This is a genomic window from Pelosinus baikalensis (assembly GCF_020819555.1).
GTDB classification, from domain to species: domain Bacteria; phylum Bacillota; class Negativicutes; order DSM-13327; family DSM-13327; genus Pelosinus; species Pelosinus baikalensis.
Genome location: NZ_JAJHJB010000035.1, coordinates 1 through 48,127 on the forward strand (window position 1 = coordinate 1; position 48,127 = coordinate 48,127).

The following is a 48,127-nucleotide window of genomic DNA, read 5'->3' on the forward strand; positions in this document are numbered from 1 at the left end:
AAATATTTGCTCTTTTTATACCAATTGGAGTTTACACAAAATCAGGGATACACCCCCTATGTATGTTTTGGCTGCCGTTTTTTGTATTTTTTATTTGCCAAAAACAGCTGTCTCAAAATAGACTTAAAAACCTATTCTGAGACAGCCATTTTCGTATTTTAAGTATATTTTTTAGGTTGGTCTCATTTTTTTACAGACGGACTCTTTTTATCTTTAATACCATTTAGTTAGAGATGTATTACATTCTGCTGTGGAATAACCGTATATTTTTGCACAAAAAAGAGCAACGGCAGGCTCCGTTACTCCAATTCATGCAAAAATATTCAAGCTCTTTTCTCTTTTACTCTTTCTAATCGGATGATCTTTGCTTCTTGCTTAAAAATTCTTCGATTTAAGGCTTCGATGTCATCGCTTAACTCGGCTATGGACTCCTTAGTTGCTGTTCGTTCCAGTATAGCGATTATATCCTTTTGTTGTTCTGTAATAACTTTATCTAAATCAGCTTTGGTTGGCATATCGTCTAATCGTTGATTAATTTTTCCGATTTCACTATTAATTTTTCCTACTTCGTTCTTAACATTTCCGATTTCGCTACTAAGTTTCCCTACTTCATTTTTAACATTTTCTATTTCACTAAATAAACTCGTTTGTCCCTCGAGTATTTGCTGTAATATTTTTTCCATAGATATCCCTCCAACTATTTAATCCTCGTTACATTTTTAACTTATTTTATCACAAGTCCTTGCTTATGGACAGAGCAAATCCTTATCATTGCTTGACCTACCTGACATACTAAGGTTTCATCGCCTCGCTGGCTCCCAGGTTAATACCTGCATAAAAAATCGTACTGAATCGGAAAATCCTTGCTTATAGCTAAGAGCTATACTTGCAGCTTCCATTTCATTATGTTTATCAACTAGCCGACATAATGTCCAATGTAAATTTTGGGGTAGTGCTGCACGTAGTTCACCCTCATATTCCCTAGCCGCTATATTAGAATAATAATATTCGCTTGATACTTCCTGCAGCGGTATGTTTAGACTAACCATCTCCATAGATTCCATAGCACTTTCAAAAAGGTTTTTCTTTTTCACAATATCCTCTCCTTACTATTAATTCCTCATCATTCGCTTACAGTTTTTACACTTCATAGTTAAATATTAAACCAGGAAGTATAAACTGTCAAGTTTTATTTTAAACTCTTTTACTTATCTTTAAACCCTATGGTATAATCATTGCGAAGGAGTGATATCGTGGGAGTAAAAGAAGATATTAAAGCAATTATCGTACAGTCGGGCTGGACTATGAGCAATCTCGTTCAAGCTCTAAATGAAAAATTTGATCGCAATGACACTGTTCAAAATTTAAGCAACAAACTTTCGCGAGGCACATTAAAATATAAAGAAGCCTTGGAAATTGCCGAAGTTTTAGGACTTAAAATTGAATGGAGAAAAAATACCGACTAAGCTAGCATATAGACAACTCCTGAAATTCAGTATTTCACTGATTTTCAGGAGTTATTATTTTTATTATAGGGTTTTTACTTGCAATTATTCTCGTCCGTTTTGTTACCTAATGATAGGCCATTTTATAATTCAAAGTTTCTAGATGAGATCTTTAAAGAGAAAATCAATGAACCAAACTACTCGTTGTAATCCAAAAAAACAATATCGGATACACCAGCACTAAAAAGACTGCTGTAGTTAATACAAAGGCTGCACCAGAGACATGTAAATTTAGACCGTACAGCCTGGCGGTCACAATGGCATTTATTCCTGTAGGTACACTGGCTAAAATCAAAATCGTACCAAGCAAAGCTTGATCATTAAAGACCTCCCGGGCTAATAGGTATCCGATTATCGGCGTAATTACAAACTTTATTGGTACCAGATCAAAAGTAGAGCTATAATACTCTTTCATTCCTGAAAAGTTAATACTATATCCTGCTGGAATCAAAGCGGTCCAGGCTGCAATGTGTACCAAAGGGTCGAATACTGCACCCAAAAAGGCAGGACGCGGCACGCCACTTACGCAGAGGATTATGCCAATAATGAGTCCTACAACTGGTAACTGATTCCGATTCAAAAACATAGAAGCAAAGGTAATTTTTTGTTTTTCTATTCCAGAGCAGCTTTGCTGCCGATAATATTGTGCCATAGGAAAACAAAATAAAAACAATACTAAATTTTGAGCTAAGCCAACGATCTGCGTGTAGGCAAAAGCCGCTTCGCCAAATATAATATAGGCACAAAGCCCGCCCAAGGTTCCAGAATTAGATAAAATCGCCGACGCTAAGTAGCTTCCTTTCTCCAGACAATTCGTATACTTGTGTTTTGATGCAAAATAGGCAGCAGTACCAGGAATGATACTCAACAGGATTCCAAAAAAAGGCAGCCAAATTAACTCCCATTTCAAAGGTAAAGCCCAGAAACTAAGAATGGATAAAACCGTAGAGATTACTAGAATATTAACTACGATCAATTTATCGCAATTTTTCTCGCTCAAGTATTGCCTGCGTCGAAAAAAGTACCCCAACATGAGGGGAAGTAAAAGATCCATAAAAACATATACCAATTTTAACTTTATATCCATGATCGATCCTCTTTTTTATCACTTATACACCATTTTTATTCATTTATGTTCTATTCTGTTATAAATTGTATTTTCCTTCCACTCATTTTTCTGAATTTTTTCATCGTATAAAAAAATCTTAACGCATTCTTCAAAACTTATAATTTTTGATATTATAAAAACTTGAATGCGCCTTGTTCACATTCAAGTTGATTATGACAACCCATTTCTGACATTTTCCATAATGGGTTGATATATATCTAGTTCACAATAATTATCTTTTGATATGGCGGTATCGATGTATTCAAAGCGAAAGGTATCGGCGAATTTAAAACCGGACTTAAAAATCCATTTGGAATACATATGGACTAGTAATCGACCGACTTGCCTGCCATTAATATCATTGGGATGAAAAAAACCAACAAAACGAAAGGCTACATATTTATGAGCCGGTATTGTAATTCCCTTCATACCTTCCGGTATATGGGATAAATCATGTACTTGAAGGGAGGGAATATAATAAATATATCCCTCATCATTCCTGCTCCAATCTGTATAGCCAAAATATACTTGCGGATTAACTGGATTTACAATTTTGTGTTTATGATTGTAATAAAAATCATTCCCATAGGCATTGGCAGTCTTATCTCCAGATTTACTTACGATTTTATGTTGATTGCCAACCAAATAAATTTTTGGTTTATAAATGAAAAAGGGTTTGTAGATAATCGAATTATTAACGGACAAAATATCATGTATATTTAATTTTTCCTTAATGATGAGTGATAGATTATCCAAACGTACTTTTAAGGGGGTATGCCCAAACTTTTTACGAAAAGCTCTGATATAGGACTGTTCATAATCAAAACCATACTCTAAAGCAATATCAATCATTCTCATATTGGTATGAAGCAGTTCATTAACACTTGCTGAAAGTTTTCGCGACTGAACATATTCCATTAAGGATTCACCAGTTAAGGATTTAAACATCCTATGCAAATGATATTTTGAGATCCCTGCATGCTGGACAATATCATCTAAGGTAATCTTCTCATTCAGATTGTTTTCAATATAATTTACACATGCAGCTACTGTCTCTTTCATATCAATCATCTGTTTGACCAGCCCCCAAACTTTAAAAAGCTTTTAACACTAGTGTTGCATTGTGCCCGCCAAAGCCAAAAGAATTTGTCAAAGCATAGGATAGAGCTGCTTTTCTTCCTTCGTTTGGAACATAGTCAAGATCACATCCCTGATCGGGCGTTTTGTAATTGATCGTTGGCGGTAAAAATCCCTCTTTTAGAGCAGATGCCGTAATAATGGCTTCAATAGCTCCCGCCGCTCCTAATAAGTGACCTGTCATGGATTTCGTTGAACTTACTGCAAGCTCATATGCATGCTTTCCAAAAACAGTTTTTATAGCACTTGTTTCATTTTTGTCCCCTAATGGCGTCGATGTGCCATGGGCATTGATATAACCAATATCCTGAAGCTGCACATTTGCATCTTCAATTGCCAGCTTCATACATTCAGCAGCCCCTTCTCCACCTTCAGCAGGTGCAGTAATATGATATGCATCATTGGTGCAGCCATAACCTACAATTTCTGCAATAATTGTTGCGCCTCGCTCTAAAGCATGATTTAGTTCTTCGACAATTAGGATGCCTGCACCTTCTCCCAGTACAAATCCGTCACGTTCTAAATCAAAAGGTCTAGAAGCAGAGGCAGCATCCTGATTCGTAGTCATTGCTTTCATGGCACAAAAACCAGCCATTGCTAATCTTGTAATAGATGCTTCCGTACCACCTGCAATCATCACATCAGCAGCATTTCTTTGAATGATTTTATAAGCGTCACCAATTGCATTGGTAGAAGAGGCACAGGCTGAAACAGTACATTCTGCAAATCCCTTAAGACCGTATCGAATCGCAACCAGTCCCGCAGCCATATTGGGCAGCATCATCGGTATCAAAAAAGGACTGATTCTGCTGGTCCCTTTTTCTAAAAGCAAACTGTGCTGACTTTCAATGGTTTCGATACCACCAATACCCGTTCCAATCATAACACCAATACGTTTTTTGTTTTCTTTAGCAAAATCAATCTTTGCTTCTTCAACTGCCATTTGCGTGGCAGCTATAGCATATTGTGTAAATCGGTCCATCCGTTTTACTTCTTTCCTGTCTAGAAACGGATTGGGGTCAAAGTCCCTTATCTCAGCTCCTACCTGGGTAGGTAAATCAGAGACGTCAATTCTCTCAATTCTGCTAATGCCGGATTTTCCTTGTTTAATGGACTGCCAAAGAGCATCTGCACCACATCCTAACGAAGATACGGATCCCATCCCTGTAATCACTACACGTCTATTCATTGTATATCCTCCTATGCTCACTTTATACGTTTTTTCGTGTCACAAGACAACATTTCATCAGATATTTTTGTATTATACCTTGACCTAACTGTAACATATTTATTTTTAAATAATGAACAATTCTTGCTACTATCTATAGTCATAATCAAGCAGGATTCTAAGTATAAATTCAAGAAGATAGTGTAATAGATACATCTAAAATCGAAACTGAAATTAGGAGAATACATAAATGGCTACAATTAATGATTTTATGGAACTAGATATTCGAAAGCCGCATCAGCAGCATTGAGCCTTTGTGGTTCATAGAATCTTATATTCTTCCACCATGAAACTTATACATTCTGCTATCTAAAAGACTTACTGCCAAAGTGAGTCCTTTTTCATTTTTCATATCTTTTTAATCTTTCGATAAGAGTTCCTGTATGCAATTCAAACAGGTGATTATCAAAATCGTAAAAGTATAAGGAGCGTCCCTCGCCTTCCACCCTTGCTCTGGGAGGTCTGCAATCTACACCTAGTGTTTTTACACGTTCTTCATATAGGGTAAACTCTTCTTCTTTAATTTTGAATGCTACATGGTTATAAGTCCGCTCTTTTAAAGGTTCCCCTTCTATGACAGCAAACCACTGACCAGCAATTAGGAAAAACTTTTCTTTTGCGATTGAGAACCTCTTATCATCACTGGAGTAGACTTCTTGAGCCTCAAAGATATGTCTTAAAAAAGCTGCTGTTTTCTCCAAGTCTTTTACAATAAAAGTAATATGGCTTATGCCTTCCATTACGAACATCTCCTTTGTCAGATATAAACTGAAATAACTGGACTATATAGTCCAAATATTTCTCTTTGTCATACTTTTGTCATACTTCCATGTTATTCTACATACATCAACTGATCGGCACAGCATCGGTTCATTTAGAAATCATAGTACATCCTTTGCCCAATAATCCGATGCAAAGCCGATCATTTACATATATCAAATCAACTTTAGTCTTTTATTTCATAAAAAAGACACTACTTACGAATTTTTAGGGGGATTACTCATGAAAAAGAAAATATTCACTCTTATGGCAGGTACTATGTTGGCTACCAGCATTGGATATGCTGCACCGCTTACGGATCTTGCTCCAGGAGAAACCACAATTGGGTATAATCATTATAATTTGGATCAAAATGGATACGGCATAGACGATGATAGTTTTTATATAGAAAATGCTCTTTCAGATAAATTTACTGCTGGCATTGAGAGAAATGGTTATTCATCATACTATGGCTCCCATACTACCGATATCTATGTCCACTATAAATTAGACAATAATGTACGCCTGATTGCTGGCGATAGAAATTATAGTGGAGAATCGGATAAATTCTTCTATGGTGTCGGCGTGAGTGCAAATTTAGCTCCTAGATTAGATGGCTATGCATCTGTAATAACAAACAGTGTAGAGACTGGATGGCAAACAGGATTAAACTATGCGATGGATGGTAAAACCTCTCTTAATCTTGGATATAAATCCGATAAACACGATCATTCCTCAACGCGGGATGGTGTAGGCTTTGGTATTAACCACAAATTTTAAGACAGTATCCGATCAGACTGACAACACTCCTGTTGCCAGTCTAATCTTTTTATTTCCTTATTTCTTTTACACTATAGTTTCTGGTAGTTCATGATAATTCCTGCTTACTGGCTATGATTTTAACAGATACACTTCTTCTAGTTTGCATAGCCCTGCCCAATCTTGACGATAATAAGAAAAAGCATTATACTTAATTTATCAAAGGGGAGTAATTAATATAGGTGCTGTCAACATAATGGTGTAACAACCTGGTAGTACCCGCTATTTGCGTAATGAGACTTTTGGTGCTTTTTAAGAGCACCAAAAGTCTTTTTTTATTTGCCCTTACATATCAAAATGGGAGGTAGTTATATGCTGAATCTTTATGTAACATTATTAGTAGCTATTATCGTGATCTATTACAGCTGTGAATTGTTTGTCAATGCCATTGAATGGTTTGGCAGAAAATTTAACGTTGCACAATGTGCCGTAGGAACTATTTTGGCAGCCTTTGGAACCGCTTTGCCGGAAAGTGTTGTAACTCTGATGGCAGTCGCCTTTAATTCCAGTGCTGAGCAAAAAGATATTGGTATTGGAGCCGCTTTGGGTGGCCCTCTTGTACTGGGAACCATTTCTTATGCGGTAGTGGGACTCTGTATTATCTTTTTCCGCAAGAAGCGAGATTTAGGAGTCGAGATTGATATTGACAGCAAAAAATTGAGCCGAGACCAGCTATGGTTTGTATCCATCTTTATCTTTAAAGTATTAATGGGTCTTTTCATCTTTAGTCTCAAACCCTTGGCAGGCATCTTATTTTTATCGGCCTATGCATTTTATTTTTATAAAGAGATGGGAGCAGAATGTGTTATCTCAGAAGAGGTTATGGAGCCATTGACCTTTCAACCGAAAAAGAAAGATCCAACTGTATTTTGGGTATTATCCCAAACCTTTATTTCATTAATGCTTATTTTTATCAGTTCTCATCTTTTTGTTAAAAATTTAGAAGCTCTTAGTGTTTCTTGGAATATGTCTCCATTGATTCTTTCTCTATTGATCAGTCCGATTGCTACGGAATTGCCTGAAATATTAAATGCGGTGATATGGGTAAGGCAAGGAAAAGAAACTCTTGCCTTAGGTAATATTAGTGGCGCAATGATGATACAGGCCACCATTCCAACTGCCTTAGGGTTATTTTTTACTCCTTGGTTATTCGATTTTCATCTTATCTGGGCGGGCTGTATGACGCTGCTCTCTATTTTTTACTTATTACTAACTTTAAAACAGGACAAACTATCACCCCAGCGTTTAGTCTACGCAGGCGGTTTCTATCTCCTATTTTCCTGTATTTTCTTTATAAAATAAGGTATGATATTCATAATCATCGACTCTTATCAAAAATTACATAGCAATTATAAGTAAATGGCCCTATACCAGAAAGACTTTAGCTGGAATATTACATAGTCATCCGATTAAACTAAAGTTTTAAACCTAGAACATAGCTAAGAGGATAGCCGATTTTAATTAAAATCGGCTATCCTCTTTAATATCTAACTCCCTGGTAAGCCTTTACTATACATGTCCGTAACAACTTTTAGAATTGAGTACCAAAGCTAAAATGGCACCTTCCGCCTTCTTTCCCATATCCATAATCAACACGTATTGGTCCTACAGGTGTGTTTACGCGTATCCCTGCTCCAATACTATACTTCAAATCATTTAAATTATAACTACCACTCCAGGCGTTACCAGCATCTGCAAAAACAACACCTTGTACCTTATTTGCTATTGGATAGCGATATTCGGCTGTAGCGGTAAACATTTTATCGCCTTTAAATTCATTATCTTCATAACCACGCAGCGTATCGATACCACCTACAGAAAATTTGCTAGCATCAGGCAGGTCTCCCGAACTAGTACCGGCTGTTACTTGGAATGCCAAAACTTGCTGACCACCAACTTTAAAATATTTGCGTCCGTCAAGGATGTATTTGTTGAAATCAAATTCACCGCCAAGAGCTTTTCCCGCAAATTCACTTGTTAAATACGCTGCCCTTCTGTAGGACTAAAAACATTATCACGAGTATCATATACTCTTGCTAAGGTTACGCTATGTACTTCACCAAAATTCTTTTGGATATAGTCTGCGTAATTAGCATCGTAGCCATCTTCCCCATACGCTGCTGAATAGTCTACAGTTCCCGACTCATGCTCGATATAAAGATCTTTCCGTTTCGTAAGGGTAATATAATTCTTTACATGCTCCCCTTCAGGGCGCCCTAATGTAATATTAAAGCCTCGAGACCTGCGATAATAGGTAGAGCGAAGTTTTGTATTGTCGCCATCCAGCCCATAATCACTCACTTCATTAACTGAATTAAATAGATCCACACTTAATGATGTTTCTTTCTTATCGATATAAGGATTCGTAAAATTGAGACTCCAGCCTGTACCAGCGATACTGGAGTAACCGTGCTGAAAGTTTAGGTTGACCTTATTGCCAGATCCGTTAAAATTACTATCTCCCACTCCGATAACCGCTGTCACGCCGTCACTTTCACTATAGCCTCCGCCAATCGTAAAGGTTCCGGTTTTCTGTTCCTTAACATCTACCTGGACGATAACGGCATTCGGCTCTCTGCCAGGATTCAATTTCATATTTACATCTTCGAAGAATCCAAGATTATTCAATCTTTGTAAACTCCGCTTTGCATCCTTAGCATTAAAAACATCTTGTTCTTTTAATTTTATTTCACGAGTAATAACATGCTTTTTTGTTTTCTCATTGCCTTTTACAATAATGCCTTCAACCATACCTTCATTGATGAAAACCTTAAGTACTCCTTCTTGATCCACTGTAATATTACTCACCTTGGCTAATATATATCCTTGATCGTGATAATACTGCTCAATGGCTTGTACTTTTTCATCAATTATTTTATTATCGCTAAGATTGCCAATCATTCCTTTAGATAGGTTCTGCAGGGTTTCACTTGAAACTACTTTATTTCCTACAAAATCAATACTTTTTATCATCATCTTCTCAGTAACAACATATATCACTTTAATGCCTTCTGGTACTTCAATAAACTGGGCTTGTACATCATAAAAACTGCCAAGATCATAAATGGTTTTTAGATCCTGCTGAATAATCTCGGCATTGAATGTATCCCCTGGTTTTAGTTTCACCACAGAAAGATCGTGTAATGTTTTATTGTCACTAATACTTACATCAACAATTTGCTTGCCAGTAAAATCCGCAGCATAAACCAAAGTACCGGGCAGACCTGCGATAATGGATATTGCTGCTATTAATACATACCGACTATACCATCTTTTTTTCATTTATTTCTCCTCAATTACGTTTAGCCAAACCATTCGTCACTTTACCACCGTCTATCCCTTGACCCCGGTCCATGCCGCCAAGAACCATAAGGAGGATCCCATCCCAAAATCATCATTATCAATTATAATCCGATTTATTCCCTCCTATTCTTTTCCACAAATCAGGCTTACCAAGTAAAGTAACTTTCCTTATTTTTCATATTATAAAAGAAATTTGTTACTGTTTTGTTACAATCTATCGACAATTATATATTCATTCTATTTGAATATTCTTTTTTATTTTCGATTGTTACGAAAAAAACAAGGATGTACCAACTCGTACATCCTTTTCATCAGTATTTATTCTTTTAATGGGTTTCTTATCACAAAGCAGCATGGTCTTTAAGCCAATATAAAATAAGCTCACTCAGTTCTTTTTTCCATATCGCTGAGCCTCTTAGCCTTTGGTGTTCCAATCAGCAATTCATTGTATCTATATTTGGTATTCAATTTCTAAAGACTTGGCCGCAGTCAAATATCGGATTTGTCTAAATTTCATAAAATCAAACCATTGATTGGCAAAAGCTGCCGTCCTGCTGATTTCCGACTGTTGCAATTTTTCAAGATCTGCTGCAAAGTTATTAAAATCCTCTTCAGAATGAATTTTAATAAAAGCACCTTGTGAATCAATGAAAGGACTCTGTTCATAGGTCAAATGCTTCAGTGAGATGATATCCTGTAATTTGGATTTTCTGATGATTGCTGTAAGACCGGTTCTTATATCTACTACATTGAAATCTGCTGGATATTCATAGGTTACACCCGTGGAAGGTATAACATCCCCTATGTTAAAAGAATGAGGCACACCTTCAATTTTCTTAATCCCGCCCTCAGTAAATACATAGTAATATTCATCAAAGCACTTGGCTGCTATTTCATCATCTTGTTTTAAGAATTTGCTGACAGATTGTCTTTCTTGTGCTAAACCAGTAACGATCCCGCCGCCACAGACATCATAACCATCCACGATGACAAATCTGCCTGTATTTTGATTGTTTCTAAATTCATCAAAACAGATTTCCCTTTTGGTCTTGATCGTTACTTCCGCTACATCATTGGTCTTTGCCTGGCTGGCATTTTCCAGGTTTTCTAATGTAGTCGCATCAATCACTTTATTAATCACATAAATTTCACATTCTACTTCTTGTGTGGCTAATTTGAGCTTGTATTCCTTATTTTTTACTAAATCATTTTTTCCCATCCAGAAGAGAGAAACTTTAAAGGTATCAGAAGTAATTGGGGCATCATAGGTATGAGAGATAAATTCACCCCGTTGGTTAAAAAACTCATCCTCTACGGTAATCCCCACAGACATTCCAGCAGAGATCTGATCTACTTTATCTTTTTCCACCCAATACTCTATACTTTTCACTTTCGTTACCTTATTACTAGGAGAGATTAAAATTTCATCTCCTGTTCGTAAGGTACCCGCTTCAATTCTGCCTGCAATAATTCTCCTGCTATCAAACTTATATACATCTTGTATGGGGAAACGCAAAGGTTTACCCTCTAGCCCTTTATCCTTCTCAAATAAATCAATGGCTTTTAAAACGGGCTCTCCCTTATACCATGGCATTTTATCCGATGAAGCAGTTATATTTTCTCCATGAAAAGCAGAAACGGGTATATATTTTAATGGATAAACATGTAGACTCGTTAAAAACTCATTCATTTCCTGCTTAATCGCATTAAACTTTTCTTCGGAATACTGTATTAGATCCATCTTATTCACTAATACGTAGGCTTTTTGAATTCCTAACAGCGATAAGATATAACCATGCCGTTTGGATTGTTCCTGAATGCCTTCGTTCGCATCAATAATTAAGAGCGCAGCTTCGGCACTGGCAGCTCCGGATATCATATTCTTCAAGAATTCCTTATGACCAGGCGCATCAATGATCACATAATCTCGTTTATCCGTACGAAATTGAAGCTGTGTAGTATCAATTGTAATACCCTGTTTTTGTTCCTCCTCAAAAGCGTCCAATAAATATGCATATTCAAAAGGTTTTCCCTTTTCCTTCGCAATTCTCTTAACCCGATCGATAGCACCTTCTGGAAGGGATTTTGTATCATATAGCAAACGACCGATTACTGTAGATTTCCCATGGTCTACATGTCCGACAACAACAATATTTAATACTTCTCTAGCAATATCCATTGACTTTCCTCCTACACGATTCTCTCATTACTCCACAGGCCGCATCTTACATGTATCCATCTTTACGGAGTTTTTGCATGGCATATGAATCTTCCTGATCTTGAGCCCTGCCTGCTCTTTCGCCCACTTTCGTATTTTTCAATTCTTCAATAATCTGAGCAACTGTAACCGCATTGGAATCAATTTGCCCTGTACATGGAGCACATCCCAGGCTTCTGTATCGTTTGCCATTTTTAGCGAAATATAAATCTACTAATTCGATTTTTTCCCTTTCAATGTAAGCCCAAATGTCCATTTCATTCCAGTGAAGAATAGGATGTACCCTAATATGATTCCCTTTAGGAAAATCGGTCTTAAATTGATCCCATAATTCGGGTGCCTGATTTGTATAGTCCCATTCCGAATCTTTATTTCGTTCACTGAAGACTCGCTCTTTGGAACGTGATCCTTCTTCATCCCGACGAATCCCTAAAATTAGACCTTCAAATTCATATTTGGTAACTACCTGCTGCAGACCATCTGTTTTCAGTGCTTTACAACAGACCAATCGACCTTGATGAGGTCCCATCCCTGCGTTTAGGGCTTCTTCATTTTTATGGACAATCAATTCGATATTATACTCTTTAGCCATTCGATCTCTAAATACAATCATTTCCGGAATTTTATGAGTCGTATCCACATGAATAAACGGAAATGGGCAATGACCAAAGAACGCCTTCTTAGCCAGCCACAACATCACCGTTGAGTCCTTACCGATTGACCATAACATTCCTAGCTTACCAAATTTTTTATAGGCTTCTCGCAATATAAAAATACTCTGAGCCTCGAGTCTATCTAAATGATCCATACTTTTCCTCCTAATAGGCATTAGCCTGTCTCTTATCGATGGTGAGTATTTGCTTACTGCCATCTGGTGCAACGATGATCCAATGTAAGAGTTGACCTTCTTGCTTTGTGTATAGAAAACTCCCCTTGCCCCCCATATCCGCTCCCAGATAATACTGGATTGCATTAAAGTTGCATTCCTTGACACAGGAAGTACAGCCCCAACATTCTTTAGGATATTTGATCTGGGTCTTTCCTGCAGGATCTTCTGCTAACAAACTACCAGGACAAACCTCTCGGCATTTTCCACAGCCGGTGCATTTATGACGATCAATCTTTATGCTCATAGATGTCATCCTTCTTTACTAAATCTCGCAGTATTATTTTGACTTCGCCCTTAGAAAAACGTGAATTTACATATTTCAGCCAATTGACATCATCTCGCTCAGGATAATCAGCATTTTCTTGAAACGTATGCCATCGCGTCTCTTTTCTTGCGCCTAAATGCTGAATTAATGTATCACAAACATACAATCGGTCAATCACTTCGTAAATCAGCATCAGTTCGTGTAAATCATGGGCTTTAAGCTTATAACTAAGCTGCAATAAGTCTTTAATCTGTCTTTTTGCCACTTGCAGTTTACTAAGGTTAAAAACATAGCCGGAAGAAATTCCGCCTGCATATTGATCCATAACTTTCTGCATAGCCTCTTCGATTTCTTCCACCGTATAAAGACCTTGTTCGTTTCTAAAAAAAGCATTAACAGCTTCTGCCTTTCTTTCAACCTCCTGCAAGTCAGGTGGGGTAATTACTATGCCTTGTATATAAGCTACAGCAGCAACGGCTGCAATTTCACCTTCTGCAAAGCATCCTGTCACATATTTTTGAGGACTGCCTCCAGCTACGTCACCAGCAGCATAAAGTCCCTGAATCGTTGTAGCTCTATTCGTATCTATCCAATACCCACTTGCTGTATGACCACCAACAATATAAGGTTCGGTTCCTTCAATTTCAACATTCTCATTGGCGGGTCCCTTTCCATTTTCCAGCCATGACAAGGTCTGCGCTGGAGACATATTTAAATAGGCTTTATATAGGTCCTGTTCTTGTTCTTGGCTAATACCCAGGGTCTGCAAATAACAAGGGCCTTTGCCTTTTTGGTTTTCCATTACTGTAGAGTACATTCGAATCGAGGTCTTTGGAATACCGTAGTTCTTCTCGTATTCTTCTCCCTTGCTATTCGTCTGCTGCGCTCCAATTCCTTGGGCAATGGTTCCAGTAGGGGCAATGGTATCTTTACAGCGAAGTGCAATAAATCGCATTTCAAACGTTGTCATTTCAGCGCCTGCTCGAATGCCCATGGCATATCCAGCCCCTGTATTAAAGGGAGAGTACCACATTTTGTGTTTAGAAAATCCAGGATTGTTGGGTTTATAAAGTCCTGCAGCCCCTCCCGTAGTACAGATAACAGCTTTTGCCGAGATTACGTATAAAACAGCGGTATCAAGAGAAAATCCATATGCGCCTATAATTTTTCCATCCTGCAGGATATAATCAATGATATTCATGCGATTGATCACAGTAACATTAGGAATCTTACTTACTGCATCCGCAAGAATGGGTTTTATATTTTCACCATTTATTTTGATATTGCGATTGCCGCGAGAAACATACTCCCCAGCTTCATCCTTCAAAATAACAAGGCCTAAATCCTCAACCTTTTTTGTCACCTGATTCAGTTTCTGGGCAATGGTATATACAAGATCTTCTCTTACCACGCCTTCTGCATCGTTTTTCGCATAGGTAAGATAGGTTTCAGGAGTCTGCCCCTTTACAATGTAGGCATTTAGTGCATTGACCCCTGCTGCTAAGCAGCCGCTGCGCTTTATATTTGCTTTTTCTGCAATGATTACTTTTGCATCTGAATTCTCAGCAATGGTGATTGCGGCAAAACAGCCTGCTGTTCCGCCCCCAACGATTAGAATATCAGTCTCAAGATTCTTAGTTTTCAAATTCATAGATATGCTACCTACTTTCTCTTGACAGTACTTGCCTTTCACACAGCTCTTCTTATTACTAGGCTTTATCTAAGCCCCATTTTTGTCTAATATTGATTTCCATTCTACCAAAGATCAGCTTATCTACCGCAACTCCCAGAATAACAATCACAATCATAATCGCCATAACCTGACTGATATCAGCTAAATCCCGTCCGACCATGAGAACCTGCCCCAGACCTTTCGTAGCAGAGATCATTTCTCCTGCCATGAGAGCTCTCCAGGCAAAAGACCAACCTTGCTTTAGTCCTGAAATAATACTAGGAAGGCTCGCTGGAATAATCACATTCCAATAGAGACTAAAGCCCTTGGCCCCCATGGTTTTTGCAGCCCTCACAAACAAAGGATTTATATTCTTCATACCCGATTCGATGGCAATGGATACCGCAAAGGTTGACCCAATGGTGATAACAAAGATAATAGCACTTTCATTTAATCCATACCAAAGGATAGAAAAAGGCAGCCAGCAAATACTCGGCAAGGTTTGTAGTCCTAAGATCAATGGACTCACATTTTCATCTAAATATTTAAACCGAACAATCGCCAGACCAACAAAAATCCCTATGGTAATGGATAACATATAGCCCAGAAAAATTCGTTTTGCACTTGCCAATACGGCAATGCTCATCGTTCCATCTATTATTAAGCTCCATAAGGTGGTAAAGACAGCGATGGGAGAAGGAAATATATACGGCTTCCATAACCTGAGCCAATCTACTCCTATCTTATATGCCAGTTCCCATATCGCTATCAGAATCAGGTAAAACAAGATCTTTTTTACTAGTCCAATTAGTGTCGAATTCAGCTTTGGCAACCTTCTCCACCTCCTCTTTTAATTCTTTCATAATATCTGCTGCAAGATAAGCTAAATCAATATTGTCTGGCTGCCTTGGACGAGCAAGCTGGATATGAAACTCTTTTTTTATCGCTCCTGGATTGGCTGACATGACAATAACCCGATCGGCTAAGAGAACCGCCTCTTCCACATTATGAGTAACAAAGATAATGTTTTTTTTGGTTTCCAGCCAAATCTGCTGCAGTTCTAACTGCAGGATATTCTTCGTCTGACTATCCAGTGCAGCAAAGGGTTCATCCATCAGCAGAATATCTGAATCAAGGGTCAGTGCTCTAGCCAAGGCCACCCTCTGCCTCATACCGCCTGATAATTCGTGTATATAACAGTTTTGAAAGCGGGTAAGATGCACCATTTTTAAGTATTTCATGGCTTTTTCTCTTCGTTCATCCTTGGGAATACCAGCTAGTTTCATGCCAAATTCAACATTATCAATTACTTTTAACCAGGGAAACAGGGCCGGTTCCTGAAACATAACGACTCGATCAGGACCGGCTCCTTTGACTTCTTTCCCGTTGCAAATCACTCTGCCTGAGGTTTCCTTCTCTAATCCAGCGATAATATTGAGCAAAGTCGACTTCCCGCACCCAGAGGGACCTAGAATACAAACAAACTCTCCTTTATGAAACTCAACATTAATGTTACTAAGAGTATTTATCGTATCATTTTTAGTAATAAAGCTCTTACTGATATTTTCTACTACTACACTCATCAATAACACCTCAGTCCCCTATTTCTTGTAGCCCTTTTTCTTTTAAAACTTTATTTAGAAGTTTAAGATTAAACAAATCTTTTAAATCCGGTGCAGTCTTGAGAAAGCCTGCATCTACCGACAATTTTACAAAACCAATCACAGACTCTTTTTCAGGATCATTTGTGACGGTTAATCTTGTAAAGGAAGCATCTAAAACTTCTTTCGCCAGCGGTTTGCCAGTTAATTCTTTGATTTGACTATTTACTGTGTCCTTAGCCTTATCGGGATTTTCATTAATGTAATCGGTCAATTCTACGTGAGTCCGCAGAAATTTTTCCACTAGATCTGGATGTTCCTTGATGAATTTTGAATTTGCTACTACAACGGCTGTAGTATAGTTTCCATCTCTCCAAACTTGTTTATGATCTAATAAGATATTGGCTTGCACTTCATTGACAAGACGAGCGCCCCATGGCTCTGGAACAAGAGCCGCGTCAATGTCGCCTTTATCTAATAACGTTTTAATATCAGGATTGTCAGCCTGTCTTACTTCTACAGTGCCGCCTTTTGTAGTATCTTTCAAACCATTTTCTTGTAAAATATGCCGTAAAGATAAATCCTGGGTATTGCCAAACTGAGGAATTGCAACCCTTTTGCCGCTAAGTTCTCCTACATTCTTTAACACTAAATCTTTTCTTGTTACTAAAATAGCTCCTGCATCAGTTGCCCCAGCAATAATTTGCAAATCACCTTTTGATTTTGTATAACCATTAATAGCAGGGCCTGGTCCAATATAGCCGATATCAACTTCTCCTGCAAATAAGGCCTCAATTTCCGCTGGGCCTGCATTGAAAGTTTTCCATTCAATCGGATTCGCATCCCCAAACGCTTTTTGAAACTGACCATCTGCCTTACCAACAAGAGCCTGAGAATGAGTAATATTTGGAAAATGAGCAATTCTAACTTTTGTACCTTTGTTTTCTGCAGTATTCGTAGTACTAGAGCATCCACTCAAGCCCCCTGCAACTGCAAGAACTAACGCCATAACTACACCAAACTTTACTAACTTCATAGTGACCCTCCTTAAATTCTTATGCTGTATTATAAAATAAAAAAGACTAAGAATGCCTCTGCTAGAGAGGGACATTCTTAGCCTTTGGTTTTCCAATCGGCTGTTCATTTAATTTTTCTCAGTATATCATCCGGATTTCTTTGTGTCAATAAGAATTTTCTATTTTTCCCGAATCCCATTTTTGTAATCATACGACTCTATAGCATCTTTAAAAGTTTTATATTTAGCGAATGTCGGCAAAAATATCCTATATTCTTTGTTTAAACCATAATTCTGAGGATTTCGGAAAATTAACTTGAATTTTCGAAGAATCAGCACGGCAAGAATGTAATGGAAAGAAGCAATTTTTACTGCAGGTTGTTTCAGAAAATTCGCAAATACAGATATATGTGAAAACAAAAAATATTGCAAAAAGGAGGTTACACGGATTTAGATAAGGTAGTAAATTTTTAAGGAGGATTTCAATTTATGACAACTCCATTTTTAGGAGAATTTGTAGGTACCACAGTTCTTATTATTTTTGGTAATGGGGTAGTTGCAAATTCACTACTAAAAGGTTCAAAGGCAGAAGGCGCTGGTTGGATTAATATCATTGTAGGCTGGGCAGTAGGTGTACTTATGGGAGTATTTGTATCTGTTGCTTTAGGTGGCCAAGGCGATCTCAATCCGGCAGTAACCTTTGCCAAAATGTTAAACGGAGGCTATGCAACCGGCGAGGCAATCACCCTCATGCTTGTTCAAATTGCTGGTGGCGTGCTTGGCGGTTGCATTACTTGGCTATTTTTCCGAGGTCACTGGGAAATTACAGAAGATAAGGGCGTAAAGTTAGCCGTTTTTTGTACTGGACCCGCAATTCGCAATTATTCCCAGAATCTGATTTGTGAGATTATTGCTACCTTTATGCTCGTATTTTCCGTATTCGCTATGTTCTCCAAGAATGTAGGTGCAATGAGCCCCGGCTTTGGCCCTTATATGGTTGCTGTTTTGATTTTGGGTTTAGGTGCCTGCCTCGGCGGTACAACAGGTTATGCAATGAATCCTGCCCGTGATTTAGGACCTCGTATTGCACATGCAATATGCCCAATTGCTGGCCAAGGAGATTCGGATTGGTCCTATTCCTGGGTCCCTATTGTTGGACCTATGATCGGCGGATTAGCAGCATTTGTTGTATCCAAAGGTCTTGGCATTATCTAAGATACTATGACAATTTTGGTCTTGCGTAAAAAAGGGGCAGCTATCAATTAGCTGCTCCTTTCTCATTATGTTTTCTCCCATACTAACGTTCCAAGGCTAATGACATTCCTTTACTCTTAATAAAGAGGAAATTCCTGGCAAAGTAAACGTACTTCAACTTTAGCTTGCTCATGCACTTCTTTGTTTTCAGGATTTTCAAGTACCGCTGCTATGGTTTTCCCAATTTTCTTCATAGCGATCTCTTCCATGCCCCGTGTGGTTACCGCTGCCGTACCAATCCGAATTCCGCTCGTTATAAAGGGACTTGTTGTCTCGAAAGGAATGGTGTTTTTATTCACCGTAATACCGACTTCATCCAGTAATCCTTCGGCTGCCTTTCCCGTAAGATTCTGCTTCCTAACATCGACAAGCATCAGATGATTGTCAGTTCCGCCAGATACCAGATCAAAACCTGTATTCTTTAGAGTTTGCGCCAATGCCTTTGAATTACTGACCACTTGCTTTTGGTAGTCGCAAAATTCCGGACGCATCGCCTCTTTTAATGCAACTGCTTTTGCGGCAATGACATGCATGAGCGGGCCACCTTGAATCCCAGGAAACACTGCTTTGTCTATCGCTTTTGCATACTCCTCCTTGCAGAGAATAATACCGCCCCGAGGTCCTCTTAAGGTTTTGTGAGTCGTGGTAGTCACAATATCAGCATGAGGAATCGGACTCGGATGAATTCCGGCTGCCACCAGCCCTGCAATATGTGCCATATCTACAAATAGCATTGCGCCAGCTTCTCTTGCAATTTCACCAAAACGTTTAAAATCAATCACTCTAGAATATGCACTTGCTCCAGCCACAAGCATTTTCGGCCTGTGAATCAGAGCCAACTCCCGTACTGCATCATAATCGATCAGATGACTGTCAGGATTAACTCCGTAGGAAACCACATTAAAATACTTACCGGAAATACTGACAGGACTGCCGTGAGTCAAATGTCCTCCATGGGATAAGTTCATTCCCATAATGGTATCGCCAGGTTTTAAAAAAGCAAAATATACTGCGGTATTTGCTGTCGCCCCAGAATGAGGCTGGACATTGGCATGCTGCGCCCCAAATATTTTCTTTGCCCTTTCAATCGCCAGCCTTTCAACAATGTCTACATATTCACACCCGCCGTAGTAGCGATGACCAGGATATCCTTCCGCATACTTATTGGTCAATACCGTTCCCATCGCTTCCATGACCATTGGGGTTACAAAATTTTCTGAAGCAATTAGTTCCAATTTATTCTGTTGCCTGTTTTTCTCAAGCTCAATCGCTTCAGCAAGTTCAGGGTCAAATTCTTTCAATTTGATCATGCTTTCCCTCCACCTTCTATATTTACTGGCTTTTCTTCAGTAGAACAATCCAGTTATGCTTTTCTTTTCACTTGATGCACAATAGCGCCGTTAATTCCATGGGCACATTCCATAATGGTTTCGGACAAACTGGGATGGGGATGGATGGTATGTGCAATTGCCTTCACTGGCAGTTTGTTTTGAATTGCCAGTACCCCTTCCATAATTAAGTCACTGGCATGGGCTCCTAGAATATGCATTCCCAAAACCTCATCCGTTATCCTATCGGCAATGATTTTTACCATACCGTCGGTTTCACCCATTGATACTGCTTTACTATTCGCAGCGAAATTAAACTTACTTACTTTGAACTCATTTCCCTGAGCCAGTGCTTCCTGCTCGGTTAGTCCCACCATAGCCACTTCAGGTGTCGTGTATATACACCCCGGAACTGCCTTGTAGTCTACCGTTACATTTTGTCCGCAGGCGTTTTCTGCAGCAATCATCCCCGCAGCTGAGGCAGCATGTGCCCACATGTATTCTCCTGTGACATCTCCAATTGCATAAACGCCCTCAACGTTTGTCTCCATTTTTGCATTGACCTTAATACCCTTGGAAGTATACTCAATTCCGACCTCATCTAAGCCTAACCCAGAAACCACCGGAATTCTTCCGATTGAGGCCAGCACCTTTTCCGTTTCAATTTGCTGCGTAGTGGTTCCATTAGAAATCTCTACAATGGCGCCCCTATTTCCAGGTTTAATTCCAGTCACACGGGTATTGGTCAACATGTTAATTCCCTGCTTGCGCAAGAGCAGCGCCATACGTTTTACGATTTCATTATCGATATTCGGCAATATGTTCGGCAGCATTTCAATCACAGTGATGTTGCAGCCAAATGACTGGAAAATTGCCGCAAACTCAATCCCAACTGCTCCCGCACCAATAACAACCATATTTTCAGGCACCTGGTTCATTGCCAATAATTGATCACTATTGATAACCGCTGGCAATTCGCCTCCCGGTACTGGCAAACCCATTGGCACAGAACCAGTTGCCAATATGATTTTCCGAGCAGAATACTGCTCAGTACCTGAATTCGTGTTCACGTTTATTTGATTAGGGGCTGTAAGACTTGCCCTTCCGACTTTATAATCAATACCATTACTTTTTATCAATTGCCCAATTCCTTTTTGCATCTGCTCTACTACCTGATTCATGCGCTTGGTCACCAATTTAAAATCAAAGCCAATATTGTCGGCCGTAAGACCAAATTCATTGTAATGTTGTAGATCACGCCATTTTTCGGCGCTTTTCAAGAGCGTCTTGGTAGGAATGCAGCCCCGGTTTAAGCAGACACCGCCCAATTGATCTTTCTCTATCAAAAGAACCTTAGCGCCTAACTGCGCCGCCCGAATGGCCGCTACATATCCGCCCGGACCGCCGCCAATAACGGCTACATCATAACTCATGCCTTTCCCCTCCTTCATTAACGCAGTAAATTCCATTGCGATTGACTATATTTGGATTCTATAAGCATTTTGCTGGTTTCTACTTCTTTTTGGGTCAGGCATCCTCTTTGGGTATCAACGCCGATCTTCGGACCAAATTCAGCCATTACAGCATCACGCGTCTCCTCCCATGTTGTATGGCACCCTCGAATTTGATCAATCGATGTCACGCCGCTAGACAGCATTCCGATCATTAGTTGTCGTCTCTGGGAGGAAGAAACCTTCAGTACAGCGGCAAGTTTTTCAGCAGAGAAATGTAACAAAATTGATCCATGCTGAAGTATGACGCCATGTTTACGAACTTGGGCACTGCCAATCAGCTTGCGTCCCTCATAAGTAATTTCATAATGGGATGGAGCATCAAAACATGCGGCAGATGAATGTTGATCCTTTTCTCTTACCTTACCATACGCCCCGCGTGGCATACTCATCTGCGCTCTAATACCCATCTTTTCCAAGCCGGCAAGAAGTCCATTACTAAAATACCGGTATGATGCCGTTATAGTTTGGGGTATGAGAGGATAATCCTCTTTGACGACAATACTGTAGGTCAATTCCGTTTCGTGCAATACTGCCCGACCTCCCGTCAATCTTCTTACTACATCGATGCCCAATGTATCACATTGTTCTAGATCAATCTCGGATTTTGCTTTTTGAAAATATCCCAAACTTACTGCGGCTGGTTTCCAGCCGTAAAATCGGAGGGTAGGAGGAACGTCTCCCGCGCTATGAGCCAACAGAATTGCTTCATCGATTGCCATATTCAAGGCAGCATCGTTTATGCCAGTATCAAGAACACGCCAAACCATAAGATTCACCGCCTATACCGCTCTCCATTATCGCTTGCTCGATTTCCTTTCTGGTGAGCGGCCGAGGATAATTATACATAATTCCGCCAGGCCGTTCATTATAATACGGTCGATTGCAGTCAGCGCAGCCGGTGGTTTCAAAAGCCTTTCCATCGGCCAGCATCTTAACTAAATCAGAAACGTTGTAACTGCTAATTTTTCCGTTTGTAAAGCGGATTGTACTGCGGCAATAGCCTTTACGCATAAGATAATGAGCAATTTGCACCCGCCGGTAGTGAGAGATGGAAGGGGGCCTCTTGTCAGCCATAGCCGTGCCTGGTATCGGTGTAAAAGCAAATAACCCCACAGTGATTCCGAGTTCAATACAATCAGCGATAAAATTCACCGCTTCTTCTTCCGTCTCACCAAGTCCGACGATCAGGTGAGTCGTTACGGCTCCCGGAAAAGTACTCGCGCACTCTTGCAACAAACGGATTCTTTCTTCCCAGTCTTGACCTTTAACAAGTCGGTAGATCTCCGAAGTGGCAGCATCGATTGCGATACAAATTCTTTCAGCTCCTGCTGCAATCATTTCGGCGGCCTGCCCAGCATCCTCGATATGATTTGACACGCAGATAGGCTTAGGACCATCTGCACTTAATTTTCGTACTGCTTCTAACGTAGCATCCCAACTATTTTCGCTGTTAACAACCTGGAGGCAGACTCTTTTTAAATCTCCTTTAGAATAGGCTGAGGAAATACCTGATGTAACTTCGTTCGCATCAAAGGCAGGCCATGTTATTCTAGATAAAAGATCTCCTCTTGCACTGCTGCTCTGAGACTGGGAACAAAAGCTGCAGTTGTTGCGACATTTATCACCCAGCATAATATAGGCGGTATTGGGAAGCGCTTCACTTTTGATTCGTTTTTTACCAATTACACTGGCTGTTCCCGCAGATAACTTCCATAACGTCATAATACACAGCACTCCTCTCGCCGCTCTATCATCAATCCGAGATTTTGAGCCAACCGTACCGCCCCTGAAACTGGATTTACAATGCCGTTGATCCCTAAGCGAACTGCCCATAAATCTAATTCCTGACGATAAGCACCTCCTGGCCGCATGCATCCAAGATGAATCGGCAGCGCGGGAAGCTCTCTTCTCGCGCTAGCCAGTATGTTTAATACATCTTCAATAGATGGGGGCTTACATTCGGCAAAACGTGTACCCTTCGTTGGAGTAAATACAATAAAAGTAATCCCGTCTACTCCAAGTGCTTTTAGGTGCCTGATCGCTTGGTACTCACCTCTAATCTCGCCGCCATGAAGTCCAATGCATATATGGGGAATCACAGAACAACTTTTCCTAAGTTTCTGGTAGCACGCAGCATAATCTGAAACGGTACGATCAATTCCTAAAACTTCTTTTATCGTTGCATCATCCCCAATAAAATCAAAAGAAACTTTGTCCGCTACCTTAGCTATTTTCTGAATGTCTTCCTCGTCAACCAGACCAACATGTACGTTATACTTCATCTTTTGTTTCATTGCCGCAATTTTGGCTATATGCTCAGCGATGGGAACCTTGCCTTCGGCTGTACACCCGCCGCTGATTAAAAGGCTGCGTGCTGTAATTCCATTCCCCTCAGGGATATCCTGAAGTGCCTTCATCCCCTTTAAATAGTGACCTCCGCAATGTGCGCAGTTTAAACTACATGTACCGCCTGTAACACTTACAGCTTTGGTTTCATTAGGATATGAAAATTTAATATTTGACTGAAAATTTTGCTGCCTAATCCGCCACCCCTCTTGGGCCAGCAAATCTAAGGTTTCCATCTTACTACCGGTTTCCGTGCCGCCGCAGTTTCATCAAGCCTTCCCACAACAGTGTCGTGGGGAGCATTAAGAATTTGCGTTACGTCAGTTCTCGCTTCTTTCGCTATTTCCCGCATAGCCTTAATAAAACCATCCAGCGTTTCTTTACTCTCCGTCTCGGTAGGTTCAATCATTATCGCTTCATCAACGATAAGCGGAAAGTAAATGGTTGGCGGATGATACCCATAATCCAATAGTCGTTTTGCGATATCCAGCGTCTTTACGCCAAACTGCTTTTGATTTTTAGAGGTGATTATGCATTCATGCATACTATACCGGTCAAAGGGAGCGTAGTAGTCTTCTCTTAATTGACTTAAACAATAGTTTGCATTTAGAACGGCATCTTCACTTGCTTGCCGAAGTCCATCTGGTCCCATCGTCCGGATATAGGCATAGGCCCGTACAATCACTCCGAAATTACCGTAAAAAGAATGCATTCTTCCAATGGAGAGAGGTCGATCATATTCCAGATCATATTTTCCCCCATCGAAGGTTATTATGGGAACAGGCAAAAATGGAGTTAACTCTTTTTTTACACCGACAGGCCCAGAGCCAGGTCCGCCGCCGCCGTGGGGCGTAGAAAAGGTTTTATGGAGGTTAATATGTACTACATCAAAACCCATATCGCCTGGACGCACAATCCCCATTACTGCGTTCGTATTAGCCCCATCGTAATATAACAGTCCGCCGGCAGCATGAACGATTTGGGCAATTTCTTTGATGTTTTTTTCGAACAAACCTAAAGTACTCGGGTTAGTAAGCATCAATGCCGCAGTATCTAAACCCACAGCAGCTTTTAGCGCATCTAGGTTAATTGAACCGTCATCATTGGACTTAATTTCAACGATTTCCAATCCACAAACAGCTGCGGTGGCCGGATTTGTACCATGAGCAGAGTCAGGCACAATCACTTTAGTTCTTACTTCACCCCGCGAGCGATGATACTGCCTGATGAGTTTTAATCCTGTCAACTCACCATGGGCACCCGCCACAGGCTGCATTGTAACCGCATCCATTCCGGCAATTTCTGCTAAATACTGTTCCATTTGATATAGAAGTTCTAACGCACCTTGCATTGACTCAACATCCTGCAAAGGATGAATATCTGCAAAGCCCGGATACCGGCAAACATCTTCATTCACTTTAGGATTATACTTCATCGTACATGAACCAAGGGGATAAAATCCCGAGTCAACACCAAAGTTTCGATTTGAGAGGGCGGTATAATGCCTCATTACATCTGGTTGGCTTACCTCCGGAAGTTCCGCGTATTTTGATCTTAGGAGGTTAGCTGGTACAAGTGTTTCAATCTCATAAGTGGGAACGTCACTTTTTGGCAGATCTAAGGCAAAACGCCCAGGCTTGCTGATTTCGAATATAGTCGACTGTTTTGTTTTCATAACACTTCCCCCATTTCACGAACCAACCCGTCTATCTCTTCTTTGCTACGTTTTTCAGTAACACAGACGAGCATGCAGTTTTCAAGTTCAGGATAGTATTTACTAAGATCCAGTCCTCCTAAGATTCCTTTAGCCAACAATTTTTTATTAATTTGGGAAACTGGTTTATTCAGCCTGACAGCGAATTCTTTAAAGAACGCTCCCGAGAATACAGGTTCACATCCTTTTAAACTTGTCAGTGAACGATATGCATAATGGGCTTTTTGAATGCATTGTGCTGCAATCTCCTGTAAACCAGCTTTGCCCAAAGTACTCATATAAACAGCAGATGTCAAAGCGCAAAGTGCTTCGTTGGAGCAAATATTGGAGGTAGCTTTTTCACGCCGAATATGTTGTTCACGAGCTTGAAGCGTCAGTACAAAACCACGATTGCCTCTGTTGTCTACTGTCTGACCGACAATTCGACCAGGCATTTTTCTCATGAGCTTTTCCGTTGTTGCAAAGAAACCGAGATATGGACCGCCAAAAGATATTGAAATTCCCAAACCTTGACCTTCTCCGACTACGATATCTGCACCTAGCGCACCGGGAGATTCTAGAAGCCCCATAGAAATAGGATCAACAACAGCAATCAGATATGCTCCCTTAGCGTGGGCCATTTCTGCGATTCTTTTCAAATCCTCAATGCAGCCAAAGAAATTAGGAAATTGCACGACAACAGCCGCTGTCGAATCATCTATCATCTGGGGCATCTTGTTTAAATCAGTCAAGCCATCGCTATATGGCGCCAGTTTAAGTTCAATCTTTTTATCCTTGGCATAGGTCAGAAATGTCTCCCGATAATGGGGATGGACGGCCTCGGCCATTACAATTGCCGTTTTCTTAGAACTGGCACACGCCATCATAGCGGCTTCAGCAACAGCGGTACCGCCATCATACATGGAGGCATTAGCCACTTCCATACCTGTAATCTCACAGATCATTGATTGGTATTCCCATAACGCCTGCAAATAGCCCTGGGAAATCTCTGGCTGATATTGCGTGTAGGCAGTGTAAAATTCAGAGCGTCCAATGATATGATGAACTACACTGGGAATATAATGGTCATAAGCTCCTGCACCTAGAAAGCAGGTTAATTCTTGAAGATTGGCATTCGCTTTTGCCAGTGCTTTGAGATGTTTAACTAAACCCTGTTCAGGCAGGGCTGGCGGCAACTTTAATGTCCTGGTCATTCGCAAATCGGCTGGTACGTCTTCAAATAATTTTTCCACTGAATCGACGCCAACAGCATCTAGCATCTCACGTCTATCAGCTTTTGTATGAGGAAGATAACTCCAAGCCATTTCTAGTGTCCTCCCTCCGCCACCAACTGAGCATATGCGTCGCTATCTAAAAGATCATCTAATTCACTGCTGTCAGACATTTCAATAACAACAATCCAACCTTCACCATAAGGTTCTTGATTGATCAGGTCGGGAGTATCAGTAAGAGCTTGGTTCACTTTTACAATTTTTCCGGAGACCGGCGCATAAATATCCGATACTGCCTTTACTGACTCAATGACAGAAAAACCATCCCCCACTTTCACTGTACCTGACTCATCTGGCAATTCTACAAAAACGACATCACCTAACTGCGATTGAGCAAAATCAGTTACCCCAATGATAGCAACTTTCCCTTCTACCTTGACCCATTCGTGATCCTTGGAGTACTTTAGTTCTTTTGGAATATTCATTTTACTTCCCCTCTCTTTTATAAAATGGTTTGGAAATGACTTGGGCAGACACATTTTTGCCGCGAATTTCAATATCTATTTTTTGTCCAACCTTTGCGTATTCAGCTTGAATTATACCCAAACCAAGGTTCTTATCAAGGGATGGAGCATAAGTTCCTGTCGTTACCACTCCAACATAGCTGCCCTCTACCAAAATCGGATATTCAGCCCGTGCTACTCCACGATCAACCATTTCAAAACCGACTATTCTGCGTTTTGGTCCATTGGTTTTCTGTTCTTGAAGCGTTCCTTGTCCGTTAAATTCCTCTTTATCAAGCTTTACAAACATTCCGATTCCTGCCTCAATGGGCGAAATGTCGACCGAGAGTTCGTGGCCATATAAAGGAAAACAAACTTCAAATCTCAATGTGTCACGACAACCTAAACCAGCGGGAAGCAATCCAAGGGGGCACCCAACTTCCATGATTGTATCCCATAAATATGTAGCATCATCTGGGCTGCAGTAAATTTCAAATCCATCTTCTCCCGTATATCCAGTTCTCGATAATAATACTTTTTTGCCAACAACATCGATTTCAGGCATAAACCAGTAATATTTCAGTTCTGAAAGTGGTACATCAGTCAATTTCGATAAAATCATTTCTGATAATGGTCCTTGCAGAGCGATCTGAGCCGTTTCATTTGAGATATTGGTAAGCTTAACGTCAAATTCTTCGGCATTCTCCCGCATCCAATTCCAATCTTTTTCAATGTTTGCTGCATTAATAACTAGGAGATAATGATCAGCATCTTTTTTGTAAACTAATAGATCGTCTACCGTTCCCCCATGCTTATAGCACATGGGTGTGTAGAGTATTTGATTTCTTTCCAGTTTGGATACATCGTTGGTTACTAACCTTTGCAGAAAGACAAGTGCATCTGGTCCATTAACTACTACTTCCCCCATATGGGATACGTCAAATAACCCTGCTTTTGTTCTGACGGCCTGATGTTCATTCTTGATTCCAGTGTACTGGACCGGGAGAGACCAACCGCCAAACTCAACTATTCTGCCACCATACCGCAAATGCGTCTCATAAAGCGGTGTCTGTTTTACTGCCATGAAAACCACTCCAATCTTTCTTTAATACATTAAAAAGGACAGAGAATAAGAGTGAAAACTCACTCTTGTTCTCTGTCCTTTTACCTGAGAGATTCGCCCGCAGCGGGGCTCCCCATCGGCGACACTTTCGCTTACGAAGTGTACTCTCCAGAGTTCGGTCCAGTTACGGTTTTTTTACCTGAGAGTTTGAACAAAGCTTTGCTCCTTCGGTGACGCTAGTTAAGCGTTCTCTCCCGCAACCATCATTCCGTATGTAGTTAATCCCAGACCGAAAAATAAGACAGAAACCAACGTAGTTGGCCTCTGTCTTATTTACCTCCAGAGAATCCCGAATATCTCGGTTACTCCTTGGGTGCCGCATAGCGATCTTTCCAGAGTTCCATTAGAATACGGTCCTTTTGCCTGAGAGTTTATTGCCTTTGCTCCTTCGGCGCCTGAAACCAGATCTCTCCCGCATCCCTCACATGGAAGATTATTAAATTTTTAATAATCGGAATTTTCAATGTTATATTTTTCAGTATAGATGAATGCTTTTAATCTGTCAATACTTGTGAGAATTAATCATTTCTACAATTTATTTTATTAAGCTTTTAATCAAATTATGCCACTCTTTTACAGCCATCTCTGGATATAGGGACTAGTTCCTTGTCCCACAATCATCTTTTTCTACGAAGTCTGTACCCCTTTGAAATTTCCAGTCAAGGCATGATCTTTAATTTACTGGAATTACTATTAAAACAAGACTTTATGTAAAGCACTGTGAGGTGCTGGCAATACGAGTTGATCGACTAAGAATCCGCTGTCATGTATGGCATTGCTGCCAGCCTTAATGGCAGCGGTTACCGCTCCTACGTCGCCAGTTAGTGTCACCATAGCTTTGCCGCCCATTCCTCTTGCCAGGCGAACTTCAATCAATTCCACATTGGAAGCTTTTACTGCCGTATCTGCTGCAATAATCGCGGACGCTACGGAATAGCTTTCAATTACCCCCAGGGATCTTACTTCTTTGACTTCGGTACAGCCTGACAATGCTGGGAAAATACTGTCATGCAAATTAGGAAGTATAAATTCATCCACAACATTTTCAGCGCCGCTTACTGCCGATCCACTTCTGACTGCGCTTTGGACGGCTCCTACATCACCTGCAACCATGACAACATACTTGCCAGGGCACATGGCTTGTGCCATGAGGATCTCTACGTTAGCTGCCTTTAGCATGGCATCTGCTGCTAAAAGACCTCTGGTAATATTTTTTAATTCTAATAGACCAATAGCACGCTTCATTTTTATGTCCCCCCTGTTATCCTAAACCGCCCGGATACCAATACTAGTGTCTACCCTACAGATCTCTCCTGATATACTGGCATGTAAATTAGCTCCTACCGCTGCGCCTTCAGGTATAGTTCCAATTAAATCACCTTTTTTAACCGTATCTCCTACTTTAACAATTGGTAAGGCTGGCGCTCCAATATGCTGAGAGAGAGGCAACGTAACTTCTTTTGCAACCACTTCGTTTGCACTCAGTGGTGCTTTTACATCATATTGAGCAATACCAAGACGTGCTGTCAAACGTTTGGTAGGAATTAAACGATTTATACGGGTTGACAGAGCCTGCTGTGGTTTATTGTTATGAGGATTTTTTATCCCGGCTTTTCCCAATTGCTTTTTCAACTCTGCATTCACTCTGCGGGGAGATAAACCCATGGAACAGCCAAAGGTATCACATGCACCACATTCTGAACACAACAAAGCACGAGAAAAAATAGCTGACTCACCTACCTGCCCTTTACCAATCGCCTGCATGATACGATGAGGTTCTAAACTATGACCTAACAGGTGGCGCGGACAAACATCGGTACAGGCTAAACAATTACAGCATACTGCCTTCGCCCGATTGGCAATCATCTGCCATGTTGTATTTTTTTGTGTAATTAAGGAATGATCTATAGGTAAGACCAAGATGCCTCCTGTAGTTTTGGTAACTGATGCATCTGCGGTAATTAATTTTCCCATCATCGGACCACCGTCAATGATCGCATAAGGGTTCACAAGTGCTCCCCCTGCCAAAGCAATCAGTTCCTGTACTTTCATACCAATGGGCACTTTTAATGTGATTGGTTTGGCCACGGCACCGCCAACTGTAACATATTTATCCGTTACGCCTTGGCCTTTTAAAGCGTCTGCAATATTGATTAGGGTCTCAACATTAGCCACTACCACTCCTACGTGGAGAGGTATACCGCCTTCAGGTACAATTCGGCCCGTGACTTCATGAACAAGTACTTGTTCATCTCCTGCTGGATAAATGTCAGGTAAAAAGAACAAATCAATTTCCTGCTCACCTATCTCTTTTATAGCAGCCTGGAGGTTTTTTGTGGCTTCTTCATACTTACGTTTTAAACCAATATAACCGCGTTTTGCACCAGTGGCTAGCATCACTGTTTTCAAGCCTAGAACCATCTTCGTACTTTCTGCTGCCATGATATGCTGATGAGCTCTTAATAAGGGTTCGCATTCCGCACCATTAACAATCACAAATTCAACAGCAGCGTTGATTTTAACATGGGTAGGAAAACCAGCTCCGCCAGCACCCACTACACCTGCTGCTTTTACCGCGGCGACAATCTCGTCACGCATTTTCTATCAGCTCCCAAACTTTCATCTATCCACTGACTAAATCGCTCTAAGACTCCCCTTTATACAATTGGAAGCACTAGAGCGACTAAGTCTGAAAGATAAGTACACCCCAGCTTCAGATGGAGTAAAGACTCCATCTGAAGCAAGAATTTTTCAATTAGACAATGGAAAAAGCATCAACGAGAACGCATCGTCTTTGCCGAGTAAAGCTGCGTGGTGAGGTTATTCCTTCACCTGTTGGACCAGCAAGAGTAAAGCTGGTAAAGCCTTCTCCACCTACTCCAATTCCTGCATAGGAAGGAGCATTCTTGACAAAGATGGTCGTTTCAACGGCTCTAGCAAATCGGGTTAAGTGATCAACGTTTTTAGAGTGCATCGCTGCCGTATGGCGATTGCCATGCTCTACTCTTACAGCCACTTCAATGGCTTCATCAATGTCTTTTACCTGCACTACTGGTAATACAGGCATCATTAGCTCTTCAATAACAAAAGGATGATCTGCTGGTGTTTCGCATAGAACAACTCGCACACTATCCGGTACATCAATACCAATTTTGCTTAGTAGATATTTTGCATCTTTACCAACATAATCTTTATTAATACCATAGCTTCTTTTCGGCTTATCGGTGCAGCCTTCTGCTATCTTTTCTTCCTGCACTGTCATGATAACGTCAAGCAGGCGATCAATATTGGATCCTGAAATCAGATATGCACCATATTTTTGCATGTAGGTAATCAATCGATCTGCAATCGATCCTATGGCAATTACTTCTTTTTCTGCGATGCAAGGCAAGTTATTATCAAAGGAGCATCCTGCAACAATATCCCGAGCTGCCTTTTCAATATCTGCAGTTTCATCTACGATGACAGGAGGATTGCCAGCCCCTGCACCAATGGCTTTCTTACCAGACGATAAGACTGCCTTAACGACTCCAGGACCACCTGTTGCTACTAACATATTGATTCCTGGATGTTTCATCATTTCATTAGCTGCCTTGATGGAAGGATTTGCCACTGAAGTTAATAGGTTATTTGGACCACCTGCTTTCACGATGGCTTGATTCAACAGTGTGATAATCTTTATGGATGTATTTTTTGCAGTAGGATGTGGGTTGAAGAATACAGTATTCCCCGCAGCAATCATGCCAATTCCATTGCAGATAACCGTTTCTGTTGGATTCGTGGTAGGGGTAATGGCGCCAATGACACCATAAGGTCCCATTTCAATTAATGTTAAACCGTTGTCACCGCTCCAAGCCTGGGTAGTTAGATCTTCTGTGCCAGGTGTTTTAAGCGCAGCTACTTGATTCTTGATAATTTTATCAGATACTCTTCCCATACCGGATTCGTCTACAGCCATTTGCGCCAGAATTGTGGCATTTTCATAGGCTACATCTCGCATTGCTTTGATGAGTACTTCTCTTTTTTCTAAAGATAGAGTCTTTAACTCTTGATATGCTTTGCGGGCTGCAGCCACGGCTTCATCAACCGTTTCAAAAATTCCGTCACCATAACCAGCTGGAGCTGCCTTTGCTCCGGTTTGCATTTTTGTTAAAATTTCTAATGTTATTTTCTCAATTAGAGCTTGATCAATACTCATATAATCTCCTCCTATTAGTATATTGAGTCATTTAAACATTGGATAAGTTTGCAAGGATTTTTTCGGCCAGCGAGGCGGAGGATCCGATCAGATCGAGAATCTGTAAGGTGACGCCAACGAAGCAGGGCGGAAAAAGACTGCAAAATTACCATTGCTTTAGGTGACACAATGTACTAAGTACATCTAGCAGCTAGAGCGGCCCTAGCAACTGTTATATCTTCCTCAACTGTACCACCGCTTACACCTAACCCGCCAATTACATTTCCTCCAGCAACAAGAGGAAATCCACCGCCAAAAGTGATAAATCTACCATTATTTGATGTATTTAAACCAAAGAGTGGCTGTCCTGGCGTTACTACAGAAGCAACTTCTTCTGTAGACATTTTTAAGGCAAGAGCAGTGTAGGCTTTATCAAGGGCTATCGAAATACTTCCTAGCAAGGCACCATCCATACGATGCTGTGCTACCAGATTTCCCCCTGCATCGACTACCGCAATTACCATGGGTACTCCTATTTCTGCTGCTTTTTGTTCCGCTGCTGCGATCAGTTGTTTTGCTTTTCCTAATACACTTACGTGTTCTTCTGCTTTATTCTGTGATTTTTCACCTTCTAATGCTGCTAATACCTTGCTCTTAACAGTCAGTATGACTTCCTCTTGCTCTACACATCGTGCTAAAACATATAAGAAATCGGAAAGGCGGTTTAAATATAAGGATACTGGTACAGTTACTTTTTCTTCTCTTTTCAGACGAATAACACAACGTTCTGCCCGCCGTACCATTGTTCGTGCCAGATCCAGTGCTGCACTGGCAGAACAAGTGCCAGGCGTTATAAAATAGTTTTGAGGAATGCGCTTTTGCTCTAACAGGTCAATCATCGACTCAAGTCCGGCAACATGTGCTTCTGTAATACGGTAGTCAGCAACTTCTAACGATTCCGTTGCCAAGTCTGCATTTAAGGCAATTAACTCTTTCTGAACAGAATCAAGCATGTTAACGGCCCAAGGTGAATGATGAATTAAAGACTTGCCTAAGCCCATAGCAGAAGTTGCTTCATCTACTGTTCCATAAGCCTCTACCCGTAAACTATCCTTATATACTCGCTGCTTACTCAGCAAACTGGTTTGTCCTTCATCTCCCGTTTTTGTATATACTTTCATCATACACTACTCCTCGAGTAAAGCTGTATTTAACTCGATATTATCATTTTGACTTTACCCCTGCACAAGCTCTACACCGTATTCTCGGGCGACATCCCTAGCCAGTGGTGTTAGAATAGTCCCTTTGGGAACCGTGATACTCTTCGTACCATTTTGTGCAGCAGTCTGTATTGCAGCTGCATCCAGCACTGCCTTTTTATGAGCTGGCTTACTTACTGCCGGATCCGCTGTATGATTCACTTTCATCTGCTCTTCTTGGCATAATCGTTCTTGACTGACTTTTGCGATGCTGTCCACAGGAACGAGTTCCATACCAAAGTCTGCTAATTTCTGCAGATTTCCCTGCAAGGCTTTTATAAGACCTGGGGATGAGTTGCCCATAGTATATTGCGCCCGCCAGCTGTCCAAAGGATCAGCAGCATTATATGCTGCAACTACCGGTTTTCCCATCATTAAGCCTTGCAGAATCAGCGTTGAAACCATGGTATCGGATAAGGTATGGGCTACCTTCGCTGCTGTATTTTGAGTGAGTACAGGAATGATCACAATATCCGCTTCCCGCAATGTCTTTCCTGGATACGGCGAATGGGCAGTAACAATGTCAATGTGACTGCCCAGTGCCTCTGTTACTCTTTCAATTCCCAAGATTTGTTCAGCAGATGCAGATAAAACTGCTGTTACCGCAAAACAAAGGCCCTGTAATTTTTTAATTTCGACTAAACCTTGTTCAAATCCAATGGTTCCACCAGTGAAAATAATTAAAGCCTTATGTTGAGATGGAAGGTATTGTTCCTGGGTAACAGGATTTTGTTGCAATTGACGCAAAATTTCCTTTGTAACAAGCTGCACCATTTCTTCATTATCCATGTTACACCTCCCGGCGTCGAGCTAGGGTTACCACGTCGCCACTTTTTAGACCAGTGGCATTTGCCTCATCCGTATCAATATGAAATTCCAAGCAAAAATCAGGCTTTACACGCACTAGCACATTCTTTAATATTGTCGATCTAGTTCCACTAGTCTCGACCCATACACGCTCTCCATCTGAAACACCAAAATGCCGAGCATCATCTGTATGCATGTGAATATGTCTGGTTGCACAGATCAAACCTTCTGATAAAGTAACTGAACCCTGAGTACCAACAATCGTTATACTCGCTGATTGTTCAATATCACCTGAATCACGTAAAGGCGGCACAACACCAAGACTAAATCCGTCGGTACGGGATATTTCAGCTTGTGTTGTCTTGCGCACAGGTCCTAAAACCCGCACACCTCGAATGACACCTTTTGGTCCTACCATAGTGACCGTTTCCGCTGCAGCAAATTCACCAACTTGTTTTAGATCTTTTTGCCGCGTTAAGGTATGACCAGCACCAAACAATATTTCAATATGCTCAGCAGAGAGGTGGATGTGACGGTTCGATACTCCCACAGGAATGTCCATACTTCTTGTCTCTAGTGAGGTAGTCTTTTCCAGAGCCTGCATGACTTGTTTTACGACTTCATCCAATATATTCTTTTCCACTATCACACCTCAATCCACCTATTTTTCTACTTTTATTCAAAAACCGTTAAATCACTCTAAGACTTCCATCTTTCGCAAGTGGAAGTCTTAGTACTGCATCAACCCTAATTCTGTATATACTTACAGTTTAAAGTTGACATTGTCCTAGTGAAGCTACGATTACCTGGAATTAAAACTCTCTGATGAATCGTAACTATTTATAAAGATTCGTCAATTTTAGGAAGAATTTTCTCAATATCGGTATGAGGACGTGGAATCACATGAACTGAAATCAGTTCACCAACTCTTTGAGCTGCTGCAGCTCCTGTATCAGTAGCTGCTTTTACTGCTCCTACATCACCACGTACTAAAACAGTCACCAAACCAGATCCAATTTTTTCATAACCCACTAATATTACATTAGCCGCCTTAACCATTGCATCTGCAGCTTCTATTGCACCTACTAAACCTTTTGTTTCTACCATTCCTAAAGCTTCTCCGCGCATATTATTCCGCCTCCTTATTATTTCTATCATAATGAATACAAGTTATTTTAGGGTCACCCTTAACTCTAGGGCAAGCAGGATCGCCGCAAATGTTACAATAACCGGATATTTTTTTGGGTTGTGCTGTAATTGGCAATTGTTCACTCGGCTCTATCTTTTTTTTTTCTGCTGTTTCGATTTCCTCTTGCACTTCTAACTGCAGTTCATCTACTGCAACAATCTCTTTATCCTTCTGAATTTCTTCAGATTTTTCTTTTTCTACCAAACTCTTTTTTTCTTTGAATCCTACTGTATCCTTGGTTGTTACAATGCCAGACAACGTGTCATGCGGTCTAGGTATAATATGAGTAGCGAATACCTTATTGACCTTACTGCCAGCTGCTTTACCAGCTTGAATAGCAGCTGAGACTGCACCAACGTTGCCAGTCAATTTAATAACCACCATTCCGCCACCTTTTGTCATCTCATAACCAATTAACTGTACATTGGCTGCTTTCAGTGCCGCATCAGCGGCTTCCAATGCTGCAGCTAACCCAACGATTTCAATGAGACCTAAAGCGTTTTGGACCATGCTTTCACCTCCCCATGGCCTTGTGCACTTTCTTGAAGAACCTTTTGGACAATACGGTAGACTACCTGGTATAAGTCATCCCGATGATTTGTTTCATAGCTTTCATTTTTTGACGGTCGATCTTTAAAAGGAATTCCTTTTACTAAACGTGCGGCATTATAGCCAAAATGCCGCCACTGGACAGGACTTCCGGCTTCTTGTAAGGAAAAGAGCGGTTTTTGGGCAGGCAGCTTGACATAATGAATGCACAGGTCTTCTAGTCCAATTCCGACTCCGACTCCCAGTTTTGACTTAGAAGCCCCTTCATAAGATAGTGCTGCGGCATTTGTTTCATTACTTTGCACTACAGTATAAGGTATTCCCTCTTCTTCCATTCCCGCTTGTACTTCTCGTAACTTCTCTTCACCGCTTGGGTGAGGAGCTAAATAGATGAGGATACAAGGTTTATTTTGATCTGGCAGCATAGCATCACGCCTCTCTGTCAAGATATGACAGTACCAGTCCAGTAGCTACTGCATTGCGTGAACCTTCGGAACCTCTAATATTTCCTCGTCCGCATACAATGCTATATTCAGCCAATGCATCGGTCACCATATCTCCTACTTCAAAATCCATGGCAGATCCCCCGACTAGTACAACAAACTCAATATGGCGAATATTGCCTGTAGGTGCCACGCAGCTTAAAGACCGAATTGCATTTGTTACGAAAACGCGTTTTTTAGCCTCTCGCCTTATGTGACGAATCTTATCCAAAGGATGAGAGCTGGGGATTGGAACCATTTCGCCATCTTTTAGAATTACCACACGAGAAAAAACCTGTGGCGGAAGGTGCTGTTCATAAAAACGAACGGTTCCATCTTCCAGCCTGATATGATATAAACTTTCGACTTTAGCCAATGGATATTTTTTAATATCCTCTGCCAGATCGAAATCATTTAATCCCAGTTCAGAATTGATCAGCATGGTAACCATATCACCAGCACCAGCCAAATGGATGGACAATACACGTTCGTCCCTCGTGATAATAGCCGCATCTGTTGATCCGCCGCCCATATCAAGGATTGCCAAGGGCTTATCTGTACCGGGAGTTGTTAATGCCCCGCGAATCGCCATATTTGCCTCAACCCCTGCAATGACCACGCCTACACCCAAATTACTTCTCAATTGATTCGCAATTTGTTCCATGGGAAGGCGGCTTGTTTTTACCATAGCCGCTAAAGCCACGGCATTTTCCAGAGCAAATTCTCCTGCTAAACCGCCTTGTACTTTTTGCGGTACAAAGGTATCAACAGCCAGAATATCTTGTATTTTCATATCGCCAAGGTGCTGCTCTGTAAGCTCACTCATAACCTGGCGAACCCTTTCTAACATTCCACTTACATGAGTGCCAGCTTCGCCTTGCACATCAAGAACTGGCTGCACTCTTTCCACCGTTTCCATAATTTTCCCAGCCCCAGATTCAACATCAATATCAGCTTTACCCTTTGACCCAAAGATGGTGATAAATCCTGCAGGGATGGTTCGTGCTTTTACATCACCTTGGGGGGTACGCACAACAACCGCTGAGCGATTGCCAATTAAGGCACGAGCAATGGGTACCACCATCTTTGTATCGCCAGCTGATAATTCAAATACTGTGGCGATTCCGTAGGGGTTTGATAAGGTTCTAATGGTTTGTCCCGGCTCTGCCACTTCTACAGCTGCCAGCATCCCAATAGGAACCTTTTCAATCATTGTTACTTCATCCACTACGGGTATTATTTTCTGCAAACGATTTGCAATAAGTACTGCATCATCTTGCCGTACAATGACTCCCTGAAGGTCAATCCCTCGTGCTAATGCTTGATTCAGAACGCGAGCAGCATCTTCAAAATCAATGTTTTCCGGGATGACACAAATCACTTTTTCACCAGACGTAAGGCTTTCCAGCTGACTGAAGGAAACGGTCTGCCCAACACCTAAGCCTACACCGCCTGGGGTAGATGGGTTATGTCCAATCATTGTGGATTCTGTAATAATTGTTTCGGTAATGGTTTCCATTGCCAAGTCACCAATTACAGGTGTTGCTTCATTCAACCTGATTTCAGACAAGTCCGCCATTGTCATTCCAGCTTTTTTCAACGCTTCTTCTAAAGCAATGACAATGCCTGGAATATTTGCCAACGTACCTTTTATGCCTGTAGTCTTGACAATACTACTGGTATAAAACTTTGTTACCTTTGCTGATTCCATTGCAGCCAAGCAAACTTCTGTTGTAGAATTCCCAATATCTACACCTGCAATTATAGCCATGAAAATTCCACCTTACTCCGCTCTGAGACGATTACGCCGTTCGTATACTCCTGCAGCCTCTCTCACAAAAGCGGCATTTATTTTTGCATTGTATTTCGTATCTAATTCATCTGCAATGGCTATTAATTCTGCTCTAGTGGACCGATAAGGACGAAGAGCGTTGTAAATTTGCAGTATTCGTTCATCAGGAATGGCCGTTAATTCAGCAGCCCGGCGCAAATTATCACCAAACTGCGTTCTGCCAACACCATCTGCGATTTCGCCTTGCATACGTAATGTTTCTGGAGCAATACGCACATCTTGAGGTTTAACATCACCATTTAACACATTTGCTAAAGTAATATCTGAAAGTTTCTTCCCTGTAGGAGATTTTAATAACTCCGGTCTTTTGGTAGCTAAAGGATAGTCACGATCCGGATTTAATCCTTGGGTAGCCACTCTTGGAGCAGCTTGCGCTGTTTGTGCTGCTGGTGCACTGCCTTTAGTCATGGATTTTAATACTTCACGAACCATATCTTCAATCATTTTTTCTTGAGACATATCAATCACCTCCGCTTAGTTAAATTTTACTTCGATTTCGACTGGCTTAGCGCCTTGAATTACATGTTCGGTTTCTTTTATGTGCAATACGGCTGCTTTTGCCTGAAACTTAGGTCTCGCCATTTGATCATTTTTCGTTGGTACTGGCACAGGGGATTCACCCTTTGCATATTTTGCCGCATTACGCCCAATGGCACGATAGGCTGGCAAATCAAGTAAAGGAGATTGGGAGAAAAGTTCCAGATTACTAAGTGGCGGCAAATCTTTCTGATGAATTACCGTTGTCCCTCTGGATTGTATACCAATCGCAATTCCAGATCCGCTTAGCTTAGTACCATCATGAGCATCAAAAGCAACGTCAGAAGTACGCAGTACTCTTATCACTCTGGCAGTTAACCCTTCTTCTTCAATGCCTGCGATCATTTCACGCAATACATCACTGTGAGGAATATTGACAATGGTTTTATTTTGATATTTTCCAAAAGCTGGAGCCAAGGCAATTACCACTTCATCGGCTCTTGTGCCTGGACGTGCTTCCCCTTTTTCCACTAAGGTCATGGGACGTCCTGTCGCAGCAGCTGTTGCTGTATTTGTAGTAGGTTTAGGCTGTTCCATACCTTGCAGCACTTGCAGAATGATTTCCCGAATCACTTGCTCGTTAATTTGCATTACACTACACCTCTCTTTCTAACTTAAGCATCATAATCAGACGGATTGATTGCCTGACTGATGTTTTTGATTTCATTCCATCTTTCATCACTAATTTGGTAGCCAGTTCCTGGACCTTGATAGTCATTACGGCTGTTTACCGCACTGATAACATTAAAGTTTTTGTCCAGAATCGCGGATGTATGGAGATAATCTCCGGAAATACGCTGTTTTAAAATATTTAAGATATGCTCCGCCAAATCGGTAAAGCCAGTTTTTGCCAATGCTTTTACGATATCGATACCTGTAATGCCGCGGCTCATTAGTTCTTGAGCAGCTTTTAAATCTTCAACTACATTACGTGCTGGCACATCTTTACTGCCATGAGCATAGGTTGCAGCTTCCACTTCTTCATCGGTAATTGCTGGGAAGCCTAGTTCTTTAAATACAGCCTGAAGTCCTTTGGCTGCCTTATTACGAACTGCGATGACTTCTTCTTCTAAAGCTGGACGCAAACCGCCATCTACTTTCAAGTCACGCTGCAAGATATTCCAATCATCATAATCATCAACATCCCAGTTTGAACCAGCAAACATATTATCATAATTCGGTGTACCGCTATAGCCCGAGCAGATAAAGTCTGTACCAGGAAGGAACTGCATTAAGGTACGGGCTGTTTTGCGAATATCCGAATGTGTAAAGGTTTGGTCATTACTGGATGCTACTTCCATGTCTAACATCGCTGCGCAAAGGTTTTCTGCCAATACAGCGCGAATCCCCGATGGAACAGCAGCCGGCACGCCAATACAACTTACAGAACCATTCTGCAGACCTTGTACTCCAGCACCTCTGGTAAGCATGATGCAGCGAATTTCCAAATACAGCATGGATTTTCCTTCTGCGTAGCCCATCTGTACTTCTGAACCAGTACCGGAAGTAAATCTCATTTTCAAGCCCCGTGAAGCATAGGCTGAAGCAAGAAATGCTTTTGACCAAGGTGTATCATCACCATCAACAAATACATTTTCTGTACCATATACGGAAATCGTTTCTGCATAAGCAGTAATACCGCGCATACCAAGTTCTAGTTCCGTTGCTTCTTCCAAAGCACATTGAATCAGTGTACCACCTCGACCAGCTTGGCTGCCTATTAATAATGCCAAGGCATTAAAAGGGGCATAACGTACAACAGCAACGGTAGTTTCCATTTCATCAAAGCCACGCAATGCAGCTTCTGCACCATCAGCAGCAATCAAAACTGGATTATCATTTACATTCGTAATATGACATTGGTTAGAAGGAATTTTGCGAGCTCGCATTTTCTGCATAGCCATCATCATTTCTACTACATTCATGGTATTAAACACAGCTACCAGTTTGGCAGCGGTTAAACCACGCACAATGTCAACCACTTCTTTTCTCGAAACATTTACATCAACAAGCATTTTGGCAATTTGGCTAGCTTCCATTGCCATTGCTTTTTCGGCAATCTTTACATCAATCGCATAATCGGCAATGAATTGCTCAATAAAATCGAAATTACTGCGAGCAACGCCGTCCATTTCTACGATTTTGCCATTCTCAATTTTGATACTAGGCACCGGATCGTTAGGGCTGCCCATAGCGATCAGACCAACCTCTGGCCATTCTTTTACGAAACCGTCCTGATTTACAGGGCGGGCAGCTAAAACTTCAAAACGTTTTGATCTCTTCATTGTTTTCCCCTCCCTGCTTTAGATATATGGTTTAGTTGATGATGGAGCCGGACCGGCCATAGCTTCCAATAATTTGACGCCTACTTCTTTAGCGGCAAGTACTGCTTGGCGTACAGCACCAGAATCACCAGTAACCTGAAGAATTACTTCATTCGAATAGCTCGTCCCGCTTGCTGGACTGCCATAGCCAACTACTTCAACATTAGCAGTTTTCACTGCAACATCAGACATAAGTACGCCAATGGCAGCAGGAGCACCAACAATCAATCCAAAGGCTTTTCCCACTGGAGCACCAAAGGCTTTATTAATTGCATAGCTTGCCCGAGCTGTATATTGCAACTCAATATGCCCAGCATCATTGCCATATACATCGCCAAAAGTACGATCTAGTTCTTTTAATGCGACTTCAATTGCACGACGAGCATCTGACACTTCTTCTGCACCAAAGAGGATCAATGAACCATGTCCTGCTCCACCTTTGGTGTCACGAGGCAATTCAATGGAAATAATCTCAGTATTGGTTGCCTTTACAGCTTCATCAGCAGCCATAATATGTGGGCCAGCACCAGTACGAGCACCTAAAATACCAATGGAACGATATTTAGGATCGATTTTCATTTTTTCATGCAGCATAGGATCCACATTTGCAATCACTAAACCAATGGTATCACCAATTGCAGTTCCCACAAATTCAGTGATACCAGGATTTACTGATGCTTTAGGTTTTTCTTGAACCCCTTGCGCAGCAGTAGGAGCATTATTCTCCATACGCTTTTTAATTTCATCCATAACCTTATCAATTAATTGCTCTTGCATATAATTCTACCTCCACATTTAATTCCTATTTTATTTTTGGAAGAATTTTTTCCACATCTGTATGGGGACGTGGAATAACGTGAATAGACACGACTTCGCCAACTTTTTGAGCCGCTGCGGCACCTGCATCTGTTGCCGCTTTGATCGCACCAACATCACCACGCACCATTACTGTCACTAAGCCAGAGCCAATTTTTTCATAACCTACTAATTCAACGTTTGCTGCCTTTACCATAGCATCTGCAGCTTCAATAGCACCTACTAATCCTTTTGTTTCAATCATCCCTAATGCTTCGCTCATGAACTACACCTCCCTTCCCTAAAGTGTGCAATTAATTCTTCTATCCCTTCTCCAGTACGAGAGGAAACGAAGAAGATTGGTTCTTTAACACCGACCTCCATTAAGCGAGATTTGGCTTTCTCTCGATCAATGCCAGGTACATCGACTTTTGTTACTACCCCAATAACAGGGCGGGAAAACATTCCGGCAAATCCAGGCGGCAGAGTTACTTTCAGATTCGTTGCATCCTGTACAACAGCGACAACAGATGCTTGCATAGCTGTTGTCATTAATGCCGAATAGAAACGCGGTATCTGAGCATATTCTCCAGGAGTGTCAATGGCTCCATCTGAAAACTGAATACTTTGGGTCTTTGCGGCTGATCGGACATCTTTTTGCAGCGTATGAATCAAAGATGTCTTGCCCGCCCCTATTGCTCCAACTAACATTACCTTCTGCATATCATGACTTCGTTTGTTTGGGACCACTAAAACCCAAACTATTGACCAATAAATTGGTTACTTGCTTAAGGGCCGCTTCCACATTAGATACGGTACCGACCAGTACCAGTGATCCCGTAAAACGGTCCATAAAGCCAATCTTTACATCTGCTGCTTTTGTTGCCACATCCGCTGCAATAATGGCAGCTTCACTAGGGGTAATGGTTAAGATTCCAATCGCCGAAGTACTCTCTAACCCCAACTTGTCACATAACTCTTTTTTGGGATTGGATATGAGGTGGGCTAAGGTCACTTGTTTGCCTGGTACATATTCTTGAACCACTCTTGCCTTTTCTTCCGACATACCATTTCCTCGCATTCCTTACATTAGTTTGACAATTATAACTATTTCCCGTTTTTACTTTTTTACCTTGCATATTTATTGCTTAGCCACTGGACATAATTGCTATATCCGCCTCAACCATAATCTGGATATTTTTTTCGCATTTATCTTGCAGGATTATTTTGTTTTTTTATTCAAATATTTCTACTACAAAAGCAAAATAGGACTACTTTACCGTAGTCCTATTTTATCTTTCATAATCCTTTTTATTCAGAATTATATTCCATTCTTTTTTTGCTCTGATATAGAACTTTTTTGCATCGCTTTTTTACTCTTGCTTGCTATTACGAATTTCATTTCGATACTGATTTGGCGTCATTCCCATTGTCTGACGAAATACACGGCTAAAGTAGCTGGCATCTTGATATCCTACCTCTGCAGCAATTCGCACTGCCGTAAAATCAGGATTCTGCAGCATTTTCTTCGCTTTTTCAATTCTTACTTTCGTTAGAAAATCTACAAAATTATAACCTTTCTCTTGTTTGAAAAGCCTGCTAAAATAAAAAGGACTTAAATGCACTGTTTGGGCAACTTCTTCTAAGGATATATTCCTATGATAGTTTTTTACAATATAATCACATGCTTTATTAATGACCCTAAGGTTCATACTGCTTCTATTTTCAAGCATATTGTCCATAAAATGATCCAAAGAAGCAAACAGCCATGCCTCTACCTGTGTTTTATTATTACACTCATGCAAGTGATTTATACAATTTAAATTCAATAGTGTTAATTGTTCTACATTGGCACCACCCTCCACCGCTGACCGAGACAATACAATCAACAATTCCAGCACACATGCTTTAATCGTATCCATATTAGCCTTACTGGCAAATATTCCATCTAACAATTCATGCAGTGCTTCTTTTGCTTGCTTGCGATCACCGCATCGCACCTTGTCAAGCACATTTCGCTCATAGTGAAAAGGATAGTTAAAAGGTCCTGTAATCAGATAGGGTACATCCTCCACGTGAATGATCTGACTATCGCCTAAATAAAACCGTTGCCGCTGCGCATGCAGAGCTTCTAAATAGGACTTATGAATTTCTCGTGGATCACTGTAATACCGCCCAATTCCGATGGTAATACTGATATTCATAGTTTGCGCAATACACTCTTGTATATCAGCAGCGATTTTTTGTGCATTACTTTTTATTCTTTCTTCGCTTTCCACTTCAGCAAACCCTAATAAAACAATCAAATTGTCACTGCCAAAAGGGGTAACCAATGCATAATCACCAGCAACACTACAAATAAGTTTGTGAATTTTTTGTTTAATCATTTGCTTTTCTAATTCACTATCGCTAGAGGTAAGCTGTTTAAAATTATCAACATCAATAACCAAGACTACACCAGGGTCCACTTTCATTCCCAAAAAACGGGATCGTTCTTGAAAATGCTCCATTTCTTTAATATTTCCGGAAATCAAATCATAGACAAAAGACATTTGAATAAAGGGAATGGCATCTTCTACACTTTTTCGCAAAGAAGCTTCTTCTTGTTTTTTTCGCTTCAATTCATCCACTTTTTGAATGGTAAGTTCTAAGGTATGCATAATGTCATCCGGGCGAACAGGCTTTAAGAGATATTCTACAACTCCAATCGTTAATGCTTGTTTTGCATAACTAAATTCATCAAAAGCCGTGAGCATGATAATTACAGTATCAGGCGATAAAGCACGAATGCGCTTTGCCGCTTCCAGCCCGTTCATTTCCGGCATGCGGATATCCATTAAAACAATATCCGGTCTTTGCGCTGCAGCAATCTGAACAGCACTCTTTCCATCTCCCGTTTCGCCAATCACCTTAATGGCAGGACATTTTTGCGTAACAATAAAGTGTAAGGCCTGTCTTTCTAATTGTTCATCATCTACAATCAATAATGTATACATTCTTTTCTCCTTGCTACACTGCTCTTACATTGGACTGTAGGGAAGGCGGATGTAAATGCTCGTCCCTTCTCCTAGTTTGCTTTCCATCGTAAGGCCGTATTCATTACCGAAGTAATGCTGAATTCGCTTGTGAACATTAATAATTCCCAAGCCTGTCGTTTGCCCATGAATTTGTTTACGTTTTTCCTCACGAAAAATAGCTGCAACTTCCTCGGATGATATTCCAATGCCAGTATCCTTGACAATGAGAATAACCTGTTCCCCCTCAAGTCGCCCACTAATATGAACCACTCCACCTTCCACCTTACTTTCCAGTCCATGGATAATGGCATTCTCCACTAAAGGTTGAAGAGTCAGAGGAGGAATTTTCATTTCCATAACGGACGCATCCACATCAATATAGGTCTGTATACGTTCGCCAAAACGCATCTTCTGAATCAGCAAATAATCTTTTATGGATTTTACTTCTTGTTCTAAGGTTCTTAATATTTCTATATCCCGCAAATTATTACGTAACAAATCAGATAAAGCATAGACTACTTCCTGAGTCTGACTCGCTCCCTCCAGCATTGCTAAACGAGCTATGGTATTTAAGGTATTAAATAAAAAATGCGGGTTGACCTGAGATTGCAGTGCTTTTAATTCCGTAGCACGAAGCATTGTTTCTAATTCTGCCTTGGCCTTTATCTCTTTTACAAGGTGCTTGCCCGCAAGATTGGCCACACCAATTTCTACAATATAATTTGACATAATGTAGATTAGATCAGCTGCCGCCTTTATGCGTTTTTCCGGCACGACTTCTACGATATCAAAAAATTCGGATAATCTTGCTTCCTCTAGTCCCAAATCCTCTGTACAGCAGAACATATTGCTTTTAACATCATTATCTTCCTGTAGCAAAATAACTTGTCCTGCGAGAAATGCACCAATATATTGATTCTCTACAACTATAGGAGCCGCTAAATCCGTCAAGCCAGCATGACATGTATACACAAAAGGTTTCTGGTTACGGCGTCCGCCCTTATCATCACATTGCACACATCGAGTTAACCCTTGAGGAAGAGAACGAACATAGCTGCAAAATTTTGTGAAATTACTGGGTTTCGTAATCGGATTACCTTCAGGATCAACAATCACTGCCGCCAATCCAGTTGCTTCAGAGAATTTATCTTGTATTTCTTGTAAAATTTGAGTATTGACAATTTCGCCTAAGGTAAATCGATTTAATGCTTGCACTCGCAATCCTCCCCTTATCAAAACTTCTATACTATATCATTTTGTTGTATCATCCAATGACCAAACCACTCCAAGACCCCCATCTTTGACAAGCGGGACCTTAGAGCGGCAGCATCTTTTGATAATATGACTCCATGCAGCTAATGTGAAAAATATCAGCTGAATTAAGCCGTCCTTAACATGATAAGTATTAGATAAAAGGGAAACTAGTTCCTGCAAACAGCAATATTTTACTATATTACAGCAAGCAAAGACAACATACTATACGGCAGCAGTCTGTGCTGACGCGGGTTCACTTAATACAAAATCGGAAAGTCTTGCCATGTTTTGCATGGTGTATGACATGGTTTTCAGCATAGAGACCATTAGAATCGCGCCTGTCCCCTCACCTAAAGCCATGTTGGCATGAATAATCACATCATCTGCCGGAATATTGCCCAACAATAGTGAATAAGCCATACCTGGTTCTTTTGACATATGAGAAGGAATCCCGTACTTTTCAATTGTATTGTCTATACGAAATGCACAAGCATAGGCTACTGCTGTGATAAATCCATCGATTACAAAAGGAACTCCTAGTTTTGCACATTGCAGCATTCCAGAACAAATACCTACAATGTCAAATCCTCCTACACAGCGTAAAATATCTTCTACTTTTTGCATTTTATTTTTATGACACTCTACACCTTTTGCTACTATATTTCGTTTATGCTTTAAGAATTCGTTGCTGCTCAATCCTGCTCCATAGCCAACAATGAATTCCGGTGGCATTCCCGTAAGAGCATGTAAAACAGCCGACGAGGTTGTCGTATTGCCAATTCCCATTTCACCAAAAGAGAAGATATTCACTCCTTCCCGCTGAACTAGATCTGCTACCACTTCTTTTCCAACCGCCCAAGCCCGATCAAATTCTTCTTGCGTCATAGCCTCTTCTTTCATAAAATTCTTCGTTCCAAAGGCTACTTTATGATGAATGCCAGCTTCTTGCGCATTATTAATACCAATGTCAATCACGCTGTAAGGTATTTGATTACATTGGCAAAAACAACTTATTGTCGCTTTGCCGTCTGCCATATTCTTGGCTTGCAGATAGGTAATTTCCCCAGGGTAATTGACAACACCTTCTTCAATAATTCCATTATCAGCCGCAAAGATGATATGATGCGGTTTCATCTCTGAGTGAATTTCTCCCCATGCCAATATTACTTTCTTGAGGTGTTTCTCTAATTTTCCTAAACTCTGAGGTGGCTTAGCCGCCCCATTCAGCAATTCATCAACTCTGGCTTCCAAATCCATATCTACCCCTCCTAAAATTATAATAGATAAGAAAAACGCTACTAAAACAGAAAACGAATCGGAACCGGTCTAACCCCCTATTTTTAGACATGAGCCTTAACGAACCTCATTCAATC

At 40.8% G+C, this 48,127-nt stretch carries 46 protein-coding genes, 1 pseudogene and 4 riboswitches; of the genes and pseudogenes, 4 read left to right on the plus strand and 43 right to left on the minus strand.

Annotated features, from left to right (window positions below):
• Positions 1 to 323 precede the first annotated feature (323 nt).
• Positions 324 to 683, minus strand: a complete 360-nt coding sequence (locus LMF89_RS19340; RefSeq protein WP_229536502.1) for a hypothetical protein — start codon at positions 681 to 683, stop codon at positions 324 to 326.
• A gap of 117 nt (positions 684 to 800) precedes the next feature.
• Entirely contained in the window at positions 801 to 1,094 is a 294-nt protein-coding gene (locus LMF89_RS19345; RefSeq protein ID WP_229536503.1) for a hypothetical protein, read from the minus strand.
• A 159-nt stretch (positions 1,095 to 1,253) separates the two neighbouring features.
• On the opposite strand from LMF89_RS19345, the gene LMF89_RS19350 reads away from it, so the two are divergent.
• Positions 1,254 to 1,466, plus strand: a complete 213-nt coding sequence (locus tag LMF89_RS19350; RefSeq protein ID WP_229536504.1) for a DUF6471 domain-containing protein — start codon at positions 1,254 to 1,256, stop codon at positions 1,464 to 1,466.
• A 163-nt stretch (positions 1,467 to 1,629) separates the two neighbouring features.
• Here LMF89_RS19350 and LMF89_RS19355 read toward each other — a convergent pair whose 3' ends face one another.
• The 4 genes from LMF89_RS19355 to fosX all read right to left on the minus strand — a co-directional run bounded on the left by LMF89_RS19355 (position 1,630) and on the right by fosX (position 5,727).
• The gene (locus LMF89_RS19355) at positions 1,630 to 2,592 is read right to left on the minus strand and encodes an AEC family transporter (RefSeq protein WP_229536505.1); all 963 of its coding nucleotides are present in this window, start codon (positions 2,590 to 2,592) and stop codon (positions 1,630 to 1,632) included.
• A 192-nt stretch (positions 2,593 to 2,784) separates the two neighbouring features.
• Positions 2,785 to 3,684, minus strand: a complete 900-nt coding sequence (locus LMF89_RS19360) for a helix-turn-helix domain-containing protein (RefSeq protein ID WP_229536506.1) — start codon at positions 3,682 to 3,684, stop codon at positions 2,785 to 2,787.
• 22 nt (positions 3,685 to 3,706) lie between these two features.
• A complete protein-coding gene (gene fabF, locus LMF89_RS19365) occupies positions 3,707 to 4,939 on the minus strand; it encodes a beta-ketoacyl-ACP synthase II (RefSeq protein WP_229536507.1) in 1,233 nt (410 codons plus the stop codon).
• A gap of 380 nt (positions 4,940 to 5,319) precedes the next feature.
• Complete coding sequence (gene fosX / locus LMF89_RS19370; protein WP_439651944.1) at positions 5,320 to 5,727, minus strand: FosX/FosE/FosI family fosfomycin resistance hydrolase; 408 nt, start codon at positions 5,725 to 5,727, stop codon at positions 5,320 to 5,322.
• A 253-nt stretch (positions 5,728 to 5,980) separates the two neighbouring features.
• Between fosX and LMF89_RS19375 the strand changes: the two genes are divergently transcribed.
• Positions 5,981 to 6,517 carry a hypothetical protein gene (locus LMF89_RS19375; protein ID WP_229536509.1) on the plus strand — a complete coding sequence of 179 codons (537 nt, stop codon included), beginning with the start codon at positions 5,981 to 5,983 and terminating at the stop codon, positions 6,515 to 6,517.
• A gap of 351 nt (positions 6,518 to 6,868) precedes the next feature.
• Positions 6,869 to 7,858, plus strand: coding sequence for a sodium:calcium antiporter (locus LMF89_RS19380; RefSeq protein ID WP_229536510.1), 990 nt, complete (start codon positions 6,869 to 6,871; stop codon positions 7,856 to 7,858).
• A 229-nt stretch (positions 7,859 to 8,087) separates the two neighbouring features.
• Here the strand turns inward: LMF89_RS19380 and LMF89_RS19385 are convergent.
• From LMF89_RS19385 to LMF89_RS19420, 8 genes and pseudogenes are all read right to left on the minus strand, one after another.
• Positions 8,088 to 9,838 (minus strand): annotated as a pseudogene (locus tag LMF89_RS19385) (BamA/OMP85 family outer membrane protein).
• A gap of 472 nt (positions 9,839 to 10,310) precedes the next feature.
• Positions 10,311 to 12,038 (minus strand): sulfate adenylyltransferase subunit 1, encoded by a 1,728-nt coding sequence (locus tag LMF89_RS19390; RefSeq protein ID WP_229536511.1) that lies wholly within the window; start codon positions 12,036 to 12,038, stop codon positions 10,311 to 10,313.
• A gap of 46 nt (positions 12,039 to 12,084) precedes the next feature.
• The gene (gene cysD / locus LMF89_RS19395; protein ID WP_229536512.1) at positions 12,085 to 12,885 is read right to left on the minus strand and encodes a sulfate adenylyltransferase subunit CysD; all 801 of its coding nucleotides are present in this window, start codon (positions 12,883 to 12,885) and stop codon (positions 12,085 to 12,087) included.
• A 10-nt stretch (positions 12,886 to 12,895) separates the two neighbouring features.
• The gene (locus tag LMF89_RS19400; RefSeq protein WP_007958359.1) at positions 12,896 to 13,210 is read right to left on the minus strand and encodes a 4Fe-4S dicluster domain-containing protein; all 315 of its coding nucleotides are present in this window, start codon (positions 13,208 to 13,210) and stop codon (positions 12,896 to 12,898) included.
• Positions 13,194 to 14,882 carry an adenylyl-sulfate reductase subunit alpha gene (locus tag LMF89_RS19405; protein ID WP_229536513.1) on the minus strand — a complete coding sequence of 563 codons (1,689 nt, stop codon included), beginning with the start codon at positions 14,880 to 14,882 and terminating at the stop codon, positions 13,194 to 13,196. Before LMF89_RS19405 ends, LMF89_RS19400 begins: the two co-directional genes overlap by 17 nt.
• A gap of 58 nt (positions 14,883 to 14,940) precedes the next feature.
• On the minus strand, positions 14,941 to 15,735 hold the full coding sequence (locus tag LMF89_RS19410) for an ABC transporter permease (RefSeq protein ID WP_229536514.1): 795 nt from the start codon (positions 15,733 to 15,735) through the stop codon (positions 14,941 to 14,943).
• On the minus strand, positions 15,647 to 16,486 hold the full coding sequence (locus tag LMF89_RS19415) for an ABC transporter ATP-binding protein (protein WP_229536515.1): 840 nt from the start codon (positions 16,484 to 16,486) through the stop codon (positions 15,647 to 15,649). Before LMF89_RS19415 ends, LMF89_RS19410 begins: the two co-directional genes overlap by 89 nt.
• Positions 16,487 to 16,496: 10 nt before the next feature.
• The gene (locus tag LMF89_RS19420; RefSeq protein WP_229536516.1) at positions 16,497 to 17,540 is read right to left on the minus strand and encodes an aliphatic sulfonate ABC transporter substrate-binding protein; all 1,044 of its coding nucleotides are present in this window, start codon (positions 17,538 to 17,540) and stop codon (positions 16,497 to 16,499) included.
• Between the two features lie 468 nt (positions 17,541 to 18,008).
• Here LMF89_RS19420 and LMF89_RS19425 point away from each other — a divergent pair, with 468 nt between their 5' ends.
• Positions 18,009 to 18,734: an MIP/aquaporin family protein gene (locus LMF89_RS19425; protein WP_229536517.1), complete on the plus strand. Its 726-nt coding sequence runs from the start codon at positions 18,009 to 18,011 to the stop codon at positions 18,732 to 18,734.
• 116 nt (positions 18,735 to 18,850) lie between these two features.
• Here LMF89_RS19425 and glyA read toward each other — a convergent pair whose 3' ends face one another.
• The 29 genes from glyA to LMF89_RS19570 all read right to left on the minus strand — a co-directional run bounded on the left by glyA (position 18,851) and on the right by LMF89_RS19570 (position 48,011).
• Positions 18,851 to 20,083: a serine hydroxymethyltransferase gene (gene glyA / locus LMF89_RS19430; protein ID WP_229536518.1), complete on the minus strand. Its 1,233-nt coding sequence runs from the start codon at positions 20,081 to 20,083 to the stop codon at positions 18,851 to 18,853.
• Between the two features lie 53 nt (positions 20,084 to 20,136).
• On the minus strand, positions 20,137 to 21,534 hold the full coding sequence (lpdA, locus tag LMF89_RS19435; protein ID WP_229536519.1) for a dihydrolipoyl dehydrogenase: 1,398 nt from the start codon (positions 21,532 to 21,534) through the stop codon (positions 20,137 to 20,139).
• A gap of 17 nt (positions 21,535 to 21,551) precedes the next feature.
• Entirely contained in the window at positions 21,552 to 22,382 is an 831-nt protein-coding gene (locus LMF89_RS19440) for a lipoate--protein ligase family protein (protein WP_229536520.1), read from the minus strand.
• The gene (gene lipS2, locus LMF89_RS19445; protein ID WP_229536521.1) at positions 22,363 to 23,337 is read right to left on the minus strand and encodes a LipS2 family lipoyl synthase; all 975 of its coding nucleotides are present in this window, start codon (positions 23,335 to 23,337) and stop codon (positions 22,363 to 22,365) included. The genes LMF89_RS19440 and lipS2 overlap by 20 nt, the downstream gene beginning before the upstream one ends.
• A complete protein-coding gene (gene lipS1 / locus LMF89_RS19450; protein ID WP_229536522.1) occupies positions 23,334 to 24,197 on the minus strand; it encodes a LipS1 family lipoyl synthase in 864 nt (287 codons plus the stop codon). Before lipS1 ends, lipS2 begins: the two co-directional genes overlap by 4 nt.
• Positions 24,185 to 25,636, minus strand: coding sequence for an aminomethyl-transferring glycine dehydrogenase subunit GcvPB (gene gcvPB, locus LMF89_RS19455; protein WP_229536523.1), 1,452 nt, complete (start codon positions 25,634 to 25,636; stop codon positions 24,185 to 24,187). Before gcvPB ends, lipS1 begins: the two co-directional genes overlap by 13 nt.
• Entirely contained in the window at positions 25,633 to 26,979 is a 1,347-nt protein-coding gene (gene gcvPA / locus LMF89_RS19460; protein ID WP_229536524.1) for an aminomethyl-transferring glycine dehydrogenase subunit GcvPA, read from the minus strand. Before gcvPA ends, gcvPB begins: the two co-directional genes overlap by 4 nt.
• Before the next feature lie 2 nt (positions 26,980 to 26,981).
• A complete protein-coding gene (gene gcvH, locus LMF89_RS19465; RefSeq protein WP_229536525.1) occupies positions 26,982 to 27,371 on the minus strand; it encodes a glycine cleavage system protein GcvH in 390 nt (129 codons plus the stop codon).
• Between the two features lies 1 nt (position 27,372).
• Positions 27,373 to 28,473 (minus strand): glycine cleavage system aminomethyltransferase GcvT, encoded by a 1,101-nt coding sequence (gene gcvT / locus LMF89_RS19470; protein ID WP_229536526.1) that lies wholly within the window; start codon positions 28,471 to 28,473, stop codon positions 27,373 to 27,375.
• Positions 28,474 to 28,543: 70 nt separating this feature from the next.
• A riboswitch (glycine riboswitch) is annotated at positions 28,544 to 28,626 on the minus strand.
• A 3-nt stretch (positions 28,627 to 28,629) separates the two neighbouring features.
• Positions 28,630 to 28,719, minus strand: a riboswitch (glycine riboswitch).
• Positions 28,720 to 28,774: 55 nt separating this feature from the next.
• A riboswitch (glycine riboswitch) is annotated at positions 28,775 to 28,850 on the minus strand.
• A 3-nt stretch (positions 28,851 to 28,853) separates the two neighbouring features.
• Positions 28,854 to 28,937, minus strand: a riboswitch (glycine riboswitch).
• Between the two features lie 268 nt (positions 28,938 to 29,205).
• Positions 29,206 to 29,757, minus strand: a complete 552-nt coding sequence (locus LMF89_RS19475; protein ID WP_229536527.1) for a BMC domain-containing protein — start codon at positions 29,755 to 29,757, stop codon at positions 29,206 to 29,208.
• Positions 29,758 to 29,778: 21 nt separating this feature from the next.
• Positions 29,779 to 31,110 carry an SLBB domain-containing protein gene (locus tag LMF89_RS19480; protein WP_229536528.1) on the minus strand — a complete coding sequence of 444 codons (1,332 nt, stop codon included), beginning with the start codon at positions 31,108 to 31,110 and terminating at the stop codon, positions 29,779 to 29,781.
• Between the two features lie 157 nt (positions 31,111 to 31,267).
• Positions 31,268 to 32,710 (minus strand): aldehyde dehydrogenase family protein, encoded by a 1,443-nt coding sequence (locus LMF89_RS19485; RefSeq protein WP_229536529.1) that lies wholly within the window; start codon positions 32,708 to 32,710, stop codon positions 31,268 to 31,270.
• Positions 32,711 to 32,883: 173 nt separating this feature from the next.
• Positions 32,884 to 33,873: a cob(I)yrinic acid a,c-diamide adenosyltransferase gene (locus LMF89_RS19490; RefSeq protein WP_229536530.1), complete on the minus strand. Its 990-nt coding sequence runs from the start codon at positions 33,871 to 33,873 to the stop codon at positions 32,884 to 32,886.
• A gap of 51 nt (positions 33,874 to 33,924) precedes the next feature.
• Entirely contained in the window at positions 33,925 to 34,737 is an 813-nt protein-coding gene (locus tag LMF89_RS19495; RefSeq protein ID WP_229536531.1) for a flavoprotein, read from the minus strand.
• Position 34,738: 1 nt separating this feature from the next.
• On the minus strand, positions 34,739 to 35,404 hold the full coding sequence (gene pduL / locus LMF89_RS19500) for a phosphate propanoyltransferase (protein WP_229536532.1): 666 nt from the start codon (positions 35,402 to 35,404) through the stop codon (positions 34,739 to 34,741).
• Between the two features lie 191 nt (positions 35,405 to 35,595).
• Positions 35,596 to 35,883 carry an ethanolamine utilization microcompartment protein EutM gene (gene eutM, locus LMF89_RS19505; protein WP_007933515.1) on the minus strand — a complete coding sequence of 96 codons (288 nt, stop codon included), beginning with the start codon at positions 35,881 to 35,883 and terminating at the stop codon, positions 35,596 to 35,598.
• A gap of 1 nt (position 35,884) precedes the next feature.
• Entirely contained in the window at positions 35,885 to 36,454 is a 570-nt protein-coding gene (locus tag LMF89_RS26075) for a BMC domain-containing protein (protein ID WP_304622619.1), read from the minus strand.
• The gene (locus LMF89_RS19515; RefSeq protein ID WP_229536533.1) at positions 36,436 to 36,918 is read right to left on the minus strand and encodes a glycerol dehydratase reactivase beta/small subunit family protein; all 483 of its coding nucleotides are present in this window, start codon (positions 36,916 to 36,918) and stop codon (positions 36,436 to 36,438) included. The genes LMF89_RS26075 and LMF89_RS19515 overlap by 19 nt, the downstream gene beginning before the upstream one ends.
• Before the next feature lie 4 nt (positions 36,919 to 36,922).
• Positions 36,923 to 38,746, minus strand: coding sequence for a diol dehydratase reactivase subunit alpha (locus LMF89_RS19520; protein ID WP_229536534.1), 1,824 nt, complete (start codon positions 38,744 to 38,746; stop codon positions 36,923 to 36,925).
• Between the two features lie 12 nt (positions 38,747 to 38,758).
• Positions 38,759 to 39,286 carry a diol dehydratase small subunit gene (locus tag LMF89_RS19525; protein ID WP_229536535.1) on the minus strand — a complete coding sequence of 176 codons (528 nt, stop codon included), beginning with the start codon at positions 39,284 to 39,286 and terminating at the stop codon, positions 38,759 to 38,761.
• 15 nt (positions 39,287 to 39,301) lie between these two features.
• Entirely contained in the window at positions 39,302 to 39,955 is a 654-nt protein-coding gene (locus tag LMF89_RS19530; protein WP_007958409.1) for a propanediol/glycerol family dehydratase medium subunit, read from the minus strand.
• 23 nt (positions 39,956 to 39,978) lie between these two features.
• A complete protein-coding gene (locus tag LMF89_RS19535; RefSeq protein WP_007958410.1) occupies positions 39,979 to 41,649 on the minus strand; it encodes a propanediol/glycerol family dehydratase large subunit in 1,671 nt (556 codons plus the stop codon).
• A gap of 18 nt (positions 41,650 to 41,667) precedes the next feature.
• Entirely contained in the window at positions 41,668 to 42,465 is a 798-nt protein-coding gene (gene pduB, locus LMF89_RS19540; RefSeq protein WP_229536536.1) for a propanediol utilization microcompartment protein PduB, read from the minus strand.
• 25 nt (positions 42,466 to 42,490) lie between these two features.
• Positions 42,491 to 42,766: an ethanolamine utilization microcompartment protein EutM gene (gene eutM, locus LMF89_RS19545; protein WP_007933527.1), complete on the minus strand. Its 276-nt coding sequence runs from the start codon at positions 42,764 to 42,766 to the stop codon at positions 42,491 to 42,493.
• Positions 42,763 to 43,206: a EutP/PduV family microcompartment system protein gene (locus LMF89_RS19550; RefSeq protein ID WP_229536537.1), complete on the minus strand. Its 444-nt coding sequence runs from the start codon at positions 43,204 to 43,206 to the stop codon at positions 42,763 to 42,765. Before LMF89_RS19550 ends, eutM (LMF89_RS19545) begins: the two co-directional genes overlap by 4 nt.
• A gap of 1 nt (position 43,207) precedes the next feature.
• On the minus strand, positions 43,208 to 43,549 hold the full coding sequence (eutS, locus tag LMF89_RS19555) for an ethanolamine utilization microcompartment protein EutS (RefSeq protein WP_229536538.1): 342 nt from the start codon (positions 43,547 to 43,549) through the stop codon (positions 43,208 to 43,210).
• A 307-nt stretch (positions 43,550 to 43,856) separates the two neighbouring features.
• Positions 43,857 to 45,479, minus strand: coding sequence for a response regulator transcription factor (locus LMF89_RS19560; RefSeq protein ID WP_229536539.1), 1,623 nt, complete (start codon positions 45,477 to 45,479; stop codon positions 43,857 to 43,859).
• Between the two features lie 24 nt (positions 45,480 to 45,503).
• On the minus strand, positions 45,504 to 46,715 hold the full coding sequence (locus tag LMF89_RS19565; RefSeq protein WP_229536540.1) for a sensor histidine kinase: 1,212 nt from the start codon (positions 46,713 to 46,715) through the stop codon (positions 45,504 to 45,506).
• Positions 46,716 to 46,976: 261 nt separating this feature from the next.
• Entirely contained in the window at positions 46,977 to 48,011 is a 1,035-nt protein-coding gene (locus tag LMF89_RS19570; RefSeq protein WP_229536541.1) for a nicotinate-nucleotide--dimethylbenzimidazole phosphoribosyltransferase, read from the minus strand.
• Between the last annotated feature and the right edge of the window lie 116 nt (positions 48,012 to 48,127).

Bases quoted from the DNA above. Each gene is read 5' to 3' on its own strand.
- LMF89_RS19520 (WP_229536534.1), bottom strand. From the start codon at position 38,746: ATGGCTATAATTGCAGGTGTAGATATTGGGAATTCTACAACAGAAGTT.
- LMF89_RS19490 (WP_229536530.1), bottom strand. From the start codon at position 33,873: ATGATGAAAGTATATACAAAAACGGGAGATGAAGGACAAACCAGTTTG.
- LMF89_RS19560 (WP_229536539.1), bottom strand. From the start codon at position 45,479: ATGTATACATTATTGATTGTAGATGATGAACAATTAGAAAGACAGGCC.
- LMF89_RS19375 (WP_229536509.1), top strand. From the start codon at position 5,981: ATGAAAAAGAAAATATTCACTCTTATGGCAGGTACTATGTTGGCTACC.
- gcvPA (WP_229536524.1), bottom strand. From the start codon at position 26,979: ATGGCTTGGAGTTATCTTCCTCATACAAAAGCTGATAGACGTGAGATG.
- lipS2 (WP_229536521.1), bottom strand. From the start codon at position 23,337: ATGACGTTATGGAAGTTATCTGCGGGAACAGCCAGTGTAATTGGTAAA.
- fosX (WP_439651944.1), bottom strand. From the start codon at position 5,727: ATGTTCGTAATGGAAGGCATAAGCCATATTACTTTTATTGTAAAAGAC.
- cysD (WP_229536512.1), bottom strand. From the start codon at position 12,885: ATGGATCATTTAGATAGACTCGAGGCTCAGAGTATTTTTATATTGCGA.
- LMF89_RS19400 (WP_007958359.1), bottom strand. From the start codon at position 13,210: ATGAGCATAAAGATTGATCGTCATAAATGCACCGGCTGTGGAAAATGC.
- gcvT (WP_229536526.1), bottom strand. From the start codon at position 28,473: ATGGCAGTAAAACAGACACCGCTTTATGAGACGCATTTGCGGTATGGT.
- lpdA (WP_229536519.1), bottom strand. From the start codon at position 21,534: ATGAGTTATGATGTAGCCGTTATTGGCGGCGGTCCGGGCGGATATGTA.
- LMF89_RS19420 (WP_229536516.1), bottom strand. From the start codon at position 17,540: ATGAAGTTAGTAAAGTTTGGTGTAGTTATGGCGTTAGTTCTTGCAGTT.
- LMF89_RS19360 (WP_229536506.1), bottom strand. From the start codon at position 3,684: ATGATTGATATGAAAGAGACAGTAGCTGCATGTGTAAATTATATTGAA.
- glyA (WP_229536518.1), bottom strand. From the start codon at position 20,083: ATGATCAAATTGAAAGAATTTGACCCTGAACTTGCTGAAGCGATTGAG.
- eutS (WP_229536538.1), bottom strand. From the start codon at position 43,549: ATGTCGGAAGAAAAGGCAAGAGTGGTTCAAGAATATGTACCAGGCAAA.
- LMF89_RS19480 (WP_229536528.1), bottom strand. From the start codon at position 31,110: ATGCGTGACGAGATTGTCGCCGCGGTAAAAGCAGCAGGTGTAGTGGGT.
- pduB (WP_229536536.1), bottom strand. From the start codon at position 42,465: ATGCAAGAGCAATTAATTGATAAGGTTATGGATGAAATTAAAAAGCGT.
- lipS1 (WP_229536522.1), bottom strand. From the start codon at position 24,197: ATGGAAACCTTAGATTTGCTGGCCCAAGAGGGGTGGCGGATTAGGCAG.
- LMF89_RS19340 (WP_229536502.1), bottom strand. From the start codon at position 683: ATGGAAAAAATATTACAGCAAATACTCGAGGGACAAACGAGTTTATTT.
- LMF89_RS19515 (WP_229536533.1), bottom strand. From the start codon at position 36,918: ATGCTGCCAGATCAAAATAAACCTTGTATCCTCATCTATTTAGCTCCT.
- LMF89_RS19415 (WP_229536515.1), bottom strand. From the start codon at position 16,486: ATGAGTGTAGTAGTAGAAAATATCAGTAAGAGCTTTATTACTAAAAAT.
- LMF89_RS19440 (WP_229536520.1), bottom strand. From the start codon at position 22,382: ATGGTTTGGCGTGTTCTTGATACTGGCATAAACGATGCTGCCTTGAAT.
- gcvH (WP_229536525.1), bottom strand. From the start codon at position 27,371: ATGAATATTCCAAAAGAACTAAAGTACTCCAAGGATCACGAATGGGTC.
- LMF89_RS19525 (WP_229536535.1), bottom strand. From the start codon at position 39,286: ATGTCTCAAGAAAAAATGATTGAAGATATGGTTCGTGAAGTATTAAAA.
- LMF89_RS19535 (WP_007958410.1), bottom strand. From the start codon at position 41,649: ATGAAGAGATCAAAACGTTTTGAAGTTTTAGCTGCCCGCCCTGTAAAT.
- gcvPB (WP_229536523.1), bottom strand. From the start codon at position 25,636: ATGAAAACAAAACAGTCGACTATATTCGAAATCAGCAAGCCTGGGCGT.
- eutM (WP_007933527.1), bottom strand. From the start codon at position 42,766: ATGAGCGAAGCATTAGGGATGATTGAAACAAAAGGATTAGTAGGTGCT.
- LMF89_RS19380 (WP_229536510.1), top strand. From the start codon at position 6,869: ATGCTGAATCTTTATGTAACATTATTAGTAGCTATTATCGTGATCTAT.
- LMF89_RS19495 (WP_229536531.1), bottom strand. From the start codon at position 34,737: ATGGATAATGAAGAAATGGTGCAGCTTGTTACAAAGGAAATTTTGCGT.
- fabF (WP_229536507.1), bottom strand. From the start codon at position 4,939: ATGAATAGACGTGTAGTGATTACAGGGATGGGATCCGTATCTTCGTTA.
- LMF89_RS19475 (WP_229536527.1), bottom strand. From the start codon at position 29,757: ATGAAGCGTGCTATTGGTCTATTAGAATTAAAAAATATTACCAGAGGT.
- LMF89_RS26075 (WP_304622619.1), bottom strand. From the start codon at position 36,454: ATGGTCCAAAACGCTTTAGGTCTCATTGAAATCGTTGGGTTAGCTGCA.
- LMF89_RS19530 (WP_007958409.1), bottom strand. From the start codon at position 39,955: ATGCAAATTAACGAGCAAGTGATTCGGGAAATCATTCTGCAAGTGCTG.
- LMF89_RS19550 (WP_229536537.1), bottom strand. From the start codon at position 43,206: ATGCAGAAGGTAATGTTAGTTGGAGCAATAGGGGCGGGCAAGACATCT.
- eutM (WP_007933515.1), bottom strand. From the start codon at position 35,883: ATGCGCGGAGAAGCTTTAGGAATGGTAGAAACAAAAGGTTTAGTAGGT.
- LMF89_RS19405 (WP_229536513.1), bottom strand. From the start codon at position 14,882: ATGAATTTGAAAACTAAGAATCTTGAGACTGATATTCTAATCGTTGGG.
- LMF89_RS19355 (WP_229536505.1), bottom strand. From the start codon at position 2,592: ATGGATATAAAGTTAAAATTGGTATATGTTTTTATGGATCTTTTACTT.
- LMF89_RS19570 (WP_229536541.1), bottom strand. From the start codon at position 48,011: ATGGATTTGGAAGCCAGAGTTGATGAATTGCTGAATGGGGCGGCTAAG.
- LMF89_RS19425 (WP_229536517.1), top strand. From the start codon at position 18,009: ATGACAACTCCATTTTTAGGAGAATTTGTAGGTACCACAGTTCTTATT.
- LMF89_RS19390 (WP_229536511.1), bottom strand. From the start codon at position 12,038: ATGGATATTGCTAGAGAAGTATTAAATATTGTTGTTGTCGGACATGTA.
- LMF89_RS19485 (WP_229536529.1), bottom strand. From the start codon at position 32,710: ATGAGTATTGATCAAGCTCTAATTGAGAAAATAACATTAGAAATTTTA.